The organism is Rhizobium sp. WW22, from assembly GCF_047041135.1.
Taxonomy (GTDB): Bacteria; Pseudomonadota; Alphaproteobacteria; order Rhizobiales; family Rhizobiaceae; genus Rhizobium.
Genome location: NZ_CP178198.1, coordinates 2,740,001 through 2,795,329, shown reverse-complemented (window position 1 = coordinate 2,795,329; position 55,329 = coordinate 2,740,001). Strand labels below are relative to the sequence as shown.

General features: G+C 60.5%; 55 protein-coding genes, 1 tRNA gene and 1 pseudogene (2 of these 57 only partly in view). 28 read left to right on the top strand and 29 right to left on the bottom strand.

Features of this window, described 5'->3' with window-relative positions; all coding sequences use genetic code 11:
• Positions 1–54, bottom strand: partial view of a cell division protein FtsX gene (locus ACK83U_RS13825; RefSeq protein WP_412474636.1) — the 5' end (the start) only. The gene continues 993 nt to the left of window position 1, outside the view; the window shows 54 of its 1,047 coding nt (coding positions 1–54); the start codon lies at positions 52–54; its stop codon lies off the left edge, out of view.
• Positions 47–706, bottom strand: a complete 660-nt coding sequence (gene ftsE / locus ACK83U_RS13820) for a cell division ATP-binding protein FtsE (RefSeq protein ID WP_015341323.1) — start codon at positions 704–706, stop codon at positions 47–49. The genes ACK83U_RS13825 and ftsE overlap by 8 nt, the downstream gene beginning before the upstream one ends.
• 210 nt (positions 707–916) lie before the next feature.
• Here ftsE and ACK83U_RS13815 point away from each other — a divergent pair, with 210 nt between their 5' ends.
• The 3 genes from ACK83U_RS13815 to ACK83U_RS13805 all read left to right on the top strand — a co-directional run bounded on the left by ACK83U_RS13815 (position 917) and on the right by ACK83U_RS13805 (position 2,790).
• Complete coding sequence (locus ACK83U_RS13815) at positions 917–1,582, top strand: hypothetical protein (RefSeq protein ID WP_112607713.1); 666 nt, start codon at positions 917–919, stop codon at positions 1,580–1,582.
• A gap of 141 nt (positions 1,583–1,723) precedes the next feature.
• Positions 1,724–2,272, top strand: coding sequence for a hypoxanthine phosphoribosyltransferase (gene hpt, locus ACK83U_RS13810; protein WP_112607711.1), 549 nt, complete (start codon positions 1,724–1,726; stop codon positions 2,270–2,272).
• 158 nt (positions 2,273–2,430) lie between these two features.
• Positions 2,431–2,790 carry a response regulator gene (locus ACK83U_RS13805; protein ID WP_112400551.1) on the top strand — a complete coding sequence of 120 codons (360 nt, stop codon included), beginning with the start codon at positions 2,431–2,433 and terminating at the stop codon, positions 2,788–2,790.
• A 68-nt stretch (positions 2,791–2,858) separates the two neighbouring features.
• On the opposite strand, the gene ACK83U_RS13800 is transcribed toward ACK83U_RS13805, so the two are convergent.
• The 4 genes from ACK83U_RS13800 to argH all read right to left on the bottom strand — a co-directional run bounded on the left by ACK83U_RS13800 (position 2,859) and on the right by argH (position 8,814).
• Positions 2,859–5,600: a TIGR02302 family protein gene (locus ACK83U_RS13800; RefSeq protein ID WP_412474635.1), complete on the bottom strand. Its 2,742-nt coding sequence runs from the start codon at positions 5,598–5,600 to the stop codon at positions 2,859–2,861.
• A 234-nt stretch (positions 5,601–5,834) separates the two neighbouring features.
• On the bottom strand, positions 5,835–7,106 hold the full coding sequence (gene lysA / locus ACK83U_RS13795; RefSeq protein ID WP_112607707.1) for a diaminopimelate decarboxylase: 1,272 nt from the start codon (positions 7,104–7,106) through the stop codon (positions 5,835–5,837).
• Between the two features lie 13 nt (positions 7,107–7,119).
• On the bottom strand, positions 7,120–7,314 hold the full coding sequence (gene lptM, locus ACK83U_RS13790) for an LPS translocon maturation chaperone LptM (RefSeq protein ID WP_015341316.1): 195 nt from the start codon (positions 7,312–7,314) through the stop codon (positions 7,120–7,122).
• A gap of 99 nt (positions 7,315–7,413) precedes the next feature.
• Positions 7,414–8,814 (bottom strand): argininosuccinate lyase, encoded by a 1,401-nt coding sequence (argH, locus tag ACK83U_RS13785; protein WP_112607705.1) that lies wholly within the window; start codon positions 8,812–8,814, stop codon positions 7,414–7,416.
• A 23-nt stretch (positions 8,815–8,837) separates the two neighbouring features.
• Between argH and tlpA the strand changes: the two genes are divergently transcribed.
• Positions 8,838–9,503: a thiol:disulfide interchange protein TlpA gene (tlpA, locus tag ACK83U_RS13780; RefSeq protein WP_112607703.1), complete on the top strand. Its 666-nt coding sequence runs from the start codon at positions 8,838–8,840 to the stop codon at positions 9,501–9,503.
• A gap of 158 nt (positions 9,504–9,661) precedes the next feature.
• Here tlpA and ACK83U_RS13775 read toward each other — a convergent pair whose 3' ends face one another.
• From ACK83U_RS13775 to ACK83U_RS13750, 6 genes and pseudogenes are all read right to left on the bottom strand, one after another.
• Positions 9,662–10,540: a 3-hydroxybutyryl-CoA dehydrogenase gene (locus ACK83U_RS13775; RefSeq protein ID WP_015341313.1), complete on the bottom strand. Its 879-nt coding sequence runs from the start codon at positions 10,538–10,540 to the stop codon at positions 9,662–9,664.
• Positions 10,541–10,684: 144 nt separating this feature from the next.
• A pseudogene (locus tag ACK83U_RS13770) lies at positions 10,685–11,613 on the bottom strand (electron transfer flavoprotein subunit alpha/FixB family protein).
• A 27-nt stretch (positions 11,614–11,640) separates the two neighbouring features.
• Entirely contained in the window at positions 11,641–12,390 is a 750-nt protein-coding gene (locus ACK83U_RS13765; protein WP_112607699.1) for an electron transfer flavoprotein subunit beta/FixA family protein, read from the bottom strand.
• A gap of 195 nt (positions 12,391–12,585) precedes the next feature.
• The gene (locus ACK83U_RS13760) at positions 12,586–13,164 is read right to left on the bottom strand and encodes a cob(I)yrinic acid a,c-diamide adenosyltransferase (RefSeq protein ID WP_112607697.1); all 579 of its coding nucleotides are present in this window, start codon (positions 13,162–13,164) and stop codon (positions 12,586–12,588) included.
• A 182-nt stretch (positions 13,165–13,346) separates the two neighbouring features.
• Entirely contained in the window at positions 13,347–13,550 is a 204-nt protein-coding gene (locus ACK83U_RS13755; protein WP_047630776.1) for a twin transmembrane helix small protein, read from the bottom strand.
• Positions 13,551–13,671: 121 nt separating this feature from the next.
• Positions 13,672–14,505, bottom strand: a complete 834-nt coding sequence (locus ACK83U_RS13750) for an SDR family oxidoreductase (protein WP_112607695.1) — start codon at positions 14,503–14,505, stop codon at positions 13,672–13,674.
• Between the two features lie 112 nt (positions 14,506–14,617).
• Here ACK83U_RS13750 and ACK83U_RS13745 point away from each other — a divergent pair, with 112 nt between their 5' ends.
• The gene (locus ACK83U_RS13745; protein WP_112607693.1) at positions 14,618–15,580 is read left to right on the top strand and encodes a YihY/virulence factor BrkB family protein; all 963 of its coding nucleotides are present in this window, start codon (positions 14,618–14,620) and stop codon (positions 15,578–15,580) included.
• Here ACK83U_RS13745 and gluQRS read toward each other — a convergent pair.
• Positions 15,545–16,426, bottom strand: coding sequence for a tRNA glutamyl-Q(34) synthetase GluQRS (gene gluQRS, locus ACK83U_RS13740; RefSeq protein WP_112607691.1), 882 nt, complete (start codon positions 16,424–16,426; stop codon positions 15,545–15,547). The genes ACK83U_RS13745 and gluQRS overlap by 36 nt on opposite strands.
• On the opposite strand from gluQRS, the gene ACK83U_RS13735 reads away from it, so the two are divergent.
• Positions 16,425–17,114: a DNA-3-methyladenine glycosylase family protein gene (locus ACK83U_RS13735; protein WP_184372292.1), complete on the top strand. Its 690-nt coding sequence runs from the start codon at positions 16,425–16,427 to the stop codon at positions 17,112–17,114. The two genes, gluQRS and ACK83U_RS13735, sit on opposite strands and share 2 nt — an antisense overlap.
• Before the next feature lie 111 nt (positions 17,115–17,225).
• On the top strand, positions 17,226–17,783 hold the full coding sequence (locus ACK83U_RS13730; RefSeq protein ID WP_015341304.1) for an HNH endonuclease: 558 nt from the start codon (positions 17,226–17,228) through the stop codon (positions 17,781–17,783).
• A 191-nt stretch (positions 17,784–17,974) separates the two neighbouring features.
• Here ACK83U_RS13730 and ACK83U_RS13725 read toward each other — a convergent pair whose 3' ends face one another.
• The 6 genes from ACK83U_RS13725 to ACK83U_RS13700 form a co-directional block, all read right to left on the bottom strand.
• A complete protein-coding gene (locus ACK83U_RS13725; protein ID WP_112607687.1) occupies positions 17,975–18,487 on the bottom strand; it encodes a disulfide bond formation protein B in 513 nt (170 codons plus the stop codon).
• Positions 18,488–18,503: 16 nt separating this feature from the next.
• Positions 18,504–19,097 (bottom strand): YqaA family protein, encoded by a 594-nt coding sequence (locus ACK83U_RS13720; protein WP_112336455.1) that lies wholly within the window; start codon positions 19,095–19,097, stop codon positions 18,504–18,506.
• Positions 19,098–19,314: 217 nt separating this feature from the next.
• Positions 19,315–19,791, bottom strand: coding sequence for a TIGR02391 family protein (locus ACK83U_RS13715; protein WP_112607685.1), 477 nt, complete (start codon positions 19,789–19,791; stop codon positions 19,315–19,317).
• Positions 19,788–20,462, bottom strand: coding sequence for a DUF5343 domain-containing protein (locus ACK83U_RS13710; RefSeq protein ID WP_112607683.1), 675 nt, complete (start codon positions 20,460–20,462; stop codon positions 19,788–19,790). Before ACK83U_RS13710 ends, ACK83U_RS13715 begins: the two co-directional genes overlap by 4 nt.
• A gap of 177 nt (positions 20,463–20,639) precedes the next feature.
• A tRNA-Leu gene (locus tag ACK83U_RS13705) sits at positions 20,640–20,724 on the bottom strand.
• Positions 20,725–20,867: 143 nt separating this feature from the next.
• Positions 20,868–22,166 (bottom strand): MFS transporter, encoded by a 1,299-nt coding sequence (locus ACK83U_RS13700; RefSeq protein WP_112607681.1) that lies wholly within the window; start codon positions 22,164–22,166, stop codon positions 20,868–20,870.
• Positions 22,167–22,396: 230 nt separating this feature from the next.
• Here ACK83U_RS13700 and ACK83U_RS13695 point away from each other — a divergent pair, with 230 nt between their 5' ends.
• Positions 22,397–22,984, top strand: coding sequence for a TetR/AcrR family transcriptional regulator (locus ACK83U_RS13695; RefSeq protein WP_112607679.1), 588 nt, complete (start codon positions 22,397–22,399; stop codon positions 22,982–22,984).
• Positions 22,985–22,991: 7 nt separating this feature from the next.
• Here ACK83U_RS13695 and ACK83U_RS13690 read toward each other — a convergent pair whose 3' ends face one another.
• Both ACK83U_RS13690 and ACK83U_RS13685 read right to left on the bottom strand, forming a co-directional pair.
• Positions 22,992–23,786, bottom strand: a complete 795-nt coding sequence (locus ACK83U_RS13690) for a class I SAM-dependent methyltransferase (RefSeq protein WP_112607677.1) — start codon at positions 23,784–23,786, stop codon at positions 22,992–22,994.
• Positions 23,787–24,108: 322 nt separating this feature from the next.
• Complete coding sequence (locus tag ACK83U_RS13685) at positions 24,109–25,089, bottom strand: aldo/keto reductase (RefSeq protein WP_112607675.1); 981 nt, start codon at positions 25,087–25,089, stop codon at positions 24,109–24,111.
• Between the two features lie 255 nt (positions 25,090–25,344).
• Here ACK83U_RS13685 and ACK83U_RS13680 point away from each other — a divergent pair, with 255 nt between their 5' ends.
• Entirely contained in the window at positions 25,345–26,985 is a 1,641-nt protein-coding gene (locus tag ACK83U_RS13680) for an AMP-binding protein (RefSeq protein WP_112607673.1), read from the top strand.
• Here ACK83U_RS13680 and ACK83U_RS13675 read toward each other — a convergent pair.
• Both ACK83U_RS13675 and ACK83U_RS13670 read right to left on the bottom strand, forming a co-directional pair.
• Positions 26,972–28,243: a GNAT family N-acetyltransferase gene (locus ACK83U_RS13675; protein ID WP_112336461.1), complete on the bottom strand. Its 1,272-nt coding sequence runs from the start codon at positions 28,241–28,243 to the stop codon at positions 26,972–26,974. The two genes, ACK83U_RS13680 and ACK83U_RS13675, sit on opposite strands and share 14 nt — an antisense overlap.
• 2 nt (positions 28,244–28,245) lie before the next feature.
• Positions 28,246–29,661, bottom strand: coding sequence for an oligosaccharide flippase family protein (locus ACK83U_RS13670; protein WP_112607671.1), 1,416 nt, complete (start codon positions 29,659–29,661; stop codon positions 28,246–28,248).
• Positions 29,662–29,909: 248 nt separating this feature from the next.
• On the opposite strand from ACK83U_RS13670, the gene ACK83U_RS13665 reads away from it, so the two are divergent.
• Positions 29,910–30,539: a glutathione S-transferase family protein gene (locus ACK83U_RS13665; RefSeq protein WP_112607669.1), complete on the top strand. Its 630-nt coding sequence runs from the start codon at positions 29,910–29,912 to the stop codon at positions 30,537–30,539.
• A gap of 130 nt (positions 30,540–30,669) precedes the next feature.
• Here ACK83U_RS13665 and secA read toward each other — a convergent pair whose 3' ends face one another.
• On the bottom strand, positions 30,670–33,390 hold the full coding sequence (gene secA, locus ACK83U_RS13660; protein ID WP_112607667.1) for a preprotein translocase subunit SecA: 2,721 nt from the start codon (positions 33,388–33,390) through the stop codon (positions 30,670–30,672).
• Between the two features lie 246 nt (positions 33,391–33,636).
• Between secA and ACK83U_RS13655 the strand changes: the two genes are divergently transcribed.
• The 4 genes from ACK83U_RS13655 (at position 33,637) to mutT (ending at position 37,175) form a co-directional block, all read left to right on the top strand.
• A complete protein-coding gene (locus tag ACK83U_RS13655; RefSeq protein ID WP_112607665.1) occupies positions 33,637–34,560 on the top strand; it encodes a peptidylprolyl isomerase in 924 nt (307 codons plus the stop codon).
• A 173-nt stretch (positions 34,561–34,733) separates the two neighbouring features.
• Positions 34,734–35,975, top strand: a complete 1,242-nt coding sequence (argJ, locus tag ACK83U_RS13650) for a bifunctional glutamate N-acetyltransferase/amino-acid acetyltransferase ArgJ (protein ID WP_112607949.1) — start codon at positions 34,734–34,736, stop codon at positions 35,973–35,975.
• Positions 35,956–36,765, top strand: coding sequence for a GNAT family N-acetyltransferase (locus ACK83U_RS13645; protein ID WP_112607663.1), 810 nt, complete (start codon positions 35,956–35,958; stop codon positions 36,763–36,765). The genes argJ and ACK83U_RS13645 overlap by 20 nt, the downstream gene beginning before the upstream one ends.
• A complete protein-coding gene (gene mutT, locus ACK83U_RS13640; RefSeq protein ID WP_112607661.1) occupies positions 36,762–37,175 on the top strand; it encodes an 8-oxo-dGTP diphosphatase MutT in 414 nt (137 codons plus the stop codon). Before ACK83U_RS13645 ends, mutT begins: the two co-directional genes overlap by 4 nt.
• Positions 37,176–37,229: 54 nt before the next feature.
• On the opposite strand, the gene ACK83U_RS13635 is transcribed toward mutT, so the two are convergent.
• Positions 37,230–37,556 (bottom strand): hypothetical protein, encoded by a 327-nt coding sequence (locus tag ACK83U_RS13635; RefSeq protein ID WP_112607659.1) that lies wholly within the window; start codon positions 37,554–37,556, stop codon positions 37,230–37,232.
• A gap of 384 nt (positions 37,557–37,940) precedes the next feature.
• Between ACK83U_RS13635 and ACK83U_RS13630 the strand changes: the two genes are divergently transcribed.
• Positions 37,941–38,258 carry a hypothetical protein gene (locus ACK83U_RS13630; protein WP_015341285.1) on the top strand — a complete coding sequence of 106 codons (318 nt, stop codon included), beginning with the start codon at positions 37,941–37,943 and terminating at the stop codon, positions 38,256–38,258.
• Between the two features lie 168 nt (positions 38,259–38,426).
• The gene (locus ACK83U_RS13625; protein WP_112400574.1) at positions 38,427–38,609 is read left to right on the top strand and encodes a Flp family type IVb pilin; all 183 of its coding nucleotides are present in this window, start codon (positions 38,427–38,429) and stop codon (positions 38,607–38,609) included.
• 20 nt (positions 38,610–38,629) lie between these two features.
• Here ACK83U_RS13625 and ACK83U_RS13620 read toward each other — a convergent pair whose 3' ends face one another.
• Entirely contained in the window at positions 38,630–39,514 is an 885-nt protein-coding gene (locus ACK83U_RS13620) for a methyltransferase domain-containing protein (RefSeq protein ID WP_112607657.1), read from the bottom strand.
• Between the two features lie 118 nt (positions 39,515–39,632).
• On the opposite strand from ACK83U_RS13620, the gene ACK83U_RS13615 reads away from it, so the two are divergent.
• The 5 genes from ACK83U_RS13615 to ACK83U_RS13595 all read left to right on the top strand — a co-directional run bounded on the left by ACK83U_RS13615 (position 39,633) and on the right by ACK83U_RS13595 (position 42,703).
• Positions 39,633–40,409, top strand: a complete 777-nt coding sequence (locus tag ACK83U_RS13615) for a ComF family protein (protein WP_112400576.1) — start codon at positions 39,633–39,635, stop codon at positions 40,407–40,409.
• A gap of 142 nt (positions 40,410–40,551) precedes the next feature.
• The gene (gene grxC / locus ACK83U_RS13610) at positions 40,552–40,809 is read left to right on the top strand and encodes a glutaredoxin 3 (protein ID WP_112607655.1); all 258 of its coding nucleotides are present in this window, start codon (positions 40,552–40,554) and stop codon (positions 40,807–40,809) included.
• Between the two features lie 24 nt (positions 40,810–40,833).
• Positions 40,834–41,691, top strand: coding sequence for a carbon-nitrogen hydrolase family protein (locus ACK83U_RS13605; RefSeq protein ID WP_112607654.1), 858 nt, complete (start codon positions 40,834–40,836; stop codon positions 41,689–41,691).
• A complete protein-coding gene (locus tag ACK83U_RS13600) occupies positions 41,688–42,116 on the top strand; it encodes a DUF1178 family protein (RefSeq protein ID WP_112400579.1) in 429 nt (142 codons plus the stop codon). Before ACK83U_RS13605 ends, ACK83U_RS13600 begins: the two co-directional genes overlap by 4 nt.
• The gene (locus tag ACK83U_RS13595; protein ID WP_112607652.1) at positions 42,116–42,703 is read left to right on the top strand and encodes a DUF3291 domain-containing protein; all 588 of its coding nucleotides are present in this window, start codon (positions 42,116–42,118) and stop codon (positions 42,701–42,703) included. Before ACK83U_RS13600 ends, ACK83U_RS13595 begins: the two co-directional genes overlap by 1 nt.
• Positions 42,704–42,716: 13 nt before the next feature.
• Here the strand turns inward: ACK83U_RS13595 and ubiG are convergent, their stop codons facing one another.
• Entirely contained in the window at positions 42,717–43,469 is a 753-nt protein-coding gene (gene ubiG / locus ACK83U_RS13590; RefSeq protein WP_112607650.1) for a bifunctional 2-polyprenyl-6-hydroxyphenol methylase/3-demethylubiquinol 3-O-methyltransferase UbiG, read from the bottom strand.
• Between the two features lie 264 nt (positions 43,470–43,733).
• Here ubiG and ACK83U_RS13585 point away from each other — a divergent pair, with 264 nt between their 5' ends.
• The 6 genes from ACK83U_RS13585 (at position 43,734) to ACK83U_RS13560 (ending at position 51,262) form a co-directional block, all read left to right on the top strand.
• Positions 43,734–44,360, top strand: coding sequence for a hypothetical protein (locus ACK83U_RS13585; protein WP_183874512.1), 627 nt, complete (start codon positions 43,734–43,736; stop codon positions 44,358–44,360).
• Positions 44,361–44,530: 170 nt separating this feature from the next.
• Positions 44,531–45,805, top strand: coding sequence for an aspartate kinase (locus tag ACK83U_RS13580; protein WP_112336476.1), 1,275 nt, complete (start codon positions 44,531–44,533; stop codon positions 45,803–45,805).
• Between the two features lie 100 nt (positions 45,806–45,905).
• On the top strand, positions 45,906–48,173 hold the full coding sequence (gene ptsP / locus ACK83U_RS13575; RefSeq protein WP_112607648.1) for a phosphoenolpyruvate--protein phosphotransferase: 2,268 nt from the start codon (positions 45,906–45,908) through the stop codon (positions 48,171–48,173).
• A gap of 93 nt (positions 48,174–48,266) precedes the next feature.
• On the top strand, positions 48,267–49,346 hold the full coding sequence (prfA, locus tag ACK83U_RS13570; RefSeq protein WP_112412697.1) for a peptide chain release factor 1: 1,080 nt from the start codon (positions 48,267–48,269) through the stop codon (positions 49,344–49,346).
• On the top strand, positions 49,343–50,218 hold the full coding sequence (gene prmC / locus ACK83U_RS13565; RefSeq protein WP_112607646.1) for a peptide chain release factor N(5)-glutamine methyltransferase: 876 nt from the start codon (positions 49,343–49,345) through the stop codon (positions 50,216–50,218). The genes prfA and prmC overlap by 4 nt, the downstream gene beginning before the upstream one ends.
• A 345-nt stretch (positions 50,219–50,563) precedes the next feature.
• On the top strand, positions 50,564–51,262 hold the full coding sequence (locus ACK83U_RS13560) for a DUF4167 domain-containing protein (protein WP_112607644.1): 699 nt from the start codon (positions 50,564–50,566) through the stop codon (positions 51,260–51,262).
• A gap of 23 nt (positions 51,263–51,285) precedes the next feature.
• Here the strand turns inward: ACK83U_RS13560 and ACK83U_RS13555 are convergent, their stop codons facing one another.
• On the bottom strand, positions 51,286–51,420 hold the full coding sequence (locus ACK83U_RS13555; RefSeq protein WP_412474634.1) for a hypothetical protein: 135 nt from the start codon (positions 51,418–51,420) through the stop codon (positions 51,286–51,288).
• Positions 51,421–51,579: 159 nt separating this feature from the next.
• Here ACK83U_RS13555 and clpB point away from each other — a divergent pair, with 159 nt between their 5' ends.
• Positions 51,580–54,180 carry an ATP-dependent chaperone ClpB gene (clpB, locus tag ACK83U_RS13550; RefSeq protein ID WP_112336481.1) on the top strand — a complete coding sequence of 867 codons (2,601 nt, stop codon included), beginning with the start codon at positions 51,580–51,582 and terminating at the stop codon, positions 54,178–54,180.
• Positions 54,181–54,279: 99 nt separating this feature from the next.
• On the opposite strand, the gene ACK83U_RS13545 is transcribed toward clpB, so the two are convergent.
• Positions 54,280–55,329: the 3' portion of a M23 family metallopeptidase gene (locus ACK83U_RS13545; RefSeq protein ID WP_112336482.1), read on the bottom strand. 891 nt of this gene lie beyond the right edge of the window; only the last 1,050 of its 1,941 coding nucleotides appear in the window; the start codon falls outside the window, past its right edge; it ends in the stop codon at positions 54,280–54,282.

The following is a 55,329-nucleotide window of genomic DNA, read 5'->3' as shown; positions in this document are numbered from 1 at the left end:
TGCTCGCGACGCCCCGGCATTCGGGGCTGTCCTGCGGGGGCGGGGGTCAGTCATAGATATCGAGATGCCCCCCCGATAGGATCATGCGTCTCGCCTCGATCTGGTCCATCAAAGCGAGATCGTGCGTCGCAATGACGACGGCAGTGCCGAGCCGGTTAAGCTCCAGAAAGAGATTGAGCAAGCGGCGCGCCATCGGCGGATCGACATTGCCCGTCGGTTCGTCGGCGAGCAGGATTTCCGGGCGGTCGATGAGAGCTCGCGCGATGGCCGCGCGCTGTTTTTCGCCGCCCGAAAGAACTGGCGGCAGCACGTTGATGCGCTCGCCTAGGCCCACCCATTTCAGCAGTTCCAGGACGTCGGTGCGATAGGAGCTTTCATCCTTGCCGCGCACGCGCAAGGGCAGGGCAACGTTTTCGTATGTCGTCAGATGTTCGAGCAGCCGGAAATCCTGGAAGACGATGCCGACGCGGCGGCGCAGCAGCGGCAGTTCGTTACGTGGAATCGAGGAGATCTCCCGGTCGAACATGCGAATCAGCCCGCGCGTCGGCTGCAGCGACATGAAGAGCAGCCGCAACAGTGTCGTCTTGCCGGCGCCGGAGGGGCCGGTCAGGAACTGGAACGATTTCCTCGGTATGTCGAAGCTCAGGTCGCGGAGGATTTCCGGACCCATGCCGTAGCGCAAACCGACGTTCTCAAAATGAATCAACGGGCAGTCCAGTCTTCCGCAGGGTTCAATCAGGCGACTTGTTAACCAATGGCATTAACAGCCGGTAAATTTTTCTGGAAAGGCGCCCTATTCATGGCGATCTTTGCGAAGCATTAACCAATAAAATTTACGACTGGGCAGGATTCGTTTCAATGCCCAGATTGGCAATGGGCGTCGAAACCATGTGGATCACCGCAACGGGAGGCCATCATGGGCGCTTTTCGCCACCGTCAACAGCAGGCGGGGCTGGTTTATGACCTCATTCCGCCCGAACGAGGAGCGGGGTCGGGCCAGGCGCATTACGTCATGCCGAAGCCCGATATCGTCGATGCCGAATTCGTGACCGTTTCCGCTGCACGCGGACGGACTGTGTCCGGCGTTAACATGCGCTATGGCGGGCATACCGGACCAAAACCGCAACCCGTGACGCGCAAGACCACCTTCTCACGCATCCTGTCCGTCTTGCGCAGTGTCGAGGAGGTTTTGCAGCAGGCATCGCGGCGCAGCTTCGTCGCGCTGATCATTTGCCTCGCGATCTTGATCTTCGGTCTTTCCGGCGGTTTTTCCGGTCTCTCCAACGCCCCCGCCGAGGCGACGTCCGATCCGCTGCAGTTCTCGCATGTGACGCTGACGCCAAGAGATGAGAGCGGGCTGCCCGTCTTGAGATTGAACGGCATCATCGAGAATGTCAGCGGTGCTACGCTTTCGGTTCCGCAGGTGCGCGCCGATCTTTTTGCCGGCGGCCAGCTGGTCAGGAGCATCGTTGTGGACACGCCCGTCGATCGCCTCGGGCCGCATGAAAGCCGCGGATTTTCGACGCGATTGCAGCATCCCGGTGGAAAAACGCCGGATGTCCGGCTTTCCTTTATGCCGTAGGGGGTGTGTCGGGCTTGCCGATTGTGCTAGGGGCTACTGCTTTAGAGTGCTACAGCGACCTTTGCGCGTCATATGTGATACGCGGCGCTATAGAGCTTGATCGGCGGCCACGGGCCGCTTAGCCATGGAGCATGCCAATCAATGCCTGTTGTACGCGGGAAGAATATCGAGCCGCTTTTCACTGCCGAGCAGATTGCCGAGCGCAATCATGCCTTGGCGAAGGAAATCGCCAAGGGGCCGACGAAGGATCTCCTCGTGATCGCCATCCTCAAGGGCTCATTTATCTTCGCAGCCGATTTGCTCCGTGCTCTGCATGAGACCGGGCTTGCCCCGGAGGTCGAGTTCATCACGCTTTCGAGCTACGGCGCCGGCACGACGTCGCAGGGCGTGCGCATCGTCAAGGACATCGACAGCGACGTCAAGGATCGGGACGTTTTGCTGATCGACGACATTCTGGAATCGGGCCGCACGCTGCGTTTCGCCAAGGAACTGCTCTATGAGCGTGGCGCCCGCAATGTCACGCTGGCCGTTCTGCTCGACAAGAGCGTCAAGCGTCAGGAAGAGCTGGAGGCCGATTATGTCGGCTTCGAGTGCCCCGATTATTTCGTTGTCGGCTATGGCATGGATGTCGCCTACGCCTTCCGCGAATTGCCCTTCGTCGGTGTCGTCACGGGCGACGCCGGGGCCTGATTCAGAGTTAATACAGGCGGCGTGTCCGCCTGTCTCATTCTGCTCCAGCGATGACGAACCGTTAACCACGGAGCCGATCGCCCGCCCGCTGTTTACCTATCGCAAACGGAATTCTGATGATTTCGGTCGCGGAACATGACGGACCAGGAGCACGGACCATGGCAAAAATTCTGATCACGGAAGACGAAGACTCGCTTCGCAGCTTCGTCGCCCGCGCGCTGCGCTTGGACGGCCACGAGACCGAAGAGGCAGCCGACGGCGCAGAAGGCTTGGAGAAACTGAAACAAGGCGGCTACGACCTGCTTCTCTCGGATATTCGCATGCCCGTGATGGACGGTATCGAGCTCGCGCATCAGGCGCATTCGACGTGCCCGGGGATGAAAATCCTGCTGATGACCGGCTATGCGGAGCAGCGCGAGCGCGCTGACGACCTTATGGAAAAGATCGTCGACGTCGTTGCCAAGCCATTTGCGCTGCCGGACATCCGCAAGGCTGTTGCGCGGGCCTTGGCTGCCTGACATTGCTTCTGGTCAGCACGGGTGCCCTCGTGCTGGCTCCATTCTCGTCATGGGCGGCAAAGGCTGCCCTACTGACCCAAATTCAGCAAACGTTCCAGATAGCGCCGTTCTTCGCTGAGCGTGGGATTGTTGCTCAGCCGCTCGCGAATGGCGTCGAGAATTTGGCGGGCGCGCTCTGCGTTGATGATATCAGGCACCATGTTGTCGTTAGGGTTGTCCGAGAAACCACCCTCGTTGCGCGACCGGCCGAGCGGATCGCGGCCGTTTTGGCCGCCTTGGCCCATCTGCCCCGGCATCTGTCCCTGACCCTGCCCTTGTCCCTGCTGCATCTGGGCCATAAGCTGGTTCATCATTTCGCGCGTGCCCTTGCGCAGGGCGTCCAGCGCGCGTCCCTGGCCCTGCACGGCGCCTTCGCCGTTGCCCTCGGCAAGCTGACCGGACGCCCCCTTCATTTCCTGCTGTGCCTTGCCGTAATTCTGATTTGGCTTCATGCCCAGTGAGCCGAGGTTTTTCTGGAGTTCGCCAAGCTGTTTGCCGAGATCTTCCTGCTGCTGGCGCAGCTGCTTCAGCGCGTCGCGCAGCTGATCGGCCGTCATGCCATCGGTGGGATCCTTGCCCTTATCGCCCTGCTGGTTCTGGCCTTGCTGCTGGTCCTGCTGGCCTTGGCTGCGCTGGCCCATATCCGGGCGCATCGGGTCGTTGAGGCCGGGCATGGGCTGATCCATCAAGCCGTCGCCGTCCTCGTTGGAATCGCCGCGCTGCATACGGTCACGCATGGCTTGATCAAGTTTGAAGGTTTGATCCATCAGCTTCTGCTGATCGCGCATGATGCGGCCGAGCTTGTCCATCTGCTCGCGCATCTTGTCGTTGGCCTGGTTCTGCTGCTGCCCGGGCTGTGGTTTGCCGGCCTGCAGACTGTTCATCAGCTGCTGCAGTTCGGAAAGCATCTGCTGTGCGGCTTGGCGATTGCCGGAGCGGGCGAGATTCTCGATCTGATCCATCATGCGCTGCAGATCCTGCTGGCGCAGGATATTGGCGGAACGCTGGTTCGGCTGGGCCGGCATGTTGCGCATGCGCTCGGCCAGCTCCTTCATATAGGCGTCCATCGCCTTGCGCAGCTCGTCAGTCAGCTTCTTGATCTCGGCGTCCGAGGCGTTGCGCTGAAGCGCATCGGAGAGCTTCTGCTGGGCGTCGCGCAGGGCCTTTTCCGCGTCCGTCAGCTGCGCATCTTCCATGCCGAGCGCGATCTGCCAGAGATAATCGGCCGTATCCTTCAGCGAGGTCTCGTTGCTCGCGAGCTTCATGCGCGTCAGCGCCGACTTGATTGCTAGATAGTTGCCGAGATCGGGGATTGTCTCTTCGGGCCGTATGGTCAGAGACTTGTTGAGTTCGATCGCTTCCGGCATCTTCCGCGTATCAAGCGCGAAGACCTGACGTTCTTCGGCCACGGCGGCAGCGAGCGGCTGGCTGAAATTACGGGACGGCAATACCATCTCATAAGGTGAGCTGCGGCCCGTCTGGCCAGCACCGTCCTTGGCGACGAGGGTGATGCGCACGCGTTTGCCGGCCAGCGGATCCTGAGTCAGATCATGGCTTGCCAGACCCTTGCCATTGCGGCGGTCGCGACGCGGCATTTCGAGCTTGAATTCCGGCAAGCCATAGAGCGGCGTCGCGGCAGGATCGGATTCCACCGGCACGATCTCGGCACGGGCTTCCTCAACGCCGTAATCATCCCTGACCTTGAAGCCGAGTTCCAGCGCACCGCTGGCCGTCGCATGCGGAATGCCGTCGAAGGTGATCTCCGGCGGTTTATCGATGACCACATTGAAGGACCAGGACTTGCCGTTGACGGTGAGTTCGCCACCCTTTTCGAGCTGCAGGACGTGCGTGCGTGCGACCATCCCGTCTACAGCCGGGATATTGCCGGTGCCGTTTGCTGCGGGCGGCACGGCGGTAGGCGTTGCAGGTTTTGTGCCAGCCAGGCCCTGCTCGTCGGCATCAGCGGCCTGCTCGGGGATTTCGGCGCCTTTTTCCGTGCCAGCCGCCTGGAACAGCACTTTCTCATCCGTGGCAGCACCTGAAACACGTACAGTAAGCTCGGAGAATTGCGGCACGTTCAGGCTATTGCCGGCATTGTCGACATTGCCGGTTAGATAGACCGGAGGCTCGCCGGTGTAATAGGGCGGGGTGACCCAGGCATCGACGCGGACATCCGGATTGCTCGAGGTGGAGGTCGATGCCGTGAAGGCATCACTGAGCGAGCCGCCGCTGTTGGACATGGAAAAGCTGAAGGCCGTTACGAGCAGCAGCGCCGGGACGGCGCGCAATGCAAAGCGGTCGTAGCGTGTGATATCCGGCCTGGGCAGGCCGGCATCCAGGGCGGCGATGCGTTCGGCCATGCGCGTCTGGTGTTCGCGCCAGAGTGCACGCGCAAACGGGGTGTCGAGCGCCGGTTCGTCTTCCTGCACCGTAACGGGCTGGTGGGCGAGACCATTGCGCTCTTCCAGCAGTCGGTCTGCCTCTGTGGTGTTCGGCCAGTGCACGCGGCGTAGCGGATAGAGGGAGATGGCGAAGCCGACCGCGAAGAGGGCAAGCAGCAGAAAGCGCAGAATATCCGGCGCCATGCGGAAAATGCCGAACCAGGCGACGGAGAGGAAAAGGGCCAGAATGGATGCCGGCAACAGCAGCCGTGGCAGAAGCTGTTCGCTGACCAGAACCAGCCGAGCAAAGAGACGCTTGACCGCAACCATGCGCGCCAGCGCCGGACGGGTGGCGAAAGCGCCCTTCTTAGGGTTGCTGGGGCTGGTCATCGGTCCGGTCTTCTCCCGATCTGACGTTGGCTAGTAGCCCGTTTGGGTGGCGCGGCGTCCCACACGCTCGCGCACGCGGTGCCCGCCGAGACACCATTCAATCAAAGATAACATTCTTTGTGGCGAAGACGAGGGCAGCGGGCGTGAAAGGCTGTTTTTTCATCGGACTTCGCCGAAACGTGATCGGGCAAGACAACTTTTGCGGTCCTGCCCGAAAGTGTCGATTGAAGCCGCTTATCCCTCAAGCCAGGCCGGGATGGAATCCAGCCCGATCAGTTCCTCGTAAGTCGTGCGTGGGCGGATGACGTGGAATTCATAGCCCTTGACCAGCACTTCGGGAACCAGAAGCCGGCTGTTGTAGGTGCCGGCCTGCACGGCGCCATAGGCACCGGCCGAGCCGACCGCGAGGAGATCGCCGGGCTTCGGCAGCGCCATCTCGCGGTCGAGCGCCAGATAATCACCGGTTTCGCAGACCGGGCCGACGACATCGGCCTTGATGCGCGGTGTGCCGGCATCGCCGACGGTAACCGGCCTGATTTCATGATAGGCCTCGTAGAGCGTCGGGCGGATGAGGTCGTTCATGGCGCCGTCGACGATGACGAAGCTCTTGTCGCCGCCATCCTTCACATAGATGACCTCCGTCACGAGAATGCCGGCATTGCCGACGATCAGGCGACCGGGCTCTGTGACGATCCGGCAGTTGAGGCCGCGCAACTGGTTCTTGACGATTTCGGCATAGGCATCCGGCAGCGGCGGCGGATTGTTGTCGTCGCGATAGGGGATGCCGAGGCCGCCGCCGATATCGACATGATGGATATCGTGACCATCGCCGCGCAGCGTTTCCACGAGGTCGCGCAGCAGCTTGAAGGCGTCGTCGAAGGGCTGCAGCTCGGTAATCTGGCTGCCGATATGCATGTCGATGCCGGTGACCTTGATCCCAGGCAGGTTGGCGGCGCGTTCATAGACGGCGCGGGCGCGCTGCCATGAAATGCCGAACTTGTTTTCCTTCTTGCCGGTCGAAATCTTCGCATGCGTGCGCGCATCGACATCGGGATTGATGCGGAAGGAGACGGGTGCCACCTTGCCGGCGCGGACGGCGCGCTGGTTCAGCACTTCCAGCTCCGGTTCGGATTCGACGTTGAAGCAGTAGATGCCGGCTTCGAGCGCCGCGTCCATTTCCTGCGCCGTCTTACCGACGCCGGAGAACATGATGCGGCTTGCGGGAATGCCTGCGGCCAGTGCGCGGCGCAGCTCACCGACAGAGACGACATCGACACCAGCGCCGAGGCGGCCGAGCGTCTTCAGCACCGCCTGGTTGGAATTGGCCTTCATGGCATAGCAGACCATGGCATCGACATCGTCGAAGGCTTCCGCGAAGACGCGGTAGTGGCGTTCCAACGTAGCCGTCGAATAGACGTAGAAGGGGGTACCGACCGCCTTGGCGATCTCCGGAACCGGTACATCCTCGGCGTAGAGGATGCCGTCGCGATACTCAAAATGGTTCACGGTCGTTGCCTAATTAGAGAAGCGGGTCGAGGAAGAACTTCTTGTCCTCCGTGCCCGGCTCCTTCGTCGGCTTGGAGACGTCCCCGCCTTTGGTCGCATGAGCACTCGGAGGATCGAGAGGGCCTTTGCGGCCACATCCGACGACGGCAAGGCCGACGACCGAAAGCACGACGGTCAGGCGGATGATGTGCGGCATGTTGATCTGCATCGAAATCCTCTTGGGCGGCAAACGCGGAAGTCACTCTTCTTAGCGAAGTTTCCAGGCCTTGTGCACCCTGATTGTTGGTTGTGACTTTCGCCGATTTTCTTAGTTGCGGGCGCGCCAGAAGGCGATCTGCTTGCGCACTTCCGAGGGCGCCGTGCCGCCGAAGCTCTTGCGGCTGGCGACCGAGGCCTCGACCGTCAAGACATCGAAGATCTTGTCGGTGATATCCGGATGGATTGCCTGCAGATCCGCAAGCGACAGCTCCGCCAGCTCGCAGGATTTGCTTTCGGCAAGCGCCACGGCGCGGCCCGTCACATGGTGGGCATCGCGGAACGGCAGGCCCGCTTCGCGCACCAGCCAGTCGGCAAGATCAGTGGCGGTGGAATAGCCGGAGCCGGCGGCGGCCTTCATGCGGGCGGTGTTGATCGTCATATCACGCATCATGCCGGTCATGGCGGCAATGGCGAGTTCCAGGCTCTCGGCAGCGTCGAAGACCTGTTCCTTGTCTTCCTGCATGTCCTTGGAATAGGCGAGCGGCAGGCCCTTCATGATCGTCAGCAGCGCCACCAGCGAGCCGTTGATGCGGCCGGTCTTGGCACGCACGAGTTCAGCGGCATCCGGATTCTTCTTCTGCGGCATGATGGAGGAGCCGGTGGAGAAGGCGTCGGACAGGCGCACGAAGCCGAATTGCGGCGTGGACCAGATGACGATCTCTTCGGCAAGGCGTGATAGATGCATGCCGGCGATGGCGGCAATCGACAGGAATTCGAGGGCGAAATCGCGGTCGGAGACGGTGTCGATCGAGTTGCGGGTCGGCTCGCGAAAGCCGAGCGCCTTGGCCGTCATGTGGCGATCGATCGGAAAGCCGGTGCCGGCGAGCGCCGCGGCGCCGATCGGCGATTCGTCCATGTGCTCGATGGCATGGCGCACGCGCGAGCGGTCGCGGCCGAACATTTCGACATAGGCCATGCAGTGATGTCCGAAGGTAACGGGCTGCGCCGTTTGCAGATGGGTGAAGCCAGGCATGACGCTGTCGGCATGTTCCTCGGCACGGTCGAGGAAGGCCGCGATCAGCTCGGTCAGCGCCTGCTCGCATTTCTGCAGCTCTTCCTTCACCCACAGGCGGAAATCGAGCGCCACCTGGTCGTTGCGCGAGCGAGCGGTGTGCAGACGGCCGGCAGCCGGGCCGATCAGGGTCGCAAGCCGCGCCTCGACGTTCATGTGGATGTCTTCGAGGCGGCGTGAGAATTCGAAATTGCCGCTTTCGATCTCTGACAGGATCGTGTTCAACCCGTGAACGATCTTGTCTTTATCCTCGGTTGAAATGATGCCTTGATTGGCGAGCATGCTCGCATGCGCGATTGAGCCGCGGATGTCCTGGGCAAACAGCTTCTTGTCGAAATCGATCGAGGCATTTATCTCCTCCATGATTGCCGCGGGGCCGGAAGCGAAACGCCCGCCCCACATCTGGTTGGAGGATTTGGTGTCCGTGCCGTCAGTCATGAGATGCCCACCTGGAGAATGAAATGACAGCAAAGAAGCCGTTCGGTCTGCCGTCCATGAAACTTGTTATGCTTGCCGCCGTCGCCGGGGTTATTGCCGGTGCGGCAGCGGTATACGTGAAGGAGGCGGGGTATGGCAATGGCATTGGTGAAACGGCCTCAGCCGATCAGTGCGGGTCGGCCAGGGATCGCGCTGCTGCCCTGACGCCATTCACCAAGGGGCAGGTCGCCGCCATGAGCGTGCCGCCGGCGCCGATCGCGCTCCAGGGTGTTTCCTTCAAGGGGGCTGACGGGCAGTCGCTGTCGATGAGCAATTTCGCCGGCAAGACCGTGCTCTTAAATGTCTGGGCGACATGGTGCGTGCCGTGCCGTGAGGAAATGCCGGCACTGAATGCGCTTGAGAAGAGCGTCGGCAGCGACAAGTTCGAGGTGGTCGCCGTCAACATCGATACCGGCGACGATGAAAAGACCAAGGCCTTTCGTGCGGAATATGCCATCGACAAGCTCGGCTACTATCGCGACAACACGATGGGCGTGTTCAACGTATTGAAGAAGCAGGGGCTGGCCTTTGGTTTGCCGGTGACCCTGTTGATTGACGACAAGGGCTGCCTGCTGTCGGCGATGAACGGACCGGCGGCCTGGGACAGCGAGGATGCGAAAGCGTTGGTGAAGGCTGCGGCTGGGATTTGATTTTTCACCTTCTCCCCTCGGGGAGAAGGTGCCTGGTAGGGCGGATGAGGGGAGTGTCATAGCAAACGCGTCGCTGGGTAAAGCAGCAGCGTCTTGCCGGTAACGCCCCCTCACCCCGCGCTGCCGCGCGACCCTCTCCCCGAAGGGGCGAGGGTGTTTTATCGCGTCGGAACCGGCGTTTCGCCGCGGTAGTCATAGAAGCCGCGGCCCGATTTGCGGCCGAGCCAACCGGCTTCGACATATTTCACCAGCAGCGGGCAGGGGCGATACTTGGAGTCGGCGAGCCCGTCATGCAGCACCTGCATGATCGAAAGGCAGGTGTCGAGGCCGATGAAGTCGGCAAGCTGCAGCGGACCCATCGGATGGTTGGCGCCCAGCCGCATGGCGGTATCGATGGCATCGACGGTGCCGACGCCTTCATAGAGCGTGTAGATCGCCTCGTTGATCATCGGCAGCAGGATGCGATTGACGATGAAAGCGGGGAAATCCTCGGCGACGGTGATCGTCTTTTCCAGCGAGGAAACATAGTCCTTGGCGGTGGAGAAGGTCGATTCGTCGGTGGCGATGCCGCGCACCAGTTCCACCAGCTTCATAACCGGAACCGGATTCATGAAGTGGATGCCCATGAAGCGCTCGGGACGGTCGGTGGCGGACGCAAGGCGGGTGATCGAGAGCGACGAGGTATTCGTTGCGAGCAGCGCTTCGGGCTTCAGCACCGGACACACCTGCGCATAGATCTTGCGCTTGACGCTTTCGTCTTCCGTCGCAGCCTCGATGGCGAGATCGACCTGAGCGAGATCGTTGAGATCGGCAGAGCCGGTGATGCGGGCAAGCGCTGCCTTGCGTTCCTCGTCGGTCGTCTTGCCGGACGCGACCTGGCGGGCGAGGTTGCCGTTGATGGTGGCTAGCCCGCTTTCGATGCGGTCCTGCGCGAGATCGTAGATATGAACCTTGTAGCCGGCCATGGCGGACACATGGGCAATGCCGCAACCCATCTGGCCCGCGCCGATAATACCGATCGTCTTCAGCGAACTCATTGCCAACTCCCCGGCGCGCTCCTGGCGATGCGCTATGCTTTTAACTCAAATTTGCCGGGCCATTTCTAGCCCGGCAAAGATTGATAGACCTATAAGAGACGATTTTCCAGTCTCTCGCAACTGCGAGAAGGCCGGTGGGCGCGATCAAAGCGCCTTTTGGAGTTCCGGCAGTGCCTCGAAGAGGTCTGCGACGAGGCCGTAATCGGCGATCTGGAAGATCGGGGCTTCCTCGTCCTTGTTGATGGCGACGATGACCTTTGAGTCCTTCATGCCGCCAGATGCTGGATGGCGCCGGAGATGCCGCAGGCAATGTAGAGCTGCGGTGCGACCACCTTGCCGGTCTGGCCGACCTGCCAGTCGTTCGGGGCATAGCCGGCATCGACGGCAGCGCGCGAAGCGCCGACGGCAGCGCCGAGCTTGTCGGCAACCGGCAGGATGACTTCTCGGAACTTCTCGGCAGAGCCGAGTGCACGGCCGCCCGAGATGATGATCTTGGCCGACGTCAGCTCCGGACGATCCGAGCTCGACAGCGCATCGCCGACGAAGGTGGAAAGGCCGGGATTGGCCGCGGCGGACACCGTCTCGATCGCAGCAGAGCCGCCTTCGGCAGCGGAGGCGAAGGAGGCCGTGCGCACAGTGATGACCTTCTTGGCGTCGGTCGACTGCACCGTCTGGATGGCATTGCCGGCATAGATCGGCCGCTTGAAGGTGTCGGCGGAAACGACTTCGATGATCTCGGAGACCTGGGCGACATCGAGCAGGGCGGCAACGCGCGGCAGCACGTTCTTGCCGACCGAGGTCGCGGCGCCGATGATCACGTCATAGGAACCGGAAAGCGAAACGATCAGAGCTGCCAGCGGTTCTGCGAGATTGTTGGCGAGGCTTGCATCCTCGGCGACCAGTACCTTGGAGACGCCGGACAGCTTTGCCGCCTGCTCGGCCGCAGCCTGGGCGCCAGCGCCGGCGACGAGCACATGAATGTCGCCGCCGATCTTTGCGGCCGCCGTCAGCGCCTTGGCGGTCTGATCGGAGAGGTGGGCGTTGTCGTGATCAGCCAGAAGAAGAATGGCCATGATGTCTAACTCCTCGTTCGGACTGGGTTAAAGCACGCCGGCTTCGGTCTTGAGCTTTTCGACCAGCTCGGCAACCGAGCCGACCTTGACGCCTGCCTTGCGGCCACCGGGCTCTTCCGTCTTCAGGACCTTCAGGCGCGGCTCGGTCGACACGCCGAAATCGGCAGGCGATTTCTTGTCGAGCGGCTTCTTCTTGGCCTTCATGATGTTCGGCAGCGAAGCGTAGCGCGGTTCGTTCAGGCGCAGGTCTGACGTGACGACGGCTGGAAGCTTGACTTCGATCGTCTGCAGGCCGCCATCGACTTCGCGGGTGACCTGGGCTTTGCCATCACCGATCTCGATCTTCGAGGCGAAGGTTGCCTGGGCGGTGCCGAGCAAGGCTGCCAGCATCTGGCCGGTCTGGTTCGAGTCGTCATCGATCGCCTGCTTGCCGACGATGATAAGGCCCGGCTGTTCGGTCTCGGCGACGCCTTTCAGGATCTTGGCGACGGCGAGCGGCTCGAGGGCATCGTCGGTCTCGACCAGGATGGCGCGATCCGCGCCCATGGCGAGCGCCGTGCGCAATGTCTCCTCGGCCTTGGCAGGTCCGATCGATACGACCACCACTTCCTCGGCCTTGCCGGCTTCCTTCAGACGCAGCGCCTCTTCAACCGAGATCTCGTCGAACGGGTTCATCGACATCTTCACGTTCGAAAGCTCAACGCCGGAACCATCCGGCTTCACGCGAATCTTGACGTTGTAGTCAACAACCCGCTTGACGGGGACGAGAATCTTCATGGAATCCTTCCTTCAACATGACCGCCCGAGAACATGCGCTGTTTAGCGCCATTCCATTTGTCGAATGGCGACATGGATACGCGTTTTTTTCCCAATTACAACGCTTCCAGGCCGCCGAGAGACGAATTGCTTGAAAGGCATAAATAACGTTTACGTCAACGTCAATATGTGTGCCCTGGCGATTGGCATGTGTCGCTATCGATTCTTGCCGGGAACCCAGAGCACATCGCCTCGGCCCTTATCGTTCGCGTAGCGCGCCGCAACGAAAAGCAAATCGGAGAGCCGATTGACGTATTTCAGGGCCGCCGGGCTGACGCGTTCGCCTTGCTCACGCGACAGTGCCACCATCAGTCGCTCGGCACGTCTGGCAATGGTACGGGCGAGGTGCAGATGGGCAGATGCGGCGCTTCCGGCCGGCAGAACGAAGGATTTCAGCGGCTCGAGATCGGCATTGAGCAAATCGATATCATGTTCCAGGCGTTCGACCTGATGGTCGGTGATGCGCAAGGGTTCATAGGGTAGGGGCTCGTCCGTTTCGGGCGTCGAAAGATCGGCGCCCAGATCGAAGAGATCGTTCTGGATGCGCATCAGCAGCGCGTCGATCTCGGGCATGTCACCCATGTGCAGCCGGGCGACGCCGATGGCGGAATTGGCTTCATCGACCGTGCCATAGCTTTCGACGCGCAGATCGTGCTTGAGCCGCCTGGGACCTGCGGCAAGGCCCGTCGTCCCATCATCGCCGGTCTTGGTATAGATCTTGTTGAGCTTGACCATCGTGTTCCTGTGGTTAGAGCCTTTCGCTTTTCTTCGGATCGCGAAATGCTCTAACCCTTTGTTTTACTTAATTCCGGACGGAAAACCGCTTCGCACTTTTCTCAGAATAGCTTTCGAGCATGATGCCGAAAAGTGTGAGCGGTTTCAGATTTTAGGTCGAACAGACCTAAAATCATCCGGCTCTAGGCCGGGCGGCCGCCGCCGGTCAGCCAGAGCGTCAGCATGATCAGGATCACCGCGACTGCCTGCAGCAACACACGCAGCTGCATCAGCCGGTTCGAAAGGTTCGGATTGTCGCCTTTCATCATGTTCAGCAGGCCGCGAACAAGAACGATCGCGACAAGTCCCATGACAATGATGGCGGCAACATAAGTAACGGTAGACATGGCTCCTCCATCCTTGTCTTCAGGGTCGCTCAGCATTCCGCAGAAGCTTCAAGTCACCCATTGTCGTCATTTTGAGCAATCTCAAGCGGAAAAGCCGCTTTGCGCCTTTCCTGGGATTGCTCTAATCCAGCCGGCGCATCAGACGATAGAAAAGGTTAGCCGGCAATAGCCTTTTCAAGAGCACCCCCTGCTTGGCCGGTGTCGTTACCAGATAGTGCGGGCGCGGATTTCTAACGTTCAAAGCCGATTTTAGCACATCATAGACCGCTTCCGGGCCCAATTTATGTTTACTGATCGGGCCTGATCCATCAAGCCGCCTGAGCTGCCTGCGGTATTCCACCGCATGGAGAGAACCTGCGAGGTCGATGTGCTCGTTGATCTTGGCGAGCGCATTGGCGGTAAACCGCGTCGCGATCGGGCCGGGTTCGATCAGGCTGACATGGATGCCGCTGTCCTGCAGTTCCATTCTGAGCGTGATCGTCAGCCCTTCGAGCGCAAATTTCGAGGCCGTGTAGGCGCCGCGGAAACGGTAGGGGACGAGTCCCAGAATGGAGGAGCAATTGACGATGCGGCCATGGCCCTGTTTGCGCATCAGCGGCAGGATCTGACGCGTCAGCTCGTGCCAGCCGAAAAAGTTGGTTTCGAACTGTTCGCGCAGCACATCGGTCGTCAGGTCCTCGACCGCGCCCGGCTGCCCGTAGGCGCCATTGTTGAAGAGGGCGTCGATGTGGTCGGCCGTACGCTCGCGTACCGTTGCTACTGTAGCGGAAATGGTCTCAGGCTTTGTGTAGTCGAGGAGCAGCGCTTCGATGCCGTCGGCTTCGAGCGCGGCGAGATCGTCTTCCTTGCGCACGGTTGCAAAGACGCGCCATCCGTCGGCCTTCAGTGCCCGCGCGCAATAAGCGCCGATGCCGGAGGAGCAACCAGTGACGAGTATCGTGCGTTGTTCCGTCATGGGAAGATGATTCCTGTACAAACCGAAACTCGTTTCCCATATTCAGGAACCCGATACAATCGACAACCGGCGGTATCGGCCGGGATGAATGCCGACGCCGAGCGGAGATGGAATGCCGACAGCCCTGCGGACGATTTACAAGGTGATCTACGACGCGGTGTTCCATTTCGTCGAGGATGACGGGTTTGCCATGGCAAGCCATGTGGCGCTTTCGACGCTGCTGGCGGTTTTTCCCTTCCTGATCTTCGGCACGGCGCTCGCGAGCTTTCTCGGCGCCAGCCAGTTTTCATCGACCGCTGTACACCTGATTTTCGATACCTGGCCGGAGGCGATCGCCAAGCCGCTCGCCGACCAAGTTGTGCAGGTGCTGACCATTCCGCGCGGCGGGCTTTTGACGATTTCCGTGCTTGCGGCGGCGTATTTCGCGTCGAACGGCGTTGAGGCGCTGCGCATATCGCTGAACCGCGCCTATCGCGTGCCTGAGACACGGCCGTGGTATTTCAACCGTCTCGCCAGCCTTGGCTATGTGCTGATCGCGGTGCTGATCTTCGCCATTCTCAGCATCCTGCTTGTCGCCGTGCCGTTCGCGCTGAATTACACCAGGCAGTGGCTGCCCAAGCTCGCCGATATCCTCGACATCGTCTTCAGCTGGCGGATCTACGGCACGATCTTTCTGCTGCTGGCGGGCCTGATGATCCTGCACCTATGGCTGGCGGCCGGGCGCAGGCGGGTGTTCGACGTGATTCCCGGCGTGATCCTGACGCTGGTCTTCTGGTCGATCGGCGCAGTGCTCTTTGCTTATTATCTCTCGACCTTCGCCAACTATACCGCCACTTATGCCGGTCTGGCGTCCGTGATGATCGTGCTGATTTTTCTCTATATGCTTGCCGTGATCTTCATCATGGGGGCGGAGGTCAATGCGGCGCTGATGAAATTCCGCGTGCGGCGGCTGCTGTTCGGCAAGGTGGCGGGCCGCGCGGCCGCCGAGGTAGCTGCGGAAAGGATGCCCTCTGAACCGCGGGCCGAACCAGGAGCAAAATCAGAGGCCGACGCGGCGGCGAAGCTCCGCCGGTGAGAGGCCTCGCCGGCGCCATTCGGCAATGCCGGTATCGCCCATGCTCTTGGAGAGTTTTTTGCCATCCTCTCCGAGGACGAGGCGGTGATGATGATAGAGCGGCTCCGGCAGGCCGAGCAGCGTCTGCAGCAGGCGGTGGATCGACGTAGCATGGAAGAGGTCGAGCCCGCGCACCACATGGGTGATGCCCTGCACGGCATCGTCGACGACGACCGAGAGATGGTAGCTCGAAGGCGCATCGGAGCGCGATAGCACGACATCGCCCCAGGCGGCGGGATCGGCGGGGATTGTGCCCGTCTCGCCATCGCCGCTCTCCTGCCAGTGCAATGGTTGGTCCGCAGCCGCTAATGCCCTCTCCATGTCGAGACGCCAGGCATGTTTCATGCCCGATGACAGCAGGCCTTGCCGCTCGGCATCGCCGCGCTCGCGATCGTCGGGCGGATAGAGCGGCGTGCCGTCCGGGTCGCGTGGCCAGGATTTGCCATCCGCTTCGAAAGCGGCGACGCACGATTTGACCTCGCCGCGGGTCAGGAACGCGGGATAGACGAGGCCGCGTTCGATAAGCGTCTGCAGGGCCTGCTGATAGGCCGGAAAGTGCTCGGACTGCCGACGCACCGGCTGCTGCCAGCTGAGACCGAGCCAGGAGAGATCTCTATAGATGCCCTCTTCGAAATCGGGTGTGCAGCGTGCCTGATCTATGTCTTCGATGCGCAGCAGGAAATCGCCGCCGGCTTCCGCCGCCATGTCGTGATTGAGGATGGCCGACAGCGCATGGCCGAGATGCAGCGGGCCGTTGGGGCTCGGGGCAAAACGGAACTTCGGCTTTTGACGGGGAATCTCGATCATGCTTTCTTCTGCCACGAATTTTAACCGGGGACTACGAGACGTCATGCAGATCATTCGCGATGAGCGCGATATCGAACGGGGGCTTGCTGCCCTGCTGGAACTCGATCCGCGCCTGCGGCCCGTTGCCGCAGAGGCGGGCACCTTGCCGCTGCGCCTGCGCGAACCGGGCTTCGAGGGGCTTGCCCATATCATCGTCTCGCAGGTCGTCTCGCGCGCCAGCGCCGATGCGATCTGGGGGAAGATGATAGCGGGGATGGGACAGGTGACCGCTGAGGGCTATGCCGGGCTGGAGCCGGAGGCATGGCGGAGCTTCGGCCTATCGCGAATCAAGCACGACACATTGGCCCGCGTGGCGGATGCCGTTGCCGGCGGCAGCCTCGATCTCCATGCGCTGAGCGCCGAATCACCTGACAAGGCGCTCGCCGAGCTGACATCGATCAAGGGAATCGGCCCGTGGACGGCGGAAGTCTATCTTATGTTCTGCGGCGGTCACGCAGATGTGTTTCCGGCCGGCGATGTCGCGCTGCAGGCGGCCGTCGGTATGGCTTTCGGCCATGAAGTCAGGCCCTTGGCCAAGGCCGTTGCCCTGGAAGCCGCGGTTTGGGCGCCCTGGCGCTCGGTCGCTGCCCGGCTCTTCTGGGCCTATTATGCCGTGAAAACACGCCGGGATGCGCTGCCTATAGTTTAATCGGCCGTCTCCCTGAAATTGCCTTTATGCACTGAATTTATTGGACTTCACAATCCTGTAACAACCGGCCTAATATACAGGTGCAGATGCCGAATCGATCAGGAGGGTTCCTTGACGATTGCAGTTTCCCCGCAGTCCTTGCCGGCGCTCGTGCTGAACGCTGACTACAGACCGCTGAGTTACTATCCCTTGTCGCTCTGGTCCTGGCAGGACGCGATCAAGGCGGTTTTTCTTGACCGTGTGAACATCATCGCAGAATACGATCAGTGCGTGTCCTCACCGAGCTTCTCGATGCGGCTGCCGAGCGTCGTGTGCCTGAAGACATATGTGCAGCCGTCCCGCAATCCCGCCTTCACCCGCTTCAACGTCTTCCTGCGCGACAAGTTCGAATGCCAGTATTGCGGTTCCCATGACGACCTGACCTTCGACCACGTTATCCCGCGCGCCCATGGCGGCGAGACAACCTGGGAGAACGTCGTGGCCGCCTGTTCGCCCTGCAATCTGCGCAAAGGCAGCAAGCTGCCGAAGCAGGCCGGCATGTTCCCGGCGCAGAAACCATACCAGCCGACCGTGCAGGACCTGCACAATAACGGCCGCCTGTTCCCGCCGAACTACCTGCACGACAGCTGGCTCGACTATCTCTACTGGGATTCGGAATTGCAGCCGTAGGATTTCCTTCTCCCCTTGGGGAGAAGGTGGCCCGAAGGGTCGGATGAGGGGGAGCGGCGGCACGCAAATTTGCCTTTCGCTTGCCGCTCAAGGCCATCGTCGCTTCGCTTCTCGTCCCCCTCATCCGTCCGCTCGCAGTTTCGCTTTGCTCGCCTGCTCGCGCCCACCTTCTCTCCGCGGGAGAGAAGGGGTCAACCCGCCTTCTTCGCACCTACAAAAGCGATTGCCGCCAGGATCACGCTGGCGATCACGTTCCAGCCGGCCATCGACAGGCCGAGGATGCGCAGTGCTGCTTCCGTGCAGGACGGCCCCTTGATGGTGTTCAGCTGGCCGAGGAGATCGCCGGCGTTCTGCGTGACACTGCTTGCTGTCGTCGAGCAGGTGGTCGGGCCTTCCCAGAAATGCCATTCGACGCCGGCGTGATAGACGCCGATGCCGCCGCCGACAAGCATCATCAGGCCGGCGATGATGAGGAGACCGCGGGTGATCCAGGAGGGCAGGCCGGCGACTGCCGTCAGCACGGCGATGAGGGCGACGGGGATGCCGTAGTAATAGGGCTGGCGCTGCTCCAGGCAGAGCGCGCAGGGGATATAGCCGCCGATATACTGGAAGCCGAGTGCCGAGCCGATGACGACGACCATGCCGATCGTCAGCAATGCGCCATAGCCAAGGCCGGCGCGGGAGGAGGGCGAAGTCGTGGACATGCTGGGGGCTCCTTGGTCAGCTCGCCAGGGCAAAATGGAAGACGGCATAGAGGGCGATAAGAACGGCGGCGGCGATCATGGTGATCTGGCCGAGGCGCTTCTCGATGAAATGGCGGATGGATTCGCCATAGCGGCGCAAAAGGAAGGCCAGAAGGAAGAAGCGCGCGCCGCGCGCGACGATGGCCGAGACGATGAACAGGCCGAGATTGATATGGGCGACGCCGGAGAGGATCGTCACCACCTTGATCGGCGGCAGATGTGCCAGACCCGATGTGACCAGCAGCAGAAGCACCCATTCATAGGTGATGCCGGCGCTCATCTGGTTGAAGGCGTCGAGCTTGCCGTAGAATTCGAGGATCGGCTTGGCGATGGTTTCGAAGGCATAGTAGCCGAGCGCCCAGCCGGCAATGCCGCCCAGCACGGATGCGACCGTCGCCGTCAGCGCATAGCGCCAGGCACGCTCGGGCTTGGCAAGCGACATCGGCAGGAACAGCACATCAGCCGGAACGAGAAAGATGGAGCTCTCGACGAAGGCGATAACGGCCAACCAGATTTCCGCCGATTTGCGGCCGGCGAGCGACATGGTCCAGTCGTACAGTCTACGAAGCATGAGGCCCCCTTCTTGCTGCGTTGCAAACCTTTAGGGGGCAGGATTATGGCTGTAAATGGTCGGGGGCTGGCGGAAGTGGCAGAAAGGCAAAATTTTTCGTGATGGGTGGGGGCGTCCATGTTGGGGCTCGCCCAAAAGTTAATGGCCAACCATGCGGCTAATGAGTCCTGCACGGTTCATCTCTGTAATGGTGGTTGACCAAAAATGCTTCATAGAATTAAGGGGCTTTGCGCCCTTCAAGGGCTCGGAGCAGGACTGAAGCCAGCGAAAGGTGGTCCAGGCAAAGATCAATAGTGTCCGTGCGGTTATCGTGGCCGCGCGGATTCCGTACTCCCGACATCACGCCCGCAAAGATGTGCCTGAAGCCCTTTTGCTCATCCTTGTCACTCATAGATATCAGATTGGTAAGCCTGATCTTCGGACCTGTCTCATTAAAGGCGTTCATCATCAAATTGAAACCGGTGTCCTCGATACCCGAAAGCGATTTTACCCGATTGTCGATTAGCTTAAGGGCTTCGAAGGTAGCCTGGGCGTAGTGGCCATCATCAAAAAGCTTTTGCGACACGAGCGAAATATCTGGGTGTATATTCCGTTCATCGAATGGATGGACGCCGCGATCTTCCTCGGCCGCTGGTTGGCCAAAATTCTTGGCGCTACGGGCAATTCGCTCAAAGATTGGTAGCGCAAGGCTCATGGGAAGAGGTTAGCCCTGATGCTCTTGAAAATCGCGTCATAGGTTTCCTGTGTTCCCTCAGCAGGAAGATTTATCTCAACCCTTACGGTAAGAGCCATATCCGCTTTGGGAGCTGCACTCGCAGAGGATATCTGCTTATTTCCATTCGACGTTTGCTGATGAGTATTAGATTTTGAGCTTTTGACGCTTATTTTAGGTTTTGTTGCTGCTGCGCTTTTTTGCTTGGGCACGGTTGCTGTCTGCTGATTGCCGTGGCCAGCAAGCTCTCGCAACGCCGTGAACACTCCGGCCTGACGTGTTCCGATAATGTCACTGGTCTTGTCAGCGCTACGAAAATATCCGACCAACGCATCTTTATCCAATGTCCATGCGTCATCGCCTCTGATGCTAAAGAGGTCTGCATACGCATTACGGACCATATCTCCGAACGCTTTCTGAAAATCGGCCTCGTTATGTATAGTCAGAACCTCATGACCTTTTTCCGTCCGCTTTCCTTCCTCATCGATAAGCCCGATAAATTGAAGCACGTTGATTACATAGCTTTCGTTTTTCGAAGCTAGGCCTAGTTTACGAACAGTATCGGAGGTGACAGTTGGGGGGAAATTCTTGCGCAAAAAGGCTATCATCTGAGAGATATTACCCGCGCCGGAGATATAAGGATGCGTTGCCATTCAAGACCCCCAATATTTCGCTGGAAGAAAATCCACTGACTCGCTGCAGCGGTCAACTATTGTTGTGTAATTAATCACAATGCCGCAGCGCTGTGGTCTTCGTCGCGAGCTATTGGCATCGCGCCGGAAGGCGAGCTATCGTTGGTGTGCTAATAGTTTCAGGGTAGCTGTATGAAATGGTGCCCCATGCCGGAGTCGAACCAGCACTTCTTTCGAAACTCGATTTTGAGTCGAGCGCGTCTACCAATTCCGCCAATGGGGCAACGGGGTACTGACGAGGCGGCTGTCTAGCATGTGAGCGGCGGGGCGCGCAAGCCGGGTTGGCAGATATTGCGAGTGTTTCCGCAGGGTTGCGGTTTGGCCCATGGCGCGGGTGGGCGCCATGGGCTTTTTGCCGTTTGAGGCTCAGTGCGCCATGGCCGGACCTTTGCTGGCGGAGCCGGACTTTTGCAGGGTGATCGCCAGGATCGCGGCGAGGAGGCAGAAGGCGCCGGCGACGAAGAAGGCGGGCAGGTAGGTGTTGAGCTCCGTGCGGGTGAGGCCGGCGCCGTAGGCGGCGGTGGCGGCACCCAGCTGGTGGCCGGCGAAGACCCAGCCGAAGACGAGGCCGGCCTTTTCGCGGCCGAAGCGGTCGGCGGCGATCTTGACTGTTGGCGGCACGGTGGCGATCCAATCGAGGCCGTAGAAGACGGCGAAGATCGACAGGCCGTAGAAGGTGAAGTCGCTGAAGGGCAGGTAGACCAGCGACAGGCCGCGCAGGCCGTAATACCAGAAGAGCAGCCAGCGATTGTCGAAGCGGTCGGAGAGCCAGCCGGAGCCGATCGTGCCGAAGAAATCGAAGATGCCCATGACGGCGAGCACGCTGGCAGCAGCCACCGGCACGATACCGAAATCGCCGCAAAGCGTGACGAAATGCGTCTGGATCAGGCCGTTGGTCGACAGGCCGCAGATGAAGAAGGTGGCAAAGAGTATCCAGAAAGTCGATGTGGTGGAAACCTCCCGCAGAATGGCAATCGGCGAGGCGAGTGCGGCCTGCAGGTTCTTGGTTGCAGCCGGCGGCGGTGTGATATGGATTTCGCCGACCAGCGGCAGATTGACGTCCGAGGGACGGTCGCGCATCAGGAGCAGCACGACGAGGGCGGCGACGGCAATCATGCCGCAGACGAAGAGCACCGTCGTGCGCCAGCCGTAGCGCGTCGTCAGCTCCGCCATTAGCGGCAGGAAGACGAGCTGCCCCGTGGCCGAGCTTGCCGAGAGCATGCCGATGACGAGGCCGCGATGCTTGGTGAACCAGCGCGTCGAGACGGTTGCCGCCAGCACCATGGCGGTGAGGCCGGTGCCGAAGCCGATGATGATGCCCCAGCATAGCAGCAGCTGCCAGACCTGCGTCATATAGAGCGAGCCGATGAAGCCGACGGCGATGGTCGCCAGTGCGAAGACGATGACCTTGCGCACGCCGAAATGGTTCATGAAGGCGGCGGCAAAGGGACCCATGAGGCCGAACAGCACGAGGCGGACGGCAAGCGCGGACGAGATGGAGGAGGTGCTCCAGCCGAATTCGTCCTCCAGCGGCTTGATGAGCACGCCGGGCGCGCCCATGGCGCCGGCGGTGACTAGCATGGTGAGGAAGGTGGCGGCGACGACGACCCATCCGTAATGGATGTTGCGCCGGGCGAGCGTCGAGGCAAGGGTAGTGGAAACCATGAGCTGCGTTCCAATCAGGTTGGGTATCGTGCCGTCAGACCGGACTTGCGAAAACGCTGGAGCGCGGACAGTCGGGGGTACCGTACCACGTCTAGCGCCCTGCCGTTCTCCCGGCTTGAACGTTTGTGCAAAGGCATTTACATGATTGTTATCATATTTGTTGCGTATTGATGATGGTCATCATATAAATTGTCAATACAGATTTATTGATGCTCTGATGGAGTTTTTTGATGAGAGTGAGCCGGGAGAAATTCGCCGAGAATCGCGAGAAGATCCTTGCCGTGGCCGGCGAGCTCTTCCGTGAGAAGGGCTTCGACGGCATCGGCGTCGCCGAGATCATGAAGGCGGCCGGGCTGACGCATGGCGGCTTCTACGGCCATTTCGATTCCAAGGACGAGCTTGCCTGCGAGGCGAGCAAAGCGCTGGTGGCGCGCTCGCTGGAGCGTTGGAAGCAAGTGGCGGCGAGCTCGCCCGAACAGCCGCTGGAAGCGCTGCTTGCCCATTATCTCTCGCATCGCAACGTCGTGGAGCATGCGACCGGCTGCGTCTTCGCAGCGCTGACGCAGGAGGTCAGCCGCCACGGTCCTGAGATGCAGTCCACCTTCACGGGCGGCTTGATGGGGCTGGTCGAGGTGCTGGAAGAGATCGTTCCGGGTGAAACGCCGGAGGAGCGCCGGCGCAAGGCATTTGCCAGCCTTTCGGCCATGGTTGGCGCCGTTATTCTGGCGCGCGCAATGGATAGCGCTGAGCTGTCGCAGGAATTCCTGTCGGCGACCAGGCAGGAGCTTTCGCCGCTGCCGGATGGAAGCAACGGCTGACCTTCGTCTAATCGCGGAAGGCGAGCAGCCCGTTCGCCTCGACGACCTCCCTGAATTTGCCGTCGGGCGCGACCGCCAGCAGCTCGGCGCGCAGAGCCGCCTCGAAATCGGCTGCCTTGTCGCCCAGCGCCTGCGGCGAGGTTGACGACATCGAGAAGATGCGGCCGACGATCTCTTCGATATCCCTGGTGTATTCCGAGACGATGCCGATCCGTTCGAGATTGCGGAAGGGGGAGGCGAGCAGCATGGCTTCATGCGGCGCCCATTCCTTGCTCCGGCGCATCTGCCTTTCCGCGCTGCGCTCGGGCGAATAGGTTTCCATCAGTGGTTCTAGGATACCGCGCCAGTTCGGCTCCGCCAGAATGCCTTTATCGTGGAAGAGGACAACGGCGCCGCCGGGCTCGATGAGCCTGTCCAGTGCTTCCAGCGTTGCCGGCCTGTCCATCCAGTGGAACGAACGGCCCATGACGCAGAGGTGCAGCCTGCCGATATCGGGGCCGAGGTCGTAGGAAGAGCCCTGTCGGATGTTGATATCGACGCCGGCTGCTTTCGCGCCGAGCGCGGCTTCCGCGAGCATTTCCGGCTCCGGGTCCATGGCGGTCACGGCCGCACCCTGCAGCCGCGCGAAGGCGATGCCGAGCTGGCCGGGACCGCAGCCGAGATCGAGCACATGGTCGCCGGGCTTGAGGCCGCTGCGTTCGGCAACGCGGGTAATCAATTTGTCCGGATAGGGGATGCGATAGCGCAGGTAATAGGCCGCGGTCGACTGAAAGCGCCGCGCCTCGAAGGGAACTGTGATCATTGGATATCATCCTCGGGGGTAAGGAACCATGACCTGTTAAGCCTCAACTATGACCTGTTCGTGAAGTCACTTTTGCGCGATTTTCCGCGTGGTCAATCGGCTTCAGAGCTTGGAACTGCCCCTCACCCTAGCCCTCTCCCCGCTCGCGGGGAGAGGGGACGATCGAGCAAATCAACTCGCGTTTACCGTGCAGATAGGACGTGGGTTTGGCAGGAAAACCCCCTCACCCCGTCAAAACGGGGAGAGGGTTGGGGTGAGGGGCCAAGCAGGCAATGTGGCTTCATCAATCTAGGCCGGCGGCCCCCCCCAAAAAAATCCCCGATCACTTAAATCCAGCAACCCCATGCGGAACGTAAGGCGATTCCAGCGCCGCGATTTCCTCAGGTGTCAATTTGACCTCCAGCGAGGCGACGGCATCGGTGATGTGGCCGGGCTTGGAAGCGCCGATGATCGGGGCGGTGACAGCGCTCTTCTGCAGGATCCAGGCGGTTGCGATCTGCGCGCGCGGGATGCCGCGCGCCTTGGCGATCGTGCCGACGGCATCGACGATCTTGCGGTCGGCTTCGAGCGCCTGGGTATAGAGCGTCTTGCCGAATTCGTCGGACTCGGTGCGGGCCGTCGCCTCGTCCCAATCGCGGGTAAGCCGGCCGCGGGCGAGCGGGCTCCAGGGGATGACGGCGATCTTCTGGTCCTCGCAGAAGGGCAGCATCTCGCGCTCTTCCTCGCGGTAGAGCAGGTTCAGGTGGTCCTGCATGCTGACGAACTCCGTCCAGCCGTTGAGGCGGGAGGTATAAACCGCCTTGGCGAATTGCCAAGCATACATGGAGGAGGCGCCGATGTAGCGTGCCTTGCCGGCCTTGACGACATCGTGCAGCGCTTCCAGCGTCTCCTCGATCGGTGTCGTATAGTCCCAGCGATGGATCTGGTAGAGATCGACATAGTCGGTGCCGAGGCGCCGCAGGCTGTTGTCGATCTCGTCGAAGATCGCCTTGCGCGACAGGCCGGCGCCATTCGGGCCGGGGCGCATGCGGTTGAAGACCTTGGTGGCAAGCACGATATCGTCGCGCTTGGCGAAATCCTTGATGGCACGACCGACGATCTCTTCGGAGGAGCCGTTGGAATAGGTATTGGCGGTGTCGAGGAAGTTGATGCCGGCCTCGATCGCCTGGCGCAGCAGGGGACGGCTGTCCTCCTCCTTCAGCGACCAGGCATGCGTGCCTTTGTTGGGGTCGCCATAGGTCATGCAACCCAGGCATATGCGTGAGACTTCAAGACCGGTCCTGCCGAGCTTTACGTATTCCATCGCTATTCTCCGTCCATTCGATCATTCGCTACAAGGAGGCCCATCGTCGGAAGGGCGATGGGATGGGCGCGTCGCGAAAAGTAAATCGGCGCCCAAAGTCGCCGTCGGTCGACGCATGAATTCGTGAAGAGCTTCGAAGTATTCCTCAATAAATAAGGCGATTCGCGCCCGGGGGAAGACTGCAATTTTAAATGTTTCCTTGAACGCCAGGGGCGACAGGTGTTAGCTGCACCGCACCATTTTCTGGAACTGCGCATGAAACTGCCCCCGCGTGATACTTATGAAGCCCTCTATGGCGACTTTCGTTGGGAGATTCCGGCGAAATTCAACATGGGACATGCTGTTTGCGATGCCTGGGCCGAGCACGAGCCCGATCGGATCTGCCTTCAGCATTTCAATCCGGACGGCAATCACTTTTCCATGAGCTACGGCGAGTTGCGGGATCGTTCCGCCTCTTTCGCCAATGCGCTTGTCGCGCTCGGGGTGCAGGCGGGAGATCGGGTGGCGCTGCTGCTGCCGCAGAGTTTTGAGACCGTCGTGGCGCATGTCGCGATCTACAAGATGGGCGCGATCGCCCTGCCGCTGGCTTTGCTGTTCGGCGCCGAGGCGCTGGAATACCGGCTGAAGGCAGCCGGTACATCGGCCATCGTCACCAATCGGTTCGGCCTCGAGCGGCTGCGTCCGATCCGGCAGCGATTGCCGGAACTGGCGCAGGTGATCAGCATCGATGGCGCCGAAGAGGGCGTTTCCGGTTTTGCCGAGCTGGTGGCGGCGCATCCGCCGCTGTTCGAGGTCGCCGATACCGGCCCGGACGATCCCGCTCTGATGATCTTCACCTCGGGCACGACCGGGCCACCCAAGGGTGCGCTGCACGGCCATCGCGTGCTGCCTGGGCATATTCCGGGCATGCAGCTCGCCCACGAGGGCTTTCCGCAAGCCGGCGATCGGCTCTGGACGCCTTCGGACTGGGCCTGGGCCGGCGGTCTTCTGAATGCTCTGTTGCCGAGCTTGATGCTCGGCGTCCCCGTCGTTTCCTCGCCGGCGCAGAAATTCGATCCGCACATGGCCTTCCGCATCATGGCCGAGATGGAGGTGCGCAATGCCTTCATTCCGCCGACGGCGCTGCGGCTTTTGAAGGCCGTGGACAATCCGCGGGCGCATTATGATCTCAAGCTTCGCACCATCGGTTCGGCCGGCGAGGCGCTCGGCCGCGAGACCTTCGAATGGGTGCGATCCGCGCTCGGTGTAAGCGTCAACGAGTTCTTCGGCCAGACGGAATGCAATTTCGTGCTCTCCTCCAGTGAAGCCTTTGGCGTCAGCCTTGCAGGCGCAACCGGCAAGCCTGTTCCTGGCCATCGCGTCGCGATCGTCGACGCCGAGGGTATCGAGGTTCCCGTAGGCGAGAGCGGGCAAATTGCCGTCAAGCGGCCCGATCCGGTGATGTTTCTCGGCTATTGGCGGAACGAGGCGGCGACGGAGGCGAAATTCGCCAATGACTGGCTGCTGACCGGCGATATCGGCCGGCAGGATGTGGACGGGTATATTTCCTTCGTCGGCCGCGACGACGATGTCATCACCTCGTCGGGCTATCGCATCGGGCCGAGCGAGATCGAGGATTGCCTCGGCGGCCATCCCGCCGTGCAGCTTGCCGCGGCGGTGGGAAAGCCGGATGCGGTCCGAACGGAAATCGTCAAGGCCTATGTCGTGCTCGTGCCCGGTCGCGAGCCGAGTGACAAACTGGCGATCGAGATCCGAGAATGGGTGAAGACCCGGCTTTCCATGCACGAATACCCGCGCGAGATCGAATTCGTCGACGCTCTGCCACTGACGACCTCCGGCAAGGTGATCCGCCGCCTCTTGCGCGAACGCGCAACCGCCGAAGTTAGCGCTTCGTAAGCGACAGGATCTTTTCGCGCAGCAGCTTTGCCATGTTGCGGGTGCTGCGATACATGTGCAGCTGCGTGGTCACCTGACGCACGTCGCGGTCGCCGTTCGGGGTCAGGCCGATGATGAGCGTACCCATGTCCTCGCGCTCGTGCCAGAAGCGGCTCATGATCGGATGATCGGGCACGGCGCAGGAATCGGAGCGGACGACGTTGGCGTCGTCGAGATGCCATTCCGTCAGTTCGCCCATCAAGAGCTTGCCCGGCGAATAGCGGGCATAGGCTTCGTCAAAGGCCGTCTTCCACGTATAGGCCTCGCCGCCCATGATCAGCACGATCATCGAGGCGACGGCCTTGCCGTTAAGATCGATTGAGTGAATGCGCACCGCGTCGATGGCGGCAAGGTTGGAAATCGCTTCGCGGGCAAAGGCGGCATGATGGCGATCGGTGACGAGCGCCGAGCGCTTCTTGCCCTTCCAGCCGCTTGCCTCCAGCGCCAGGAATTCTTCCATGCGCCCGTGAATATCGCGGGGCTGACGGGCGACGTTATAGCTGACCTCGCCGTGGTTTTCCAAAAGTCGCCATTGGCGGCGCATTTCGCGCAAATGTGCGTTGGAAATCGTCCGCCTGAGATAGGTGAGCGCGTCGTCGTTGCTTTGGAGCATAGGGCGCTGGAAAGGGTTGGCGATGGCGATCGGCAGGTTTCGGCCGATCGCAATGACCTTGGCCATCTGGACGAAACGGCCGTTGAGCCGGACATCCGGCAATACGAGCGTGGTCGGGAGATGCAGCTCCGGCCGGGAGAGTGCCTCGAAGAGGTTGTCGAGCGTTTCGCCGGCATCCTCGGCGTCTAGCAGGGGCGTGCCGAGCGGGCCGAAGGAGTTCGACCAGACGCGGATGATCGACGGGCCGATGGCGAAGCCCGGCTTGTCGACCGTGAAGGGCATCAGCAGACGCATGCGGCTGCGCGTGCTGTTGATATCGCGCATCAGCGCCAGACGCACCTGCCGATCCTCAAGGCGCGGCATGGCGGGCGCCAGGAAGCGGCCGGAGAAGAAGACGTTCGGCTCCATGGCGCGATTGGACAGGAAGTCCAGCTCGTCCTGCAGCTCGTAGCCGAGCTTGCCGGGATAGAGGCAGAGTTCGCGGCCGGCGCGGCCGACCTCGACTCGGGCTTCCGCTTTCGGCGTTTCGAAATGCAGTGCTGCGAGCGTATGGGTCAGGGCGTTCACTTGGCTGTCGGTGGTTTCGGTGTAGGGGGGACGTGCCATGATCAGAAGACCCTCATTGCCGATGACGCCGACGAGCGCCGGAGGAGGGCGAATAGGGTGATGCCGAGCGCTCGGCGGACGGCCACGTGCAGGAGCAAGGCCTCGATTGCCATGGCAGTGGCGCCGGCAATAGCCGCTCCTTCGATGCCGAAATGCGGGATGAGCGCGACATTGAGCCCGACATTGGCAACGAGCGCTACGGCATAGAGATAGACGCAGAGCATCTGCTTGTCCGCCATGGTCAGGAGCACTTCGGCAGGGCCGACGAGCGCTCTCGCAAGAATGCCGGCAAGCAGGATCGCCATCACGATCTGTCCCTCCGTGAAGGCGGCGCCGAACAGCGAAAGCAGGAGCTGCCCCGCCGCCAGCACCACGAGGCCGAGGGCAAGTGCTGGAAAGAAGGACCAGCGTGTGGCCTCGGTGGCAAAGGCTGCGAGCTTGCTCCGGTCGCCTTCGGCAAGAATGGCAGCAAAGCGCGGGCCGATGGCCGCCCTGACGGCGAAGGAGACGAAGAGCACCAGGGCCATCGTTTTTGCCGCTGCGAAATAGACGGCGACTTCATCCGGATCGAGGAAAATGCCGACGACGATGACGTCCGAATTGGTGAGTAGGTAGCCCACGCCTTCGACCAGGAAGATCGGCAGGGCGACGGCTGTCCAGGCGCGGAATTCAGTGGCTTTCGGGCCGCTTGGATAATGGCGGCGCAGACGGAGCGTCACTGCGAGATATTGCAGCAGGACACTGGTGAAAGCGCCTGCAAGAGCTGCGGCCATAGCAGTGACGGCATCGCGTGGTGCGCCGGCGAGGATCGCGGCCACCATGAAGAGCAGGATCAGCGTCGGGCGGATGAGGAAGGTCGGGCTGAGCGCCATGACCGGCCAGTGCTTGGCGCGGGCCGTACCGTCCAGAACGTCTCCAAGCGCAATCATCGGCACGGCAATCAGGCCGAGGAAAACCGGCATGACGTAATAGTGCTCGATCATGCCGCGAAAGGCAAAAAGCAGGAGGGCTCCAATCAGCGCCAGCGTGCCCGAGAGGGCAACCACGAACAGGCGTGCCGTCATGTTCAGACCGCGAATGGCATCGTAATTGGCGCTGGCATCATACTGCGGCAGGAAGCGGATGATGGCTGTCGGGAAGCCGAGGCAGGCAAGATTGCCGAACAGGATCATCAACACCCAGACGAAGACAAAAATGCCGTATTCGAACCGGCCCATCAGGCGAGCAAGAATGATCTGCGAGAGAAAGGCGAGCGCGGCGCCTGCAACGCGGATCGTGAAGGCGATCAGCGCCATGCGCTGCGACGCAGCTTTCTCGTCCTGACCGGCAAGGAGGATGCTAATCTTGCGCAGATACGGGGATAGGGCGGCCCGCAAAGCGGACGGCAACATTCTTTCCGCTGTTTGAAAGACCGCCATGATCGATACGCAATACTTTAAGTATGATCCCAAACTCGCGTTAGTCTTGGCAGAGGAGAGTTAAGAATCGGTTCTTGCGACACGTAAAAGTGGCTTTACTGAAGTGGAGGGTTGCCTATCAATCACGCCGGAAAGCAACTACGAGACGCAAGTTGCCCTTGGGCTGCTGCGCCATGCCGCTGCACAGGAAACGGGTGGCGGCGGTTCGGTCGGTATGTAGAATCCACGGTCTATCGGAGGAGGATTTCATGCTCACGCTTCACGATTATTTGCCGTCGCAGAATGGCTGGAAGGCCAGGGTTCTGTTCGGATTGCTCGATATTCCCTACCAGACTCGCCTGGTGTCCATCTTCGAGGGTGAGGGGCGCACCGACGCCTTTCTCGATCTCAATCCGGCAGGCGGCATCCCTGTTCTCGAACTGGAGGATGGGCGAACGATAGCGGAATCGAACGCTATTCTCACCTATGTGGCCGAAGGCACGCGGTTTCTTCCGGCGGATCGCTATTTGCACGCCAAGGTCATGCAGTGGCTGTTCTTCGAGCAGTATCATATCGAACCGGTCATCGGCACGCTGCGCTTCTGGACGCTGACGGGACGGCTCGAGCTCAATGCCGTTATGGCAGAGGCAAAGCGCTCGGCCGGCCTTCGTGCCCTTGCAGCGCTTGAGCGCGGGCTGAAGAATACGCCATTTCTCGTCGGTGGCGAGTTTTCGATCGCGGACATAGCCGTTTACGCCTATGCCCATAAAGCGGCGGATTGCGGCTTCGATCTCGCCGAGTACCCGGCGCTTACGGCCTGGTTCGATCGAGTGCTTGACGTCATCGGGCCAGGCTACCCGGTTCATCTCTACAGTGAGGATCCGCATTCCGCTATTTGAGCACGGTAGACGTGCTGGCGACGCTTGCCGGCTGCGCGTATCGACGACAATTGCTGTGATCTCCGATCGTTGCAAACAAAAATGCCGCCCCAAAGGCGGCATTTTGTTCGTTGCTATCGGGTTGCGAGGCTTAGACCACTTCGCTGCTTTCGAAGGCGCCGTGGCAGTGCTTGTACTTCTTGCCGGAGCCGCAGGGGCAGGCCTCGTTACGGCCGACGCGGCCCCACGTTGCCGGGTTGAGTGGATCGCGATTTTCCGGAGATATGAAGCTTTCGCTTGCAAGCGCGAACGGGGCGAATTCGTCCTCGCCGGTCGTCGCGTCGATATGACGGGCCTGCATCGGCGGCGTTTCCGGCTCGGTCGGCTGCTGCACGAGTTCGACGCGCGAAAGCTGGGCGGTCACGGCCTGGCGCAGATTGTTCAACAGCGCCTGGAACAGCTCGAAAGCCTCGGCCTTGTATTCCTGCAGCGGATCGCGCTGGGCATAACCGCGGAAGCCGATGACCGAGCGGAGATGATCGAGGTTGACGATGTGCTCGCGCCAGAGATTGTCCAGCGTCTGCAGCACGATGGAGCGCTCGACATAGGTCATGATCTCGGGGCCGAAGCGTTCGGCCTTTTCGGCCGCAGCCTTTTCGGCGGCTTCCGTCAGGCGGGCGCGGATATCGTCTTCAGCGATGCCTTCTTCCTTGACCCAGTCATGAATGGGCAGATCGAGATCGAAGAAGTTGGCAACAGCCGTCTTCAGGCCGTCAGCATCCCACTGTTCGGCATAGGCGCGCTCCGGAATATGTCTGGCGACGAGATCCTCGATGACGTCGTGGCGCATGTCGCCGACGAATTCGGAGAGGTCCTTCGATTCCATCAGCTCGACGCGCTGGTCGAAGATGACCTTGCGCTGATCGTTCAGCACGTCATCGTACTTCAGAACGTTCTTGCGGATGTCGAAGTTGCGGGCCTCGACCTTCTTCTGCGCGCGTTCAACCGCCTTGTTGATCCAGGGGTGGACGATCGCTTCGCCTTCCTTGAGGCCGAGCTTCTGCAGCATGCCATCCATGCGGTCGGAGCCGAAGATGCGCATCAGGTCGTCCTGGAGCGACAGGTAGAACTTCGAGCGGCCCGGATCGCCCTGGCGGCCGGAACGGCCACGCAGCTGGTTGTCGATACGGCGGCTTTCATGGCGCTCCGAGGCGATGACGTAGAGGCCGCCGGCAGCGATTGATTTCTGCTTGAGCTCCTTGATCTCTTCGGCAATGCGGGCAATGGCCGCGTCGCGTTCCGGACCTGGCTCCATCTCGTGCAGGTCGCGCTCGACCCGCATTTCCAGATTGCCGCCGAGCTGGATGTCGGTGCCGCGGCCGGCCATGTTGGTGGCGATCGTCACCGCGCCGGGAACGCCGGCCTGGGCGACGATGTAGGCTTCCTGCTCGTGATAGCGGGCGTTCAGAACCTGGAAATTGTTGAAGCCGCGCTTGCGCATGAGATCGGCGAGAAGTTCGGACTTCTCGATAGACGTCGTGCCGACCAGCACGGGCTGGCCGCGCTTGTGCGCATCGAGGATCTCGTTGATGATGGCGTTATACTTCTCGGCATGCGTACGATAGACCTCGTCGTCCTCATCGATACGCTGGATCGGCAGATTGGTCGGCACCTCGATCACGTCGAGGCCGTAGATGTTGCCGAATTCCTCCGCTTCCGTCGAAGCCGTACCGGTCATGCCGGCGAGCTTGTCATACATGCGGAAATAGTTCTGGAAGGTGATCTGCGCCAGCGTCTGGTTTTCCGGCTGGATCTGCACATGTTCCTTGGCTTCCAGTGCCTGGTGCTGACCGTCCGAATAACGGCGGCCCGGCATCATGCGGCCGGTGAATTCGTCGATGATGACGACTTCCCCGTTGCGGACGATATAGTCCTTGTCGCGCTGGAACAGCTTGTGCGCCTTGAGCGCATTGTTGATGTGGTGGACGATCGCGACGTTCTCGACGTCGTAGAGCGATTCACCCTTCAACAAGCCGGCTTCGCGCAGCATGTTTTCCAGCTTCTCGGTGCCTTCTTCGGAGAAGTTTGCCGAGCGCTGCTTTTCATCGATTTCGTAGTCTTCCTTCGCCAGGCGGGGAATGAAGGCGTCGATGGTGACATAAAGATCAGAGCGGTCGTCGAGCGGACCGGAGATGATCAGCGGCGTGCGCGCTTCGTCGACGAGGATCGAGTCCACTTCGTCGACGATCGCGAAGCTATGGCCGCGCTGAACCATCTGGGCGCGCTCATACTTCATGTTGTCGCGCAGATAGTCGAAACCGAGCTCGTTGTTGGTAGCGTATGTGATGTCGCAGGCATAGGCGTCATGGCGCTGTTCATCGGACAGGCCGTGGACGATGACGCCGGTCGTCAGGCCGAGGAAGCTGTACAGGCGGCCCATGGTGCCGCTGTCGCGCTGTGCCAGGTAATCGTTGACGGTAACGACATGCACGCCTTTGCCGGCCAGCGCGTTCAGATAGACCGGCAGGGTTGCGACCAGGGTTTTACCTTCGCCGGTCTTCATTTCGGCGATCGCATTGGAATGAAGGATCATGCCGCCGATGAGCTGCACGTCGAAAGGTCGCATGCCGAGAACGCGGCGCGAGGCTTCGCGGGCAACAGCGAAGGCTGGCACGAGGATATCATCCAGCGTCTTGCCGTCCGCGAGCTGCTGGCGGAACTCAACCGTCTTGGCGGCCAGAGCTTCATCGGACAGCGCGCGCATCTCCGGTTCGAGCGCATTGATTGCGGCTACTTGCGGCTGGAACGATTTGACCCGGCGGTCGTTGGACGAGCCGAACAACTTGCGGGCAATTCCACCTAGGCTGACCATGTGACTGGTCCTTTCTGAGATTTCATCCCGCCGTTTCCTGCTTTATTCCTTCCCGAAAAAAACGGGAGTATAGCACAAAACGGCCGGAAACTGTTCTGGACGCGAGGTTGCGTGACAGATAAGAGGGGGGTCGATTGATGTCAACGGGATTTGGCCGATACAGAAAGGCCACATTCTCCTGCTGAAGGCTTTTTCACGCCGGATTCACATCTGTCGAGCCGGTCGAGATCACCGAAGGGTTATTTTATGTTGAAGTATAACAAGCTTGCTGCGGTTGCTTTCGCGACAATCGTTACCTTCCAGGCTCCGGTCTTCGCGGCCGATGCTAAGGATCCCGTTGTCGCCAAGGTCGGCGATGTCGAAATCCATCAATCCGAACTCAATCTCGCGATCGCCAATCTCGATCCGCAGCTCGGCCAGCTTCCGGATGACCAGAAGAAGGTCGCGGCACTCTCGGCCTCGGTCGATGTGAAGCTCTTGTCGCAGAAGGCCGCTGCCGAGAAGCTCGACCAGACGCCGGATTTCCAGGCTCATATGGCCTATCTGCGCGACCGCGAGCTGCACAATGCTTTCTTCAAGGCACATGTCGCCGACGCCATCAAGGATGATGAAGTCAAGGCCCGCTACGACAAGGAAGTCGCAGCCCTGCCGAAGCAGGAAGAGGTTCATGCCCGCCACATTCTCGTGAAGACCGAGGATGAAGCCAAGGCGATCATCAAGGAGCTCGATGCCGGCAAGGATTTTGCCACACTTGCCAAGGAAAAGTCGACCGACCCGAACAAGGCTGACGGCGGCGATCTCGGTTATTTCGGTCATGGCCGTATGGTCAAGGAATTCGAAGACGCGGCTTTCGCGCTGCCGGTCGGCACCTATACGAAGACCCCGGTCAAGACCGATTTCGGCTGGCACATCATCAAGGTTGAGGACAAGCGCAATGCTCCTCCTCCGCCGTTCGATCAGGTCAAGGACCAGGTTCGTCAGCTCGTCATGCGCGACAAGTATCTTGAACTCCTGAACCAGGCCAAGCAGGATACCAAGGTCGTCATCAACGACCCGGCTCTCAGCAAGGCCTATGACGATGCGCAGAAGCAGCAGGACGCGGCACCGGCCGACGACGCCGTTGCGCCTGCCGATGGTGCGGCAGTGCCTGACGCTCAGCCGCAGCAGTAAGTCAAAGCAGTTAAACCATCAGGGCCCGGTTTTCCGGGCCTTTCAAGGGAGCCGGATGATTTTAGGTCGATACGACCTAAAATCTGAATCCGCTCCAGAATTAAAAAGCAGAGCATGATGTAATCCGAAAACCGCCTACACTTTTCGGCATCATGCTCGTCCAGGTGGCTCTCATGTCCGGTTCCGTCTCTCCGCTTGCTCCCAAAACCTTCACCGCCATGCCCGCCCTTCGCGGCGTGCGCATGATCACGGCGTCCGCCGGCATCAAGTACAAGAACCGGACCGATGTCCTGCTGATGGTCTTCGACAAGCCGGCCGCCGTTGCCGGTGTCTTTACGCGTTCGAAGTGCCCTTCGGCCCCGGTCGATTTCTGCCGCAAGAACCTGGCACACGGCAGTGCCCGCGCCGTCGTCGTTAATTCCGGCAATGCCAATGCCTTCACCGGGCTGAAGGGACGCCAGGCGACGGAACTGACCGCCAAGTCCGCGGCGGCCGCCGTCGGCTGCGGGGAAAACGAAGTTTATCTCGCCTCCACCGGCGTCATCGGCGAGCCGCTTGACGCCACTAAGTTTGCCGGCGTGCTCGACACGATGGCGAAGGATGCAACAAGCGATTTCTGGTTTGAAGCCGCCAAGGCGATTATGACCACGGACACCTATCCCAAGGTCGCGACCCGTACCGCCGAGATCGGCGGCGTCAAGGTCACCATCAACGGTATTGCCAAGGGCGCCGGCATGATTGCGCCCGACATGGCGACGATGCTCTCCTTCGTGGTCACCGATGCCGATATTTCTTCTGCCGCATTGCAGACGCTGCTGTCCGATGGCGTCGGCCCGAGCTTCAATTCGATGACGGTCGATAGCGACACGTCGACCTCGGATACGTTGATGCTGTTTGCCACCGGCGCTGCCGCGGCTGACGGTCAGGCGCATATCGACCGCGCCGATGATCCGAAGCTTGCCGGTTTCAAGGCGGCACTTAACGAGCTGCTGAAGGATCTAGCCATCCAGGTCGTTCGCGACGGCGAAGGTGCGACCAAGATGCTCGAAATCACCGTGACCGGCGCCGAAAATGACGCGGCTGCTAAGCGCATCGCGCTTTCGATCGCCAATTCGCCGCTGGTTAAGACCGCTGCTGCCGGCGAAGACGCCAACTGGGGTCGTGTCGTCATGGCTGTCGGCAAGGCCGGCGAGATGGCGGACCGCGACAAGCTCGCCATCTGGTTCGGCGATGTCCGCGTCGCCGTCAACGGCGAGCGTGACGCTTCCTATTCGGAAGAAGCCGCCTCGAATGTCATGAAGCAGCAGGATATTCCCGTGAAGGTCGATCTCGGCCTCGGCAATGGCCGCGCAACGGTCTGGACCTGCGACCTCACCAAGGAATATGTTGCCATCAATGGCGACTACCGGAGCTGATACCTCGCTGATGCATGCGCAGTCCACGATAAACAAGCTGCCCCTGGTGCGTAGGCTGGAAGCCGTCGGCTTCCGGGCCTGGCCTGCCTCGTCGGTGCAATATGATGGCAGCTGGCAGATCCGGCTGACGGCGGGTCATCCGTCAAAGCGGCTGAATTCTGTCGTGCCGCTCGATCCCTCCGATCATCGCGATCTCGAAATCCGGCTGGCAAAGGCGCAGCGCAAGTTCGAGGCCTATGGCAGGCCAATGATCGTGCGCGAGACGCCGCTCGCCTCGCCGAAGCTCATCGATCTGCTGCGGGAGCGCGGTTGGACGTGCTTCGACGAGACGATCGTCATGATCGCCGATCTTGTCGATCTTGAATTGCCTGACATGCTGGATCATCTGCCGAGCCACGATGTCGGCCGCTTTGTCGATGCGAGCCTCATCGTCGATGAGGCTGATCCGGCTTTGAAGCCGGCATTGGCCGAGGTGGTGAGCGGCATCAAGCCGCCATCGGGCCTCTTTGTCATCGAAAATGATGATGCCGGGCCGGTAGCGACAACGCTCTGCGTGCAGGACAATGATCTTGCCGGCGTCATGTCGGTTGCCGTCTCGCCGCAGCATCGGCGCAAGGGCCTTGGAGCCGAGATCCTGACTTCGGCACTTCGCTGGGCACGCATGCGTAGCGCGAAGACCGCCTGGCTTCAGGTCGGCGCCGACAATGCGCCGGCGCTGGCGCTCTATGTCCGTTTCGGCTTCCGCGAGGCCTATCGCTACTGCTACTGGCAATCGCCGGGGGCTGCATGAGCGAGGCTGGCCGCAAAATCGTCCTCGTCGCCGCCTGTGCGCTCATCGATGCCGATGGCCGCATCCTGCTGGCGCAACGTCCCGAGGGAAAATCGCTCGCCGGCCTCTGGGAGTTTCCCGGCGGCAAGGTGGAAGTCGGCGAGACGCCAGAGGAAACCTTAGTGCGCGAGCTTCAGGAAGAGCTCGGTATCCAGACGAAGATTGCCTGCCTTGCGCCGCTGACTTTTGCCAGCCACACCTATGAAACCTTTCATCTGCTGATGCCGCTTTACATCTGCCGGCGCTATGAGGGCATTCCGCATGGCCGGGAAGGGCAGGCGATCAAATGGGTGCGGCCGCAAGCTCTGCGTGATTATCCCATGCCGCCGGCCGACGAGCCGTTGATCCCATTCCTGCAGGATCTGCTTTAGCTTTTTGTAGCAAGGGCTGAGGCGCCGCCGCCGTGGGGCGGTCTCGCACGGTGTCTAGATATCTCTGAATTTGAAAGTTGATTTTGCAAGCTGATCGAGATTGGAGGTGCCGGGCTCTCTAGGGGACGCATCCGTCGTCGGCATTTTGCGGAGCAAATCCCTCAGCATGTCAGATTGCCTGTCGCATTCGCGGCGAATTGCTTCCAGATGTTCGAGCGTCAGTCCAAAGGCAAAAATCACGGCGCCGCTAAAGGCGTAGGAAAGGGCGGCTATCAGCCCTGCTGCGACGCCGGCTGCACTTCCCATAAACAACATCGCAATCCCGAACAGGATCGCAATACCAATCACCAAACCGCCAACCGCCTTGAGCAAACCTGCCATGTGTAAATTCCCGCAACCCAAGATAATAAAGGATGACTTGGTGATATATCATCGCGCGCAAGTATCAATTTCTATTATTTGGAGTATCGAGTAAATATTCTTTCAATGCGTGTGTCTGCGCGGCGAATTTGATGTCCCGCAGGGGGACGCATCTCTTTCGCGTTTACGTGGAGACGGTTTGGAATACGTTAGGGCGGCGTATCGAATTTATGGTTAACGAGAATTAGTCATTTAATATCAGGCTTATAGCCCGAATCAGATACTGTCCCAGAATTTTACGTCTCATTAATTTGCATGTGGATATTAAGGGATCGTTTATGACCTTCTGGCATTCAATTCTCTCAATCAAGCGGTTGTTGGGTGCGTTAGAGAAGGCTTGACATAATGGACGACGATTTCTGGAAAGCTGTTCAGGAAAAAGAGCAGTCCTATTCCACGTCGCGCAGAACGGGCGCGTTGAATATCGCTTTGCTGTTCGGCACGGCGGCGGTCGCGCTTTCGCTTATTCTGACTCCCATGCTCTCTGACAAATCCAAGTCGCGCGTGCTTGCAAGCGCGCCGGATATCGACAATATTGCTACGGGTTCGATCCCGCAGACGGAAAATGGCAAGCGGTACACGATCCGCCGCAGCGTTCTGCAGCAGGAACCGGGTTCGGTCTGCATCGTCCAGGGTTATGGTGCCGATACCGGCTGCCAATAGCGCATTTCCAGGAAAAGTGCGCAGCGGTTTTCAGTCCGGAATGCGAAAAAATAGAGCGTTTCGCGCATCGAAGAAAAGCGGAAATGCTATAGTGCATGAGCATAGCCTGCCGGATGCCATGACGAGCATCGGATTCTTGAGTTGTCCAATGCTGGGAGCTTCGAGCTTATGCGTTCCGTTCGGCGTATTTTCACCGATAAGACCGGTGCCACGGTCATTGAATACGGTCTCATTGCTGCCTTGATGTCGGCCGCAATCATCAGCGGGGTCGGCGCCTTCGGCGGCAGCCTTTCAAACACATTCAATCTTCTGTCCGATACGATGCAGAATTCGGCAGCGTCCCAGAACTGATGCGGCCGGCAAATCTTTGGCTATTGTTTGAGCTTGTGCTCTTCAACCTTGAGCGCATCCGCCAAGCGCGCCTTGGCGGAACCCGGTCGCAGTGGCTTCTGCTGGCTTTCGTGCGGCGTCCATCCTGAGACGTAGATGATCGAGAATGTCGCCCTGATCCGCCCGTCCGGATCGGAATAGCGCTCGGCATAGAGCTCGGCCGCACGCAGAAAGAAGGCACGCGTCAGCGGCTTGCGGCTGCGATCGACCAGCGGATTGGTCATGCCCATGGCGCGCAGATCGCGCATCAAGGCAAACAGATTGTCGTAGCGCACGGTGTAGTTTTCGGCGTCGATGACGGGCAGTGTAAAGCCGGCACGCTGAAGGAGACCGCCGACATCGCGGACATCGGCAAAGGGGATGACACGGGGGCTTGCGCCGCCCGTCAGCTCTATTTCGGTCGCGAGCAGCACGTCGCGCAATTCCTGCAGGGTTCCGGAGCCGGCGATCGCCGCCAGAAAAAGACCGTCGGCCTTCAGTGCGCGGCGGATTTGGATGAAGACGCCGGGCGTGTCGTTGGTGACATGCAGGCTGAGTGGGGAAAGCACGAGGTTGACCGATTCCGGCGGGAGCGGCAGCTCCTCCGGCGGCGCCTCGATGATGGTCTCGCCAGGAGCGGCAAAATCCTTCTCGCTTTCGATCCTTTTCAAACGGCCGATCTTGCCTGTCGCCAGAGCGAGGCGCGCGGCAATGCCTGTCGCGCCATGCAGCTCGACCGCGTCGTCGAAATGGCGTTCGGTCACGGTAAGCCGTTCCGCCAGTTCGCTGGCGGCAATATCGAGCAGGAAAGCCGCTTTCGTATCACTTTGTTTTAGCGCCCGGCGTTTGCGGGCCGAAAGCAGCGATTGGTCGAATACGATTTCCATGGTGGTTTCCTGCACTATCAACAATTCGGCTGGGCATGCCGGGCGCGCACGTTTCTCTTGCGCAATTCCGGACGGAAAACCGCTATACACTTTTCCTGGAATTGCTAGTCTCAATCATATGGGGATGATGGGACGCGAAATCACCTTATCGATGCTGGGCGCCGGGCTGAAAAGGCCCTTCGTGGCGCTTGCGGATTTGGTCTATCCGCCCGCATGTCCGGGCTGTGGGGTTTCGGTCGGCGCGCATCGTGGTCTTTGCCCCGCATGCTGGTCCGGTATTCGCTTTATCGAGCGACCTTATTGTGAAGTCCTCGGCAGCCCGTTTTCCCATGATCTCGGTGCCGGCATTCTGAGTGCCGAGGCTATTGCCGATCCGCCTGTCTTCGACCGGTTGCGCTCCGCTGCCGTCCATGACGGTATCGTGCGCGATCTCGTTCTCAGCCTGAAATATCGCGATCGCACCGATCTCGCGCCGATGATGGCCGGCTGGATGCTGCGCGCCAGCGATGGCACGATTGCGGATTGCGATGCGATCATTCCGGTGCCTCTGCACCGCGCGCGGCTGTTTGCACGTAAATATAATCAGGCCGCCGAACTCGCTCGCCATATCGCCCGTCTTTCAGGCAAGCCGTTGTTTGCCGCAACGCTCTTGCGCGTCAAGCGCACGAGCCAGCAGGTCGGTCTCGGGGCCAAGGCGCGACAGGATAATGTGCGCGGCGCTTTCGCCGTTTCCGAGCATCGGGCCGCCGATATATTCGGGCGGCGCATCGTTCTCGTCGACGACGTTTATACGACCGGCGCCACGGTTGCCGCGGCCACGCGCGCGCTGAAGAAAGCAGGTGCTGTCGATGTCACTGTTTTGACCTTTGCAAGGGTCGTTGGCCATCTTATATGACACTAGAGGCGGATGATTTAGGTCGAAACGACCAAAAATCTGAATCCGCTCTAGAATCAAATAAGTAAAGCATGATGTCGTCCGAAAACCGCAGACACTTTTCGGCATCATGCTCTAAATCTAGGTTTTTCCGGAGTGGATCATGGCATCCGTCGTTATCTATACGCGTGAATTCTGCGGCTATTGCGCCCGCGCGAAATCCCTGCTCGAATCCAAAGGCGTCGATTATGTCGAGCACAACGCCACCTATTCGCCCGAAATGCGGCAGGAGATGATCGCCAAGGCGAATGGCGCTTCGACCTTCCCGCAGATCTTCATCAATGGTCAGCATGTCGGCGGCTGTGACGATATTCACGCACTCGACCGGGCCGGCAAGCTCGATCCGATGCTGGCTGCCTGATCCATATTGACGAGGGAGAGACCGATGAGCTTCAAGGCTGCTGCCATCCAGATGTGTTCCGGCGTCGATCCGGTGAAGAACGCGGCTGACATGGCGCGCCTAGTGCGCGACGCCGCCTCGCAGGGCGCCGTCTATGTGCAGACGCCGGAGATGACCGGTGCCGTGCAGAAGGATCGCCCGGGGCTGCGCGCCGTGCTGCGGGACGAGCCGAACGATATCATCGTCAAGACGGCCTCCGAACTGGCGAAGGAACTCGGCATCCATCTTCACATCGGCTCGACGGCCATTGCGCTCGATGACGGCAAGATCGCCAATCGCGGTTTCCTCTTCGGTCCTGACGGCAAGCTCATCAATCGCTACGACAAGATCCATATGTTCGATGTGGATCTCGACAATGGCGAGAGCTGGCGCGAAAGCGCTGTCTACCGGCCGGGATCGGAGGCGCGCATCGCGTCGCTGCCGTTTGCTCAACTCGGCTTTTCCATCTGCTACGACGTACGCTTTCCGCAGCTCTTCCGCGCCCAGGCTGTTGCCGGCGCCGAGGTGATGACGGTGCCTGCCGCCTTCACGAAGCAGACCGGCGAAGCGCATTGGGAAATCCTGCTGCGCGCCCGCGCCATCGAAAACGGCATGTTCGTCATCGCCGCCGCGCAGGCCGGCAAGCATGAAGACGGCCGCGAGACCTTCGGCCATTCGATGATTATCGATCCCTGGGGCAAGGTGCTGGCATCCGCCGGCGGTACGGGCGAAGCTGTCGTCATCGCCGAGATTGACACTGCTGCCGTCAAATCAGCTCATGACAAGATACCGAACCTGAAGAATGCGCGCGAGTTTTCGCTGGAAAAGATCGCGACGCCGGCGGCTGGAGGCGTCGCTGCTTGATCCGTTATTCGCTTACCTGTGACAATGCCCATGAGTTCGAGGGCTGGTTTTCCGAAAGCGCCGATTTCGATCGCCAGGTCGCAAGCGGTTTCCTCACCTGTCCTGTCTGCAATTCGGGTGCGATCTCCAAGCTCCTGATGGCGCCTTCGGTTTCGACGGCTCGCAAGAAGGATGAGTTGCAGACGCTCGCGATGGACGCAGCGCGCAAGCAGGCCTTAGTGAAACTCAAGGAAGCGGTCGACGCCATCAAGGCCAATGCCGAGGATGTTGGTACGAAATTCCCGGAAGAGGCCCGCAAGATCCATTACGGCGAGGCGGATGCGCGCGGGATCATCGGCAAGGCGACGCCGGACGAGGCACAGGCACTCGTCGAGGAAGGCATCGAGATCGCCGCCATTCCTGTGCTGCCCGACGATATCAACTGATGCCGGTCGCCGGCAGCCAACATCTCGCCATGTACAATTTCGGACTGCATGTCGAGGCCTATGAAAGCCCTGCCGTCGAGGGGTTTCGCCTGCGCGAGGCGGCGAATTTCGAGGCGGCGGCCCGTGCTCACGGTTTCATTGGCCGCTCTGGCTATGCCGGCGAGCCTGGTACGGCCTGTTGGGGCGAGCAGATCTTTCCACGTTTCATCGAGGGTAGTGGCTTTCAGACCGCACCATCATCTCTATCGCTTTGGGCCGATATCGAATCGCTTATGGCATTCACCTATAGTGGCGTGCATGCCGACGCCCTGAAACATGGTCGGCACTGGAATGTCAGGCAGAGCTGGCCACCGCTTGTCCTTTGGTGGGTGGACGCTGGAACCGTACCGCGGTGGCAGGATGGGGTAGAGCGCCTAGAACACCTTCACGATTATGCCGCAGGCCCAAGGGCGTTCTCATTCAAACAGCCCTATGGATCCGATGGTCAGCCGCTTGAGATCGACCGTTCTCGTATCAAGGAAATCGTTGCGCTCAACGCTGCCACGCAGGGCGAGTTACTGGCGCATGTGCTGACACTGAAGATCTGAGGCAGATGCGTGATCAGCTCAGGTTCGCCCGCTTCGCCAACAGCATATAGTTGACGTCCATATCTTTCGATAGGTTCCAGCGGTCCTGCAGCGGCGAATAGAAGACGCCCGTGCGAGCGGTGATCTCGAGGCCGCTTGCGGCAAGCGGCTTTTCGATCTCCTCCGGACGCACGAGCTTTTCGTATTGATGGGTGCCGCGCGGCAGCCATCTCAGCACGTTTTCCGCCGCAAAGATGGCAAGTGCCGCCGCCTTCATGGTGCGATTGATGGTCGCGACGAACATTAGGCCGCCGGGGCGCACCATTTTCGCGCAGGTCGACAGGAAGAATTCGACGTCGGCGACATGCTCCACCACTTCCATGTTCAGCACGATATCGAAGGTTTCGCCGGCTTCGGCCAGCTGCTCGGCCGTGACGGCGCGGTAGTCGACGGGGACGCCGGAGGCTTTTGCGTGCGTCGAGGCGATGCCGATATTCTTTTCGGAAGGGTCGGCGCCAATGACGGCGGCGCCCATGCGCGCTACCGGCTCCGACAGCAGGCCACCGCCACAGCCAATGTCGAGCACGCGCAGGCCCTCAAGCGGCCTGCTGCTCTTCGGGTCGCGGTCGAAATTCTCGCAGGCGCGGTCGCGGATATAGGCAAGGCGCACAGGATTGAACTTGTGCAGCGGCTTGAACTTGCCGGTGGGGCTCCACCACTCGGCCGCCATGGCGGAGAAACGGTCCACTTCGCTCTGGTCGATCGTGCTCTTTGCCGTTTCGTTCATGGCTTGCTCCGTGATTTGCGTCGTTCGAAGGTTCGGACGACCGCACGCAATAATTCTATCCCGTAGGGTGAAGTCGGACGATCGATGCGCGATGTCAAGGGCCTCGACCTTCGATCGGCTGTGGGCTATCCCGATCAGGAGGCGCGAATTGCGATGCGAAGGTTGACATGGAGGTATCTTATGGCCGATCAATCCCCGGGGCTGTGAAATGGACTTTCGGGACCGGGATCGATTGCGATCGACCGGCTTGTAGAGGAGTTCCTCATGAGACCACTCCGTCTCGCGACGGCCATCGCCATGGCTTGGCTCGCGGCCAGCCATGCAAATGCCGGGGACGGCAAGGGGTTTCGCCTGACGATCGACGGCATTAGCGTCGGCATCAATCCCGGCGATACGCTCGAAGTTACCATGAAGGACGGCAGCAAGGTGCCTGTAGAGCTGCAGCGCAGCGAAACGGTGACGTTTACGGGCGGCAAATTCTCCTTCGATCATGATGGCAAATTCACGGTCGCAAAGACGGATCTCGGAGACGGCGTGCAGCAATATGCGCTGATGACGCCGATCGGCACCGGCATCATCGTGCAGGTCTATAAGGGTCTCAATCCTTCGAGTTATACCGATGTCGTCCTGCAGCAGATGGTGCAGGAGAGCCTCAATGGCGGCGCGAAGATCAGCAAGCGGCCAACCCAGCGCACATTGCCGAGCGGTACCGTATTGAAGGGTATCAAGGCGGAGACGACCACGGACGACGACGTCATGGAGTATGAGATCGTCGCGACCGGCCGGCCGGAAGGCGGGGTGCTTGTCGCCACCTTCCTCAACAGGGAAAACCTGCCCAGGGAAGAGGGCATTCTCGACAAGCTCTGGTCGACCTTAAAAGTTGATTTTTAGAGTAAGCTTTTAGCTGCTGAGGTATCCAGCGCTATTGCACCTGCCCGACAAACTCGCTAAGAGACGGCCCCATTGAGATCACGCTTTTCCGGCTACCGAACCGGGAGGGCGATTTTGCATGTCGGGCTTATCGCGTTCAGCCGCCCGGCGCAGGGTACTGGTAGAGGCACATGGCACGCATCGTGATGAAATTCGGCGGGACCTCCGTCGCGGATCTGGACCGTATCAAGAATGTCGCACGCCATGTGAAACGCGAGGTCGATGCCGGACACGAAGTGGCAGTCGTCGTTTCCGCCATGTCCGGCAAGACCAACGAACTGGTCGGCTGGGTCCAGAACATGCCGAAAGTCTCCGGCGCCAACCACTCGATCTACGATGCGCGCGAATATGATGCCGTCGTGGCTTCGGGCGAGCAGGTCACATCAGGCCTTCTGGCGATTGCGCTGCAGGCCATGGGCATCAACGCCCGCTCGTGGCAGGGCTGGCAGATCCCGATCCGCACCGACAACGCCCATGGCGCCGCCCGCATTCTCGAGATCGAGGGCGAGGACATCATCCGCCGCATGGGTGAGGGCCAGGTCGCCGTCATCGCCGGCTTCCAGGGGCTCGGCCCCGACAACCGCCTCTCGACGCTTGGCCGTGGCGGTTCCGACACCTCGGCCGTTGCGATCGCCGCCGCGGTCAAGGCCGACCGCTGCGACATCTATACCGATGTCGATGGCGTCTATACGACCGATCCGCGCATCGAGCCCAAGGCACGTCGCCTGAAGAAGATCGCCTTCGAGGAAATGCTCGAAATGGCCTCTCTCGGCGCTAAGGTGCTGCAGGTGCGCTCGGTCGAGCTCGCCATGGTGTTCAAGGTTCGCACCTTCGTGCGCTCTTCTTTCGAGGATCCCGATGCTCCGGGCATGGGCGATCTGCTTAACCCGCCCGGAACGCTGATTTGTGACGAGGAAGAAATCGTGGAACAGGAAGTAGTCACCGGCATTGCCTATGCCAAGGATGAGGCCCAGATCTCGCTGCGCCGTCTTGCCGACCGGCCGGGTGTTTCCGCGGCGATCTTCGGGCCGCTGGCCGAAAACCACATCAATGTCGACATGATCGTCCAGAACATTTCCGAGGACGGTTCGAAGACCGACATGACCTTCACGGTTCCGTCCGGCGATGTCGAGAAGGCGCTGCGCGTCCTTGGCGAGAACAAGGAAAAGATCGGCTATGACGTGATTCAGAACGAATCAGGTCTGGTCAAGGTTTCTGTGATTGGTATCGGTATGCGCTCGCATGCAGGCGTGGCCGCGACCGCTTTCAGGGCACTTGCCGAAAAAGGTATCAACATCAAGGCTATTACGACGTCAGAAATCAAGATTTCCATCCTGATCGACGGTCCTTATGCAGAACTCGCAGTCAGGACTTTGCATTCCTGCTACGGTCTGGATAAGAGTTGAGTCACGACTGCTGACGACGGACCGTGACGGAGGCGAGTTTCGGCCGGCCCTGACGTGGGCAAGACGAGCATGACATCTTGATTCGGGAGCTAGTGGCGCAATGAGAGACCTATCCGGCGGTCCACGCGTTCTGCTCAAGCGGCTACGCGAATTGATGGCGGAGCCGCTGGAGCCGCAGGAGCGCCTTGACCGGATCGTCCGCCAGATTGCCAGCAACATGGTCGCCGAGGTGTGCTCGGTGTACGTGCTGCGTGCCGACGGAGTCCTCGAGCTTTATGCCACCGAGGGTCTGAATAAAGAGGCCGTACACCTTTCGCAATTGAAGATGGGGCAGGGCCTCGTCGGCACGATTGCTGCTTCCGCCCAGCCGCTCAATCTTTCGGACGCGCAATCGCATCCGGCCTACCGCTACCTGCCGGAAACCGGCGAAGAGATTTATCACTCCTTCCTCGGCGTGCCGATCCTGCGCACCGGCCGGTCGCTCGGCGTTCTCGTCGTCCAGAACAAGGCGAGCCGCACCTACCGCGAGGAAGAGCTGGAGGCGCTCGAAACGACGGCCATGGTGCTGGCCGAGATGATCGCGACCGGCGAGCTGAAGAAGATCACCAAGCCGGGTCTGGAGCTTGACCTCACACGCTCCGTCACGATTGATGGCGACAGCTACAATGAAGGGATCGGCCTCGGCTATGTCGTGCTGCACGAGCCGCGTATCGTCGTCACCAACCTGCTAAACGAGGATACCGACAAGGAAATCGGCCGTCTCGCCGAAGCGCTGGGATCGCTGCGCATTTCGATCGACGACATGCTCTCGCGCCGCGACGTTTCCATGGAAGGCGAACATCGCGAGGTTCTTGAAACCTACCGGATGTTCGCGCACGACCAGGGCTGGGTGCGCAAGCTCGAGGAAGCCGTCCGCAATGGCTTGACCGCTGAAGCCGCCGTCGAAAAGGTGCAGAGCGACACCAAAGCGCGCATGATGCGCCTGACCGATCCCTATCTGCGCGAACGCATGCATGATTTCGAGGATCTGGCAAACCGGCTTTTGCGGCAGCTCATCGGACATTCCGGGCGTACCAGCGCTGAAGGCTTTCCGAACGACGCGGTCATCTTTGCGCGTGCGATGGGTGCGGCGGAACTGCTCGATTATCCGCGCGCCAATATTCGCGGCCTGGTGCTGGAAGAGGGCGCGGTCACGAGCCATGTCGTTATCGTGGCGCGCGCCATGGGCATTCCGGTCGTCGGACAGGCGGTAGGTATCGTCGCGCTGGCGGAAAATGGCGATTCGGTCATCATCGATGGTGATGGCGGCCACGTTCACCTTCGGCCTATGGCCGATCATCAGCGCTCCTATGAGGAGAAGGTCCGGTTTCGTGCCCGCAGGCAGGAGCAGTTCCGGGCTCTGCGCTCCGTCGAGCCGGTCACCAAGGACGGACAACGCATTTCGCTGCTGATGAATGCCGGCCTGCTGGTGGACCTGCCGCAGCTTGCGGAATCAGGGGCCGAGGGTATCGGCCTGTTCCGCACCGAGCTGCAGTTCATGATCGCCTCGACCATGCCGAAGGCGGATGAGCAGGAAGCCTTCTATCGCAATGTCCTGAAGCAGGCGGGCGGCCGTGTCGTCACGTTCCGCACGCTCGACATCGGCGGCGATAAGGTCGTTCCCTATTTCCGCGCGCATGAGGAAGAGAACCCGGCGCTCGGCTGGCGTGCCATCCGCCTCTCGCTCGATCGTCCCGGCCTATTGCGCACGCAGCTCAGGGCCATGCTCAAGGCGGCGGCCGACAACGAATTGAAGATGATGGTACCGATGGTCACGGAAGTCTCCGAGATCAGGGCCGTGCGCGAACTTCTCCAGAAGGAAGTGCAGCACCTCTCGCGCTTCGGGCACAGCCTACCGCGCAAGCTGCAGTTCGGCGCAATGCTCGAGGTGCCCGCGCTCCTGTGGCAGCTGGACGAGCTGATGGCGGAGGTTGATTTCGTCTCGGTCGGTTCCAACGACCTGTTCCAGTTCTCGATGGCGGTTGATCGCGGCAATGCCCGCGTTTCGGATCGCTTCGATCCGCTCGAGCGGCCGTTCCTGCGTATCCTCCGCGATATTGTGCGCGCTGGCGGACGCAACAAGACGCCGGTGACGCTTTGCGGCGAACTGGCGGGCAAGACGATTTCCGCTATGGCCCTGCTCGGAATCGGTTTCCGCTCGGTTTCGATGTCGCCGGCCTCGATCGGCCCGGTCAAGGCAATGCTGCTCGGGCTCGACCTCAAGGCCTTGTCCGAGGTCATGGAGGCCGCACTCGATGACAGGCAGCCGACGAGTTCCATGCGGGATATCCTTGTGCGCTTTGCCGAGAGCCACAATATTCCGCTTTAGCGTCCGATCCTGAAAAGCACGAAGCGGTTTGCAGGCAGGATCATGCGCATCACAACATCAAAGCAGAGATAATAAGAAGAATTGGAGTAGAGGGTGGCGAAGCTCCCCGTTGAAAAAATGCGCGAGTTGGAACGTCGTTTCGGCGAGATCGAGGCGCGCATGTCCGCCGGTCCGGCCGCGGATGTCTATGTGAAGCTTGCTTCCGAATATTCCGAGCTGCAGCCGGTCGTGACCAAGATCCGCGATTATGAGCGCGCTCTAGCCGAGGCTGCCGATCTTGAGGCCATGCTCTCCGACAAATCGGTCGATCGCGAGATGCGCGATCTTGCCGAGATGGAGCTGCCCGAGGTCAAGGAGCGCATCGAGGCGCTGGAAAGGGATATCCAGGTCGAGCTTCTGCCGAAGGACGCAGCCGACGAGAAAAGCGCGATCCTGGAAATCCGCGCTGGCACCGGCGGCTCCGAGGCGGCGCTTTTTGCCGGCGATCTTTTCCGGATGTATGAGCGTTTCGCCGCCAGCAACGGCTGGAAGGTGGAGGTGCTTTCGGCGAGTGACGGCGAAGCCGGTGGTTTCAAGGAAATCATCGCCACCATCAGCGGCAAGGGCGTGTTTTCCCGGCTGAAGTTCGAATCCGGCGTCCATCGCGTGCAGCGCGTGCCGGAAACCGAGGCGGGCGGGCGCATCCACACCTCGGCGGCGACCGTTGCCGTTCTGCCGGAGGCCGAGGAGATCGATATCGAAATCCGGCCCGAGGATATCCGCATAGACACCATGCGCTCATCCGGCGCCGGCGGCCAGCACGTCAACACGACGGACTCGGCGGTGCGCATCACGCATCTTCCCTCCGGCATCGTCGTCACGAGTTCGGAAAAGTCGCAGCACCAGAACCGCGCCAAGGCCATGCAGGTCCTGCGGTCGCGCCTCTTTGATATGGAGCGCCAGCGCGCCGACAGTGAGCGTTCGGCCGACCGCAAAAGCCAGGTTGGCTCCGGCGATCGCTCCGAGCGCATCCGCACTTATAATTTCCCGCAAGGGCGCGTTACCGATCACCGCATCAACCTGACGCTCTACAAGCTCGACCGGATGATGGAAGGCGAGATCGACGAGGTGGTCGATGCGCTTTTGGCGGATTATCAGGCGAGCCAGCTCGCCCAGCTCGGCGAACAGGCATGAGCGGCGGGCAGGGGCCAACCATATCCGGGCTCCTGCAGGAGGTGCGCTCGCGTTTTGCCGAGGCCGAACTCGACGATCCCGCCACGGAAGCCCGCATTCTTGTCGGCGGCCTTCTTCGCCTTTCCGCGACCGGGCTGGTGACGCGCGGTTCCGAGCGTGTGTCCGAGGATGATGCCGCGACGGTACGGGCGGCGATTGCCCGGCGGCTCAATCATGAGCCGGTCCATCGCATTCTCGGCGAACGCGAGTTTTATGGTCTCTCCCTGCGGCTGTCGCCAGCGACGCTCGAGCCGCGGCCTGATACGGAAATTCTCGTCGATACGATGCTGCCTCATATCAGGCGTCTTGAATCCAAGATCGGCAATATCCATATACTGGACATTGGAACGGGTACCGGGGCCATCTGTTTGGCTCTGCTCCATGAAAGCCCGCAAGCGACGGGTGTCGGTTCCGATATTTCCAGCGAAGCGCTGGAAACGGCTCGCGGGAACGCTGAGCGAAATGGCCTGGCAGAGCGGTTCATGACCGCGCATGGAAGCTGGTTTGACACCATCCACGAACGTTTTCATTTGATTGTCTCAAATCCGCCCTATATTGCGTCCAATGTCATTTCCACTCTCGCTCCAGAAGTAAAGGATTTCGATCCTCCCGCGGCCCTTGACGGGGGCCTTGATGGGCTGGATGCTTACAGGGCGATCGCGAAGGACGCGGCTCGGTTCCTGCATCCGGACGGTATGATAGGTGTGGAGATCGGCTACGATCAGCGTGAAACGGTGACTTCAATTTTTGAAGGAGCAGGATTTTCCCTCGTCGAGGCGGTCCGTGACTACGGGCAGAATGACCGGGTTCTTGTGTTTGAATTTCAACATTAATGCGACGTTTTCAGCGGATTTGTGAGACCCGTTGCTATCGCAAAGAAAAAGCTTGGATTTCCTGAGGAAGCAATATAGGTTGCGCTCACGCGTTGGGCGGCTGGGAATGAGCGAGACGATTCGCTTATCTTGGACAGCCTCGGGGAACCGCTCTCTGGTAAGAGTGTCAAAGGTTGAAGATAACCCAATGCGTGATCAGTTTAATCTGACGTAGTCGAGCGGCAGACCGGCGCTAAAGCGCAGTTTGCTTGCGGCACGAAAGCCCTGGTTTGGCAGTGTCCGAACCGCGGCGGCAGGTGTCGTGTATAATTTTATCCCAACGAAGAGAATTCAGGTGAAGGATCTATGAGGCCAGGACAGCAGAACAAGCGCGGTCGGGGGCGTGGTAACAACAACAACGGCGGCGGCGGAAATAACAACAACAATTTCAACCGCAAGGGCTCGAACCCGCTGACCAGGACTTACGACAGCTCTGGTCCCGATGTGAAAATCCGCGGAACCGCACAGCATATCGCCGAGAAGTACGCGGCCTTGGCTCGCGATGCTCAAAGCTCCGGCGACCGCGTCATGGCGGAAAATTACCTGCAGCATGCCGAACATTACAATCGGATCATTGCCAGCGCGCAGGCGCAGATGCAGGAGCGCTACCAGCGCGACGATCATCACAACTACAATGACCGCGATAATGCCGAGCGTGACATCGATGATATGGATGCGCAGGAAATGGACGATCAGCCGCAGATGGCTCAACCTCACGTTCGCCAGCAGCAGGCTGCTCCAGCCGTTGCTGCTGCTCCGGCCAGTGAGCCCGAAGTCATCAACGGTACCGGCCCGCAGCCGGTGATCGAAGGCATTCCGGCCGAAGTGGCGATCGAAGAGGAGACTCCGGCGGTCGCTGCCACCGAGCGCCAGCCGCGCCGTCGCAGTGCAGGCGGCAATCGTCCGCGCCGCCAGCCGCGTCGCAGTGCTGCAGCCGAGGGCGATGACCAGGGTGAAGCCGGGTCGAGCGAAGCTCCGGCTTTGGCGGACGCTACCTCGGAATAAGTCGCTCCGCTGGAGTGAACGAGTTAATAAAGCGAGAATGCAGGAATGGCGGCGAAAGCCGCCATTCCTTTTTGCATGGCGGGGTAGTCCCTTTCCGGACCAACCGGCGCTTCTTCGATTGCCGAAGCAAATGGAGCCACTCCGTCCGGTTTTTCCATTCCGCGACCCTTTAAACTCTTCGAATATCCTCCCATATTCCCCTCAGTTGTCTTGTCGCAAATCTCAACGGCGGAAAGGCGGGGCCTGCCTCTAGGGGGGGCTCAATCTCAATCATCGGTCTGTGCCGGTCCGGGCAGAGCGATTCATGGAGGTCTCATATGAATATCGAAAAATACTCCGAACGGGTTCGCGGTTTCCTGCAATCCGCTCAAACCAATGCGCTTGCGCAAGGAAATCAGCAGTTCACCCCCGAGCATGTTCTCAAGGTGCTTCTGGACGACGACCAGGGCATGGCTGCTTCGTTGATCGAACGCGCCGGCGGTGACGCCAAGGCTGCGCGTCTTGCCAATGATGCCGCGCTTGCCAAGCTGCCGAAGGTTTCCGGCGGCGACGGTCAGGTCTATCTCTCGCAGCCGCTCGCCAAGGTCTTTACCACTGCTGAAGATGCCGCGAAGAAGGCTGGCGACAGTTTCGTCACTGTCGAGCGTCTCTTGCAGGCTCTGGCCATCGAACCCTCGGCTTCCACTTCGGCGAGCCTGAAGAAGGCCGGCGTTACACCTGTCGCCCTCAATCAGGTCATCAACGATATCCGCAAAGGCCGCACGGCCGACTCGGCCAATGCGGAGCAGGGCTTCGATTCGTTGAAGAAATATGCCCGCGACCTCACCGCCGAGGCCCGCGAAGGCAAGCTCGACCCTGTGATCGGCCGTGACGACGAAATCCGTCGCACGATCCAGGTCCTGTCGCGCCGCACGAAGAACAATCCTGTGCTGATCGGCGAGCCCGGCGTCGGCAAGACGGCCATCGTCGAAGGCCTGGCGTTGCGCATCGTCAATGGCGACGTGCCGGAATCGCTGAAGGATAAGAAGCTGATGGCGCTCGACATGGGCGCGCTGATCGCCGGTGCAAAATTCCGCGGCGAGTTCGAAGAGCGGCTGAAAGCCGTGCTCAACGAGGTGCAGTCGGAAAACGGCGAGATCATCCTGTTCATCGATGAGATGCACACCCTCGTCGGGGCCGGCAAGGCTGACGGCGCCATGGATGCGTCCAACCTGCTGAAGCCCGCGCTTGCGCGCGGCGAACTGCATTGCGTCGGCGCGACCACGCTTGATGAATACCGCAAGCATGTCGAGAAGGATCCGGCCCTTGCCCGCCGCTTCCAGCCCGTCATGGTCGAGGAGCCGACGGTCGAAGACACGATCTCGATCCTGCGCGGCTTGAAGGAAAAATACGAACAGCATCACAAAGTGCGCATCGCCGATGCCGCGCTGGTGGCTGCCGCAACTCTGTCGAACCGCTACATCACCGACCGCTTCCTGCCGGATAAGGCCATCGACCTGATGGACGAAGCCGCAGCGCGTCTGCGCATGCAGGTGGATTCGAAGCCGGAAGAGCTCGACGAACTCGATCGCCGCATCATTCAGCTGAAGATCGAGCGCGAGGCGTTGAAGAAGGAAACCGACCAGGCCTCGGCTGACCGGCTGAAGCGGCTGGAAACGGATCTTACGTCTCTGGAAGAGGAAGCCGATGCGCTGACTGCACGCTGGCAGGCCGAAAAGCAGAAGCTTGGTCTTGCCGCCGACCTGAAGAAGCAGCTCGACGATGCCCGCAACGAGCTCGCCATTGCCCAGCGTAAGGGTGAGTTCCAGCGCGCCGGCGAGCTTGCCTATGGCGTGATCCCCAATCTTGAGAAGGAACTGCACGCCGCGGAAGAGCAGGATAGTGCCCGTGATTCCATGGTGCAGGAGGTCGTCACCGCCGACAACATCGCCCAGGTGGTTTCCCGCTGGACCGGGATCCCCGTGGACAAGATGCTGGAAGGCGAGCGCGACAAGCTGCTCAGGATGGAAGACGAGCTGGCAAAATGGGTCGTCGGTCAAGGCGATGCTGTTCAGGCCGTCTCTCGCGCCGTTCGCCGCTCTCGCGCCGGCCTGCAGGATCCGAACCGGCCGATCGGCTCGTTCATCTTCCTCGGCCCGACCGGTGTCGGCAAGACGGAGCTGACCAAGGCGCTTGCCCGCTTCCTCTTCGACGACGACACCGCGATGGTGCGCATCGACATGTCCGAGTACATGGAAAAGCACTCCGTGGCCCGGCTGATCGGCGCTCCTCCCGGCTATGTCGGCTATGAGGAAGGCGGCGCGCTGACCGAAGCCGTCCGCCGTCGGCCCTATCAGGTCGTGCTGTTCGACGAGATCGAAAAGGCGCATCCCGATGTCTTCAACATCCTGCTTCAGGTTCTGGATGACGGACGGTTGACGGACGGACAGGGCCGCACGGTCGATTTCCGTAACACGATGATCATCATGACTTCCAATCTGGGCGCGGAATATCTGACCCAGCTGAAGGATGGCGATGACAGCGATCTGGTGCGCGAGCAGGTGATGGAAGTCGTCCGGTCGCATTTCAGGCCGGAATTCCTGAACCGTATCGACGAAATCATCCTGTTCCATCGCCTGAAGCGCGATGAGATGGGCGCGATCGTCGATATCCAGCTGGAGCGGCTGCTGAAGCTGCTGTCGGAACGCAAGATCACGCTCGAACTCGATGACGATGCCCGCAACTGGCTCGCCAACAAGGGTTACGATCCGGTCTATGGTGCAAGGCCGCTGAAGCGGGTGATCCAGAAATACGTCCAGGATCCGCTCGCCGAACAGATCCTTTCGGGTCAAATTCCGGATGGTTCGCTCGTCAAGGTCACCAGCGGTTCGGACCGGCTGTTGTTTCGTCCGCGCCAGGCGGTAAACGAAGCGGCCTAAGCTATAGCATGTGAATAAATGCGGATGGCGGTCTTCGGGCCGCCATTTTGCCATCGGCCGCAGCCGCAGCCCCAATTTAAAATGGCTGAGCGGCTGGGGCTATTTGCTGGCGATCTGCTTCGTCTTCTCGTCGGTTAGCAGTGTATCGATGCGCTTGCGTTCTTCCTGGAATTTGGCGAGCGCATCGCCTTCAAGCGATTTGCCGCCGGGAAGGCGGATGCGCAACGGATCGACCTTCGTACCGTTGACGATCAGCTCATAGTGCAGGTGAGGACCGGTCGCGAGACCTGTCGAGCCGATGAAGCCGATCACCTGTCCCTGCACGACCTTCGCGCCGGGGACGACGCCCTTGGCGATGGCGCTCTGGTGATTGTAGGAGGAGACGTAGCCGTTCGCATGCCGGATCAAGGTCTGATTGCCGAAACCGCCGGAATCCCAGCTGGCCTTTTCGACGATGCCGTTGCCGGCAGCGATGATTGGCGTGCCCCGCGGTGCTGACCAGTCGACGCCGGTATGCATGCGGGCAAAGCCTAGGATCGGGTGGCGGCGCATGCCGAAGCCGGATTTGAAGACGCCGGTGGGAACAGGGTTGCGCAGCAGGAATTGCCGGATGCTCTTGCCGGCCTCGTCGAAGTAGTCGATCGAGTGATCGGTCGGATCCTCGAAGCGGTAGAAACGGGTGACGTTATCGCCGAAACGGGCGTTGACGTAGAGCAGCTCGGAATCGGCCGTCGCCTGCCCCTTGTCGTCAGTGACGGAGAAGAATGCTTCGAGCGAATCCGTCGGCTTTAGCTGTGCCTGAAAGTCGACATTGCTCGCGAGCAGCTTGACGATCTGCGCCACCATTTCCTTGGTCATGCCGTAGGAAAGGGCGGCGCGATAGATGCCGTCATAGACGCTCGGCAGGTCACGGCCGGCCGCCAGGGCGGGTGCGTCATTGTCGAAAGCCGTCGAGATGGCATCGAGCATTGGCGGGGCGCTGCCGGCAACGAAGTCGCCATGATCGTTCTGCGCGACGGTCAGCAGATGTTTCGTGCCGCGATAGATGCTGGCGCGGATGATTTTTGCCTGCTCGCCTTTCTGCAGGATGCCGATGCGCAGCACGTCGCCGGCGGAGACATCGGACGAACCGAAGAGCGGCTGGATCTT

Excerpts from the sequence above, each read along its gene's own strand:
- ACK83U_RS13815 (WP_112607713.1), top strand. The coding sequence starts at position 917 with ATGGGCGCTTTTCGCCACCGTCAACAGCAGGCGGGGCTGGTTTATGAC.
- hpt (WP_112607711.1), top strand. The coding sequence starts at position 1,724 with ATGCCTGTTGTACGCGGGAAGAATATCGAGCCGCTTTTCACTGCCGAG.
- ACK83U_RS13805 (WP_112400551.1), top strand. The coding sequence starts at position 2,431 with ATGGCAAAAATTCTGATCACGGAAGACGAAGACTCGCTTCGCAGCTTC.
- ACK83U_RS13800 (WP_412474635.1), bottom strand. The coding sequence starts at position 5,600 with ATGACCAGCCCCAGCAACCCTAAGAAGGGCGCTTTCGCCACCCGTCCG.
- lptM (WP_015341316.1), bottom strand. The coding sequence starts at position 7,314 with ATGCAGATCAACATGCCGCACATCATCCGCCTGACCGTCGTGCTTTCG.
- argH (WP_112607705.1), bottom strand. The coding sequence starts at position 8,814 with ATGACTGACGGCACGGACACCAAATCCTCCAACCAGATGTGGGGCGGG.
- tlpA (WP_112607703.1), top strand. The coding sequence starts at position 8,838 with ATGACAGCAAAGAAGCCGTTCGGTCTGCCGTCCATGAAACTTGTTATG.
- ACK83U_RS13775 (WP_015341313.1), bottom strand. The coding sequence starts at position 10,540 with ATGAGTTCGCTGAAGACGATCGGTATTATCGGCGCGGGCCAGATGGGT.
- ACK83U_RS13765 (WP_112607699.1), bottom strand. The coding sequence starts at position 12,390 with ATGAAGATTCTCGTCCCCGTCAAGCGGGTTGTTGACTACAACGTCAAG.
- ACK83U_RS13760 (WP_112607697.1), bottom strand. The coding sequence starts at position 13,164 with ATGGTCAAGCTCAACAAGATCTATACCAAGACCGGCGATGATGGGACG.
- ACK83U_RS13755 (WP_047630776.1), bottom strand. The coding sequence starts at position 13,550 with ATGTCTACCGTTACTTATGTTGCCGCCATCATTGTCATGGGACTTGTC.
- ACK83U_RS13750 (WP_112607695.1), bottom strand. The coding sequence starts at position 14,505 with ATGACGGAACAACGCACGATACTCGTCACTGGTTGCTCCTCCGGCATC.
- ACK83U_RS13745 (WP_112607693.1), top strand. The coding sequence starts at position 14,618 with ATGCCGACAGCCCTGCGGACGATTTACAAGGTGATCTACGACGCGGTG.
- ACK83U_RS13735 (WP_184372292.1), top strand. The coding sequence starts at position 16,425 with ATGCTTTCTTCTGCCACGAATTTTAACCGGGGACTACGAGACGTCATG.
- gluQRS (WP_112607691.1), bottom strand. The coding sequence starts at position 16,426 with ATGATCGAGATTCCCCGTCAAAAGCCGAAGTTCCGTTTTGCCCCGAGC.
- ACK83U_RS13725 (WP_112607687.1), bottom strand. The coding sequence starts at position 18,487 with ATGTCCACGACTTCGCCCTCCTCCCGCGCCGGCCTTGGCTATGGCGCA.
- ACK83U_RS13720 (WP_112336455.1), bottom strand. The coding sequence starts at position 19,097 with ATGCTTCGTAGACTGTACGACTGGACCATGTCGCTCGCCGGCCGCAAA.
- ACK83U_RS13715 (WP_112607685.1), bottom strand. The coding sequence starts at position 19,791 with ATGAGCCTTGCGCTACCAATCTTTGAGCGAATTGCCCGTAGCGCCAAG.
- ACK83U_RS13710 (WP_112607683.1), bottom strand. The coding sequence starts at position 20,462 with ATGGCAACGCATCCTTATATCTCCGGCGCGGGTAATATCTCTCAGATG.
- ACK83U_RS13700 (WP_112607681.1), bottom strand. The coding sequence starts at position 22,166 with ATGGTTTCCACTACCCTTGCCTCGACGCTCGCCCGGCGCAACATCCAT.
- ACK83U_RS13695 (WP_112607679.1), top strand. The coding sequence starts at position 22,397 with ATGAGAGTGAGCCGGGAGAAATTCGCCGAGAATCGCGAGAAGATCCTT.
- ACK83U_RS13690 (WP_112607677.1), bottom strand. The coding sequence starts at position 23,786 with ATGATCACAGTTCCCTTCGAGGCGCGGCGCTTTCAGTCGACCGCGGCC.
- ACK83U_RS13685 (WP_112607675.1), bottom strand. The coding sequence starts at position 25,089 with ATGGAATACGTAAAGCTCGGCAGGACCGGTCTTGAAGTCTCACGCATA.
- ACK83U_RS13680 (WP_112607673.1), top strand. The coding sequence starts at position 25,345 with ATGAAACTGCCCCCGCGTGATACTTATGAAGCCCTCTATGGCGACTTT.
- ACK83U_RS13675 (WP_112336461.1), bottom strand. The coding sequence starts at position 28,243 with ATGGCACGTCCCCCCTACACCGAAACCACCGACAGCCAAGTGAACGCC.
- ACK83U_RS13670 (WP_112607671.1), bottom strand. The coding sequence starts at position 29,661 with ATGGCGGTCTTTCAAACAGCGGAAAGAATGTTGCCGTCCGCTTTGCGG.
- ACK83U_RS13665 (WP_112607669.1), top strand. The coding sequence starts at position 29,910 with ATGCTCACGCTTCACGATTATTTGCCGTCGCAGAATGGCTGGAAGGCC.
- secA (WP_112607667.1), bottom strand. The coding sequence starts at position 33,390 with ATGGTCAGCCTAGGTGGAATTGCCCGCAAGTTGTTCGGCTCGTCCAAC.
- ACK83U_RS13655 (WP_112607665.1), top strand. The coding sequence starts at position 33,637 with ATGTTGAAGTATAACAAGCTTGCTGCGGTTGCTTTCGCGACAATCGTT.
- argJ (WP_112607949.1), top strand. The coding sequence starts at position 34,734 with ATGTCCGGTTCCGTCTCTCCGCTTGCTCCCAAAACCTTCACCGCCATG.
- ACK83U_RS13645 (WP_112607663.1), top strand. The coding sequence starts at position 35,956 with ATGGCGACTACCGGAGCTGATACCTCGCTGATGCATGCGCAGTCCACG.
- mutT (WP_112607661.1), top strand. The coding sequence starts at position 36,762 with ATGAGCGAGGCTGGCCGCAAAATCGTCCTCGTCGCCGCCTGTGCGCTC.
- ACK83U_RS13635 (WP_112607659.1), bottom strand. The coding sequence starts at position 37,556 with ATGGCAGGTTTGCTCAAGGCGGTTGGCGGTTTGGTGATTGGTATTGCG.
- ACK83U_RS13630 (WP_015341285.1), top strand. The coding sequence starts at position 37,941 with ATGGACGACGATTTCTGGAAAGCTGTTCAGGAAAAAGAGCAGTCCTAT.
- ACK83U_RS13625 (WP_112400574.1), top strand. The coding sequence starts at position 38,427 with ATGCGTTCCGTTCGGCGTATTTTCACCGATAAGACCGGTGCCACGGTC.
- ACK83U_RS13620 (WP_112607657.1), bottom strand. The coding sequence starts at position 39,514 with ATGGAAATCGTATTCGACCAATCGCTGCTTTCGGCCCGCAAACGCCGG.
- ACK83U_RS13615 (WP_112400576.1), top strand. The coding sequence starts at position 39,633 with ATGGGGATGATGGGACGCGAAATCACCTTATCGATGCTGGGCGCCGGG.
- grxC (WP_112607655.1), top strand. The coding sequence starts at position 40,552 with ATGGCATCCGTCGTTATCTATACGCGTGAATTCTGCGGCTATTGCGCC.
- ACK83U_RS13605 (WP_112607654.1), top strand. The coding sequence starts at position 40,834 with ATGAGCTTCAAGGCTGCTGCCATCCAGATGTGTTCCGGCGTCGATCCG.
- ACK83U_RS13595 (WP_112607652.1), top strand. The coding sequence starts at position 42,116 with ATGCCGGTCGCCGGCAGCCAACATCTCGCCATGTACAATTTCGGACTG.
- ubiG (WP_112607650.1), bottom strand. The coding sequence starts at position 43,469 with ATGAACGAAACGGCAAAGAGCACGATCGACCAGAGCGAAGTGGACCGT.
- ACK83U_RS13585 (WP_183874512.1), top strand. The coding sequence starts at position 43,734 with ATGAGACCACTCCGTCTCGCGACGGCCATCGCCATGGCTTGGCTCGCG.
- ACK83U_RS13580 (WP_112336476.1), top strand. The coding sequence starts at position 44,531 with ATGGCACGCATCGTGATGAAATTCGGCGGGACCTCCGTCGCGGATCTG.
- ptsP (WP_112607648.1), top strand. The coding sequence starts at position 45,906 with ATGAGAGACCTATCCGGCGGTCCACGCGTTCTGCTCAAGCGGCTACGC.
- prmC (WP_112607646.1), top strand. The coding sequence starts at position 49,343 with ATGAGCGGCGGGCAGGGGCCAACCATATCCGGGCTCCTGCAGGAGGTG.
- ACK83U_RS13560 (WP_112607644.1), top strand. The coding sequence starts at position 50,564 with ATGAGGCCAGGACAGCAGAACAAGCGCGGTCGGGGGCGTGGTAACAAC.
- ACK83U_RS13555 (WP_412474634.1), bottom strand. The coding sequence starts at position 51,420 with ATGGAAAAACCGGACGGAGTGGCTCCATTTGCTTCGGCAATCGAAGAA.
- clpB (WP_112336481.1), top strand. The coding sequence starts at position 51,580 with ATGAATATCGAAAAATACTCCGAACGGGTTCGCGGTTTCCTGCAATCC.